The organism is Streptococcus sp. HMSC36C04, from assembly GCF_001839535.1.
Lineage (GTDB): Bacteria > Bacillota > Bacilli > Lactobacillales > Streptococcaceae > Streptococcus > Streptococcus hominis.
The window spans coordinates 57,672-115,342 of sequence record NZ_KV841604.1 but is presented as its reverse complement, the minus strand read 5'-3'; the positions used below and the strand labels follow the sequence as shown (position 1 = coordinate 115,342).

Genomic DNA, 57,671 nt, shown 5'->3' with positions numbered 1-57,671 from the left:
AATTGGACACGGAAATGATTGGTCTGGTTAAAAAGAAAAAGAAGAAAGTCAAACCGGGCTATAAGAAGAAAATCCAGTGGGCTGTCAATGAAAAACGTCGAAAAACGAAGCGAGCTGAAAATCGAGCACGCGGTCGTGCAGAAAGAAAAGCCAAACGTCAACAGTTTTAGTCTTAAAATTTCTTTATCACTCCCATAAATAAAAACAATTATTCTTTAGAGAACGAATGTGATAGACTAGTCTTGCTAGTCTATTTTTATCGTAGCAAATAATTGGTAAAATAAAAAAATTGTGATAGAATTAGACATTATCGAGAAAGGGAAGTTACTATGATTGTTACAACAGTGATTTTAGCCTCTAATTGGTATCAAGAATTGGTTCAGAAGATTCCAGACGGACAGCTTTTTAGCTGGCGATCTGTGTTTGACGGACTACCCAGAATTATTGAAAAATTACCGACAACTTTGCTATTGACTTTGGGAGGAGCTTTTTTTGGCTTGATTTTGGCTCTTATTTTTGCTATTGTCAAAATCAACCGTGTGAAAGTTTTGTATCCTTTGCAGGCTTTTTTCGTTAGTTTCTTGCGAGGGACACCAGTGCTTGTTCAGCTCATGCTGACTTATTATGGGATTCCTTTGCTTCTGAAGGCCATCAACTTGCGATTTGGAACGGGCCTGAATATCAATGCTATTCCAGCCTATCTATTTGCCATTGTAGCTTTTGCTTTTAATGAAGCGGCTTACGCTAGTGAAACCATTCGAGCGGCGATTTTGTCTGTTGATGCTGGAGAAATTGAAGCAGCTCGTAGTTTGGGAATGACAAACGGACAGGTTTACCGCCGTGTTATTATCCCCAATGCAGCTGTGGTTGCCACACCGACCTTGATTAACTCTTTGATTGGCTTGACCAAGGGAACTTCTCTGGCTTTTAGTGCAGGAGTTGTTGAGATTTTTGCTCAAGCGCAGATTTTGGGTGGTGCAGATTACCGTTACTTTGAGCGCTTTATCTCAGTTGCTCTTGTCTATTGGGGCGTGAATATTGTGATTGAAGCACTTGGGCGGTTTATCGAAAAGAGAATGGCGATTGAAGTGCCTGATAATCTCAATCCACAAATACAGGCGAAAGGAGATGTTCGATAATGATTCGTATTTCAAATCTCAGCAAATCCTTTTCTGGACAAATGGTTTTAAACAATCTTAGTTTAGAGATTCAAAAAGGAGAAGTAGTTGCTTTAATTGGCTCATCTGGTGCGGGAAAATCTACTTTCTTACGCAGCTTGAATTATCTGGAACAGCCGGACAGCGGCACGATTGCCATTGATGATTTTACTGTCGATTTTTCTAAGATTAGCAAGGAAGAAATCCTAACCTTGCGACGAAAGTTAGCTATGGTGTTTCAGCAGTTTAATCTCTTTGAGCGCCGAACGGCTTTGGACAATGTCAAAGAAGGTTTATTGATTGTAAAAAAATTCTCAGACCAAGAAGCAACGAGTCTTGCCAAAGAAGAATTGGCAAAAGTTGGTCTGTCAGACCGTGAAAATCACTATCCGCGTCATTTGTCAGGTGGACAAAAACAGCGTGTTGCTTTGGCGCGTGCGCTTGCGATGAAGCCAGATGTTCTGCTTTTAGACGAGCCAACATCAGCACTTGATCCTGAATTGGTAGGGGAAGTTGAAAAATCCATTGCAGATGCAGCCAAGGCTGGTCAGACCATGATTTTAGTCAGCCATGACATGTCTTTTGTTTCGCAAGTGGCAGATAAAGTGCTGTTTTTGGATAAGGGACACATTATCGAAACAGGCACTCCTGATGAAATAATGAACCGCCCTAAAGAAGAACGCACAAAAGAATTTTTTGCCAGTTACAAACGGACATATATTTGATATAATAGAAAAAGAAGCCCAGTTGGCCTTGCTAGCTGGGTTTATTTTCAAGTTTGCGGCATTTGTTTTGAATGCCTTCAATTATAAAGTTATGAAATAGGGGAGTGGCTATGCTGTCTCAAGTTTTTTTACTCTATCTAGAGAGTTTACTGATTACGGCGCTATTGGTGGGGAGTTTTCTCGGATTATGGATTGGGCTTCGTGCTGTTCGACGTGTTGATAAAACAATCAAAGAGCGACAAGCTCATCTGTATGATATGCTATTGATTGCAGTGATGACGATTCCGATTTTATCCTTTGCAATGATGGGGATTCTGCTTATCCTCAGAGCATAATGTTTGAAAAAAGAGCTTAATAACGTTAGAATAACAGTGATTACAATAAAGGAAGTAAATTTTATGTACGACACAATTATTATTGGAGCTGGACCAGCAGGCATGACAGCTGCGCTTTATGCTGCTAGAAGTAATCTCAAAGTTGGTCTTTTAGAAAGAGGCATCCCCGGTGGCCAAATGAACAATACCTCAGATATTGAAAATTATCCCGGTTATGCTAATATCAGTGGTCCAGAGCTAGCCGAAAAAATGTTTGAACCGCTCGAAAATTTGGGAGTGGAGCATTTGTTTGGCTCTGTTGAAAAAATCGAAGATCAAGGAGCAATAAAAAAAGTCTTTACAGAAGATGAGGTTTTTGAAACGAAGACACTTATTATTGCGACTGGTGCCTTTCACCGTCATCTAGGAGTACCTGGTGAAGAAGAATTAAACAGCCGTGGGGTTTCTTATTGTGCAGTCTGTGACGGCGCCTTTTTCCGAGATGAAGACCTACTTGTCGTGGGTGGAGGCGACTCTGCGGTAGAAGAAGCGATCTTTTTGACTCGTTTTGCAAAAACGGTGACCATTGTTCATCGGCGTGATGAATTGCGAGCCCAAAAGTTACTGCAAGAACGTGCATTTGCCAATGAAAAGATTCATTTTATCTGGGACTCAGTGGTAAAAGAAATCAAAGGTGACAACCGCGTTAGCAGCATTGTGGTAGAGAATGTCAAAACAGGTGAAGTGTCGGAGCGTAAATTTGGCGGTGTCTTTATTTATGTTGGTTTAGACCCAGTTAGTGAGTTTGCCAAATATTTGGGCATTACCAATGAAGCAGGCTGGATTGTAACCGATAATCATATGGAAACGGCTATTTCTGGCATCTATGCTATTGGAGATGCTCGCGAAAAAGACCTTCGCCAAGTAACGACAGCTGTTGGTGACGGGGCAGTCGCAGGGCAAGAAGTCTACAAGTATATCACAGAGAATTTTTAGAGCGAAAGACCAAAATCGTCTTGAAAATTTTTAATTCATAGTCTCAGCCACGCAAGGCTTCTCAGTAGTCTCTCAGACTGTTTAGGTTGTGGATAAAAAACGAAGTATTTGACAAAGGCATTCTTTCGAACTTGCTTCGCAAGTCCTATTTGCCACCTCAAAGACGTGCTTTGAGCAATCAGCTATTGCGTCGCTGGTTTATTGTACTATATACATTGGAGCTGGAGACTTTCATCCCAGCTTCTTTTTGTTTAATAAAAATACAGTGATGCATTGGAGAATTAGGAAAGGAAAAGGTTCTTTTGATTTGTTCAATTCTCGTGCCCTCATAAATGACTAGTGAAATTATCAGAATTGTGGTACAATGGAAAAGTTCATGTGAAAAGGAGGCTTCGTATGAGTGAAAAGAATTCTGAAAATAATAAGAATAAAATGGAACGTGGCTTAAAAAATCGTCATGTCCAAATCATTGCTATTGCTGGGACAATTGGAACGGGGCTCTTTTTGGGAGCAGGACGTTCGATTAGTTTGACAGGGCCATCTATTATCCTCATTTACATGTTGACCGGCGTCTTTATGTATTTGATGATGCGGGCGATTGGAGAGATGTTGTATTATGATCCAGACCAGCACACATTTATCAACTTCATTACCAAGTATCTTGGGAATGGCTGGGGCTATTTTTCCGGTTGGTCCTATTGGATTTCCCTCATTTTTATCGGTATGGCAGAAATCACGGCAGTTGCACAGTACGTCCAATTTTGGTTTCCGACTTGGCCAGCATGGTTGATTCAAATCGTCTTCCTTGCCGTTTTGAGTATGGTCAATCTGATTGCAGTCCGAGTCTTTGGTGAAGTTGAATTTTGGTTTGCTATGGTTAAGATTGTAGCGATTATTGCTTTGATTGTGACAGCGATTTTTATGGTGTTGACAGGCTTTAAAACGCCCAATGGTGTAGCCAGCATCAGCAATATCAGTCAAAATTTCCAATTATTTCCTAATGGTTTTATGAGTTTTGTCATGGGCTTTCAAATGGTCTTCTTTGCTTATCAAGCTATTGAATTTATTGGAATCACAACGTCTGAAACAGCCAATCCTCGGCAGGTATTGCCAAAGGCTATTAAAGAAATCCCCTTGCGGATCGTTCTTTTCTACGGAGGCTCTCTGCTTGCAATTATGGCGATTATCCCTTGGCGGGATTTGGCAACCACAGATTCCCCCTTTGTGATTGTTTTCAAGTTGGCAGGTCTCAAATGGGCTGCAGCTTTGATTAACTTTGTTGTATTGACTTCAGCTGCTTCAGCTTTGAATTCTACTCTGTATTCGACTGGGCGTCATTTGTATCAAATTGCACATGATTCACCTAATCGCTTTTTGAATGGAATCGGTGCTGGGAAATTATCCAGACAAAATGTTCCGCAAAACGCTATTTTGACCTCAGCGGTAGTAATTGCATTAGCTGCTTTTATTCAGGTGTTACCAGGAGTATCAGACTCCTTTGCTTTGATTACTGCTTCTTCATCAGGAGTTTATATTGCTATCTATGCACTTACTATGATTGCTCACCTGAAATACAGAAAATCAAAAGAATTTATGGCAGATGGCTATCTAATGCCAGCCTATAAGTTTCTCAATCCTCTTACTTTGTTCTTCTTTGCCTTTGTATTTATAACCCTCTTTTTACAAAAATCAACCGTTGTAGGAGCGATCGGTTCAGCTATTTGGATACTTGTATTTGGTATTTATAGCCAATTGAAATTTAAGAATAAATAATAATATAATAAAACCAAGGATAAATTTGCGACTTTTTAAAGTTGTACCCAATGCACCTTGGTTTTTAAGATGTTTTAAAACTGAAAATTTAAACACCGCAATACAACGGAAAACTTGAGAATAGTTATTTAAACACCTAAAGTTGAACAAGATTTCCTCTTGCTTGTTTGATTTGTGGTATAATAAGTGAAAATACATCTTATAAGGAGTCGTTATGTATCCAGATGATAGTTTAACCTTGCATACGGATTTGTATCAAATTAACATGATGCAAGTTTATTTTAGAAGAAATATTCATAATAAACGTGCTGTTTTTGAAGTTTATTTTCGGAAAGAGCCTTTTCATAGTGGCTATGCAGTTTTTGCTGGCTTGGAGCGGATGGTTCATTATTTAAATCATTTGACATTTTCAGATAGTGATATTGTCTATCTTCGTTCTCTTGACTATGATGAAGAATTTTTAGACTATTTAGCAAATTTAAAATTGGAATTAACAGTGCGGTCTGCACAAGAGGGAGATTTGGTCTTTGCGAATGAACCCATTGTTCAAGTAGAAGGTCCCCTTGCTCAATGTCAATTAGTGGAAACCGCCTTATTAAACATTGTCAACTATCAAACCTTGGTAGCGACAAAAGCAGCTCGGATTCGCTCAGTTATCGAAGATGAGCCTTTAATGGAATTTGGTACACGTCGAGCACAGGAAATGGATGCGGCTATCTGGGGAACTCGTGCGGCAGTGATTGGTGGAGCAAATGGAACCAGTAATGTTCGGGCTGGAAAACTCTTTGATATTCCAGTCTTAGGAACGCATGCTCATGCTCTCGTTCAAGTTTATGGAAATGACTATGAAGCTTTTAAGGCATATGCTGAAACGCACCATGACTGTGTTTTCTTGGTGGATACCTATGATACATTCCGTCTCGGTGTGCCTGCAGCGATTCAAGTAGCGCGTGAAATGGGGGATAAAATCAATTTCCTTGGAGTGCGGATTGACTCAGGGGATTTGGCTTATATTTCTAAAAAAGTCCGCCAGCAGTTGGATGAAGCTGGTTTTCCAAATGCTAAAATCTATGCTTCTAACGACTTGGATGAAAATACAATCCTCAACTTAAAAATGCAAAAGGCCAAGATTGATGTGTGGGGCGTTGGAACTAAGCTCATCACGGCTTATGACCAACCAGCACTGGGAGCCGTTTATAAGATTGTGGCTATTGAAGATGAACATGGTAATTTGCGTAATACGATTAAGCTCTCTAATAATGTGGAAAAAGTATCAACGCCGGGTAAAAAACAAGTTTGGCGGATTACTAGCCGTGCAAAAGGCAAGTCAGAAGGAGACTATATTACTTATGACGGCGTAGATGTAAATGCTATTGCCGAGTTAGAAATGTTTCACCCAACTTACACCTACATCAATAAAACAGTGACAAATTTTGATGCAGTGCCTCTTTTGGTAGATGTTTTTAAACAAGGCCAACTCGTATACCAATTGCCAACCTTAACAGAAATCCAAACATATGCTCGCAAAGAGTTTGATAAGTTGTGGGATGAATACAAACGGGTTCTCAATCCACAAGATTATCCTGTGGATTTGGCACGTGATGTATGGCAAGATAAGGTGGATTTGATTGATCGAATGCGCAAAAAAGCAAGCCAAATGGGAGAGACAAAATGACCTTACAGGAAACGATTGTCCAGCAATTAGGTGTGAAACCTGTCATTGATCCACGAGAAGAAATCCGTAAATCCATTGATTTTTTAAAGGATTATTTAAAAAAACATTCCTTTTTGAAAACCTATGTTTTGGGAATTTCGGGCGGACAAGATTCCACTTTAGCAGGACGTTTGGCGCAATTAGCAATAGAGGAAATGCGAGCTGAGACTGGCGATGCTAGCTATCAATTTATCGCAGTACGTTTACCATATGGAGTGCAGGCTGACGAAGCTGATGCCCAAAGAGCGCTCGCTTTTATCCAACCAGATGTCAGCCTTGTGGTTAACATCAAAGAAAGTGCAGACGCTATGACAAAAGCGGTTGAGGCTACAGGAGCAACTGTCTCAGACTTCAATAAAGGCAATATTAAAGCTCGTAGTCGCATGATTGCGCAATACGCTTTAGCAGGCTCTTATAAAGGAGCAGTGGTTGGAACGGATCATGCCGCAGAAAACGTCACAGGATTCTTTACGAAATTTGGTGATGGTGGTGCAGACATTCTGCCCCTTTATCGTCTCAATAAACGGCAAGGTAAGCAACTGTTGGCTGCCTTGGGCGCTGATCCTGCCCTCTATGAGAAAGTACCGACTGCGGATCTGGAAGAGGAAAAGCCAGGCATTGCAGATGAAGTCGCTCTCGGTGTCACTTATAACGAAATTGATGACTATTTGGAAGGTAAGACCATTTCTGACCAAACGAAAGCAAGGATTGAATCTTGGTGGCATAAAGGGGAGCATAAACGCCATTTGCCGATTACAATCTTCGATGATTTTTGGAAATAAGCAGGAGAATTGTTCTGACTCACGTTTTTTAGAATACGAAGACTACTAAAATTAGTTGTATAACAAAAAGTTAGGTGCGCCTAACTTTTTGTTTGAAGAATTTTGAAAATAAGCTATAATAGTGTTTAGAATTAGAAGGAGGTATCTATGAATTCTATAGATCAACAATTTACAGATAAATTATATGCAAATTATGAAGCAACTGCTAAGTATGCTGCAATTGAAAATGCAGTTAGCCACAATGGTTTATTAACATCGCTTGAAAAGCGCAGTAGTGCGATTGAAAACAATCCTGTGTTTTCTATTGACTTAACCAAAGATAAAGTCAGCAATCAAAAAGCATCTGGACGTTGCTGGATGTTTGCAGCACTCAATACTTTCCGTCATAAAATGATTGCAGGCTTTCAATTGGAAGAATTTGAATTGTCGCAAGCACATACATTCTTTTGGGATAAATATGAAAAATCCAACTGGTTCTTAGAGCAAGTCTTAGCAACAGCTGACCAAGACTTAACTAGCCGCAAAGTGAAATTCCTCTTAGATACGCCTCAACAAGACGGCGGACAATGGGATATGGTTGTGGCACTTTTTGAAAAATATGGAGTTGTTCCAAAATCAGTTTACCCAGAATCCATTTCATCTAGCAATAGTCGTGAGCTCAACCAATATCTCAATAAATTACTCCGTCAAGATGCACAAATCTTGCGTGACTTGGTTACTAGTGGAGCAGACACAGTAGCTGTCCAAGCTAAGAAAGAAGAGCTTTTGCAAGAAATCTTTAATTTCTTAGCAATGTCACTTGGACTTCCACCTCGTACTTTTGATTTTGCTTATCGTGATAAAGACAACAATTTCCACAGTGAAAATGGCTTAACACCACAAGCATTTTACAAAAAATACGTGGATCTTCAATTAGATGATTACGTTTCAATCATCAATGCTCCTACAACTGACAAACCGTACGGTAAATCTTACACTGTTGAGATGTTAGGAAATGTCGTAGGAGCGCGCGATGTCCGTTATTTGAATGTTAATATGGAGCGTTTGAAAGAGCTGGCTATTGCTCAAATGCAGGCTGGAGAAACTGTTTGGTTTGGTTCTGATGTCGGTCAATCTAGCAACCGCAAAGCAGGCGTTATGGTTAACGATATGTACGATTTCACATCAAGCATGGATATTGAATTGACACAAGATAAAGCGGGACGTTTGGATTACAGCGAAAGTCTCATGACCCATGCTATGGTCTTGACGGGTGTTGATTTGGATGAAAATGGAAAATCAACAAAATGGAAAGTGGAAAATTCTTGGGGAGATAAAGTTGGAGACAAAGGTTATTTTGTTGCCAGTGATGACTGGATGGACGAATACACTTATCAAATCGTTGTCCGCAAAGAATTTTTAACGGCTGAAGAATTAGCTGCTTATGAAGCAGAACCAAAAGTACTTGCTCCGTGGGATCCAATGGGAGCTTTGGCTAGCAAATAATAAGAATTAAAAAGAAGCGAGATAAAACTTTTAATCTTGCTTCAAAAGACTCTGCAAGAGAATGAAATATTAAAAACACGAGCAATCAAGACCAGTAAATAACTGGCTATAAGATTGTTCGTGTTTTTTAATTTTTACAAAACTCTGATTTGAAGGTGTTAACTTCTAAACGGCTTGGCTTTCAGAAACTTCTTCATTATCGATTTCGTGCGGGAGGAGTTTCCGAATTTCTACTGTTATTAGGAGAATTTGTAGATGTGGAAGCACTGGGTTCCGTACTTGATGAAGAACTGCTTGATGAAGAACTACTTGATGACTCTTGAGTAGAGCTTTCTTGACTATTTGAAGATGTAGACGATTCTTCTAAGATAGAACTTGAAGTAGAATTATAATAATTTTGTTGATATCTATTAGTTGCATTGGCTAAAAAGACATAATTTCCGCTACGATAAAGGCCGCTAGGCATTTCCCAGTCTTCTGTCCCACTTTCAGACAAGTAAGACATCATCGCACGGTAAACATCTGTTGCAACTTTCACACCGTCATCCAGAACAGGAGTAAGACGATTAGTGTAACCTGTCCATACCGCCATTGAATATTTCTGCGTATAACCAACAAAGAGTTCATCAGGAGTCACAACACTAGAGCCACCATAAGGCTTCGTTAGTTTCGCCAATTCATCATCGGAATAGTTGGAAGTTCCTGTTTTACCAGCTTGATAGACACCAGATATAGCTGCATTGGTCCCAGTACCAGATGTAAGAACTGTTTTCAGCATATTTGTCATCATGTAAGCTGTTGTTTCTTTCATTGCGGTTGTACCTTGATTAGAGAAATCTTTTGAGGTTCCATCGCTAAAGACAACACGGCTGACATATTGTGGTTTGTAATAAGTTCCACCATTTGCAAAAGCAGCATAGGCAGCAGCCATTTTTTCACTGCTGGCACCATATTTTCGATCGGATTTTGTCGTGTTACTTGAAATGGCATTTGCATATACCATATCTGGATAATTAATGCCCAGTCCGCTTAGGAATTTCTTAGACTTGCTGAGTCCGACAGCTTCTAACGTCTTGACAGCTGGAACGTTCCGAGACTCTTGAAGTGCATACTGAATGGTGATGTTTCCAAAATAGCGCATATCCCAGTTGTAGACTGGAGTAGTTGTTCCAGGATAATTATAAGGAGCATCACTAATATAAGCAGCCGTAGAAGTGTAAATGCCATTTTCAATGGCTGGAGCGTAATCCGTGATCGGTTTCATGGTTGATCCCCAGTCGCGATTGGTTTCAACTGCTTGGTTAGTACCAAAAGAAACATTTGAAGCTTGATTTCGGGCTCCTAGTTGAGCAATTACCTTACCAGTTGTAGCATCTATAATGGTAGAAGCTACTTGTAGTTCATCATCTGGATAAGCAACATATTCATTGCTATTATAAATATTCCAAAGGCGCTCTTGAGCTGCTCTGTTTACGTTTGTATAGACTTCCATTCCCGTCGTCAGCAAGTTATAACCCGTTTCTTCTTGGACTTGCTCAATAACTTGCTTTAAGTAGTTATCCATGTAAGCAGGATAAGAAGCTGAATTTTTTAAGCTTTGCAGACCATCTGTGACGGGTGTATTGACTGCTTTTTCATATTGCTCAGCAGAGATGTATTTGAGTTTATACATTTCTGACAATACAAGATTGCGACGATTTTTAGCAGCTTCTGGTTTTGTATAAGGGTCGTATTGGTTTGGTGCCTGAGGCATCCCCGCCAATAAAGCAGTTTGAGCTAAGCTCAAATCTTTCAAATCTTTGCCGTAATAACTTTTAGCAGCTGTTTGCATACCGTAGTTACCATTTGACATGTAGACCTTGTTTACATAATACGTGATAATTTCTTGCTTAGTGGCTTTCCGCTCTAATTGAACTGCTAACCAGGCTTCTTGAATTTTCCGTGATAGTGTTTGGTCGGCACTTGAAGTGGAGAAGTAGGTCAGTTTAATCAACTGTTGCGTCAACGTTGACCCTCCTTGTCGATTTCCTCTGCGCAGATTATTCAAGAAAGCACCAAAAATACGAACAGAGTCCACGCCGCGATGATTGAAGAAACGGTGGTCTTCAATTGCAACGATAGCTCGTACTAAGTCAGTTGGAATATCACTTGTTGCCGCATTGACCCTTTTTTCAGAACCTAAGTCAGCAATAAGATTGTTTTCACTATCATAGATTTTACTGGAAGTTGTGGCGACTAGTTTCTTTTCTGACAAGGCAGGTGCCTTGTGAACTTGATAGAGAAGAATTCCTCCACCAGCTACAACTCCAAGCATAAATAATGTAATGAGACCGATAGCTACATATTTTGCAGCTGTCAGTAAAGATTGCTTATTCATTTATTTTACCACCTAGTAAATTTTGTTGAATGATTTCAAGATAGGGAATGCTAGGAAGACCATTCTGTGAGATAGAATATCCATGCTTTTGAATGTAGTCAAGCGGCATGGACTTTTTCCCTTTGTCAATCTTGAAAAAGTTAATTAAATAAGGAGCAGGAAGCAGATATGTCGATTTTAAGGCTGAAAAGTGCAATAAAACGAAACAAATTCCTCCTTGTTTGACGACTTGTTCCATGTGCTTGATTTGATGAGCATGAAAATTTTTCATCGGCATGGAAGCCTTTTGATGTGTTTCTTTTGCTTCAAAATCTATATAATGTCCTTGATAGACACCAGAATAGTCTGTTGTAGAGGCTTGTCGAAAGTAGGCTTCAACAATTTTTGCCCGACTACGTCTGGGATAATCCACTTTTACAATCTGAATAGGGGTTGGTTTCTTGTGAATGACCGCTAAATCGTGACTAAGATAATAATCATTCGTTTCATTGATCATTTTTTCAAACGACATTCCCCGATTCGCAAAGTCAACGGACTTCTTTTTGGGAAGTCTTAATGGATTTCGAGAGGAAACTTTATGTGGATAGTTGACCATATATCTCCTTATTGGTACAATAACATCACTCTATTATAACATAAAAAAGGAAATAAAGGGATAATTTAAGTGGTTAGCGTATTAATAGTAGGTTATCGGAATTTTGATTTGGGAATTTTTAATGACAAAGACCCTCGAATCAAGATTATTAAAAAAGCCATTCAGCGTGATTTGACGCGTTTATTGGAAGAAGGTGCGGAGTGGCTGATTTTCACTGGGAACTTAGGTTTTGAAGTTTGGGCACTAGAGGTTGCAAAAAAATTGCAGCAAGATTACGATTTTCAAATTGCGACGATTTTTACTTTTGAGAATCAAGGTGAAAACTGGGATGAAGCCAATCAAGAAAAATTAAGTCGTTTTAAACAGGTGGATTTTGTTAAATACGCCTATCCTCATTATGAAAATCCCAGCCAATTTCGTGATTACAATCACTTTCTACTCAGTAATACAGACGGGGCTTATATTTTTTACGATGAAGAAAATGAAACAAATTTAAAATATCTTTACCAAATGATGAAGAAACAAGAACAATACTTTATCAAACAATTAACATTTGATGACTTGAATGAGGTCGCAGAAAATTTTTCCGAAAATTAGATGTTTAACCTTGATTTTTGCGGTTCATTTTTTATATAATTAAAGTAATGAACGAGAATGGAGAGAGAAATGGCTAGTATTATTTACACACCGAAAGATATTTTTGATCAAGATTTTAAAGTTGGCGTCCGTGGATATAGTAAGGTTGAAGTGGACGAATTTTTAGATGATGTCATTAAAGATTACGAAACGTATGCTGCTTTGGTAAAGGAACTGCGTGAAGAAAATGCTCGTTTGAAAGCAGAACTCGCTAAAAAGTCAAATGAGGCGGCAACTTCACCTTTGACGCAATCTATCATGGAAACCCCTCAAGTGGCATCTGCTACGCTGACAAATTTTGATATTTTAAAACGCTTAAATCGTTTGGAAAAAGAAGTATTCGGCAAGCAAATCTTAAATAACGAAATTTAATAAGTAATGTGCAATTTTTGGATAATCGCGTGAAGAGTCGTCTTTTCATGAGGAAAGTCCATGCTAGCACGGGCTGTGATGCCCGTAGTGTTTGTGCTAGGTGAAACAATAAGCCTAGGGACGAGAAATCGTTACGGCGGACGAAACAGCTACGTCTCTGGATATGCTGGAATAGTCCTGAAAGTGCCACAGTGACGTAGTTTTTGTGGAAACACAAGAAGTGGAACGCGGTAAACCCCTCAAGCTAGCAACCCAAACTTTGGTCGGGGCACGGAATGCGTGGAAACGAACGCAGCATTCTGACTGGAAACAGTAGACAGATGATTATCGAAGGAAATGATACCTAGTTATTTCTGGAACAAAACATGGCTTATAGAAAGTTGCATATAGGTTTAGCTAGCGTATTATGCTAGCTTTTATTTTGAGAGGACGAATGAAAACAAAATTTAAGTTGATTGCGACTGCTGCGGCTGGTTTAGAGGCTGTGGTTGGTCGTGAAATCAGAAATCTTGGCTTAGAATGTCAAGTGGAAAATGGGCGCGTGCGTTTTGACGGAACTGTTGAAACCATTATTGAAACTAATCTCTGGTTGCGTGCAGCAGACCGCATTAAGATTGTTGTTGGCAGTTTTCCGGCTAAGACCTTTGAGGAATTATTCCAGAGTGTTTTTGCTTTGGATTGGGAAAACTATTTACCGCTTGGAGCAAAATTTCCAATTGCCAAGGCAAAATGTGTCAAATCAAAACTTCACAATGAACCAAGTGTGCAAGCTATTTCTAAAAAAGCAGTAGTCAAAAAGTTGCAAAAGCACTATGCTCGACCAGAGGGTGTTCCCCTAATGGAAAATGGAGCTGAGTTCAAGATTGAAGTTTCTATTTTGAAAGACGTGGCAACTGTTTTAATCGATACGACAGGCTCTAGTCTCTTTAAACGTGGCTATCGGGCTGAAAAAGGTGGCGCACCGATTAAAGAAAATATGACGGCTGCGATTTTGCTCTTGTCCAATTGGTATCCAGATAAGCCTTTGATTGATCCAACCTGTGGTTCAGGAACTTTCTGTATTGAAGCAGCTATGATTGGCATGAATATAGCACCGGGGCTTCATCGCCATTTTGCGTTTGAAGAGTGGAATTGGGTTGACTCAGACTTGATTAGGCATGTTCGCGCTAGAGCTTTAGGACAGATTAAGCAAGACATTCAGCTTGATATTTTAGGGACTGATATTGATGCACGGATGGTGGAGATTGCTAAACGAAATGCCGAAGAAGCAGGTGTTTCTGAGCAGATTGTTTTCAAGCAAATGCGCTTGCAAGATTTGCATACAGACAAGATAAATGGTGTCATTGTTTCCAATCCCCCTTATGGAGAGAGGTTGCTGGATGATGATGCTGTAACCAAGCTTTATCAAGAAATGGGGCAGACTTTTGCGCCACTAAAGACGTGGAGTAAGTTTATCTTGACGAGTGATGAAGCATTTGAAGCAAAATTTGGTAGTCAAGCCGATAAAAAACGCAAACTCTATAACGGGACTTTAAAAGTTGATTTGTACCAATATTTTGGTCAGAGAGTCAAACGCCAAATAGATTAGAAAGGATTTGCCGTGAGTAAAGACGAAAAACATTTGCCAGAACAAGAAGAAAAAGAATCAATTCTTGATTTTGAAACAGCTAAAGAAATGACGATTGGTCAGGCTGCTCGAAAAAGTGAAGAACTTGAAGCAGGAGTGACGGAAGAGGACAATGTACTGGATAAATACATCAAACAGCATCGTCAAGAAATTGAAGCTGGAAAATTTTCGGCTCAATCCGCAGAAGAAATGCCTGAAGCAGAAGATCAAAAACAACTGAGCCAATTAGACTTGGCAGAATTTATCCAAGAGATGCACGAGGAGGTTCAAGAGGAAAAAATTCTAGAATCTGCAGAGGTGGCGTCTGAGGAGTCTGCCTTTGATGAAACAGTAGCTGCACTTGCAGCCAGCGAAGCGGAACCACAAGAAACTTCGGAAGAAAACAGTACACAAACTTCAGAGGAGCTAGGGGCTGAGACAAAAATAATGGAACCAATTCAGCCTGAAATGGATGATATTCCTGTGAGTTCAACTGAGTCAATGGAAAGCTATCCGACTTTTACAGCGTTGGATGAAGAAATGGAAACGGAGAAAGTTCCATTTTATAAAAATAAAAAAGTCGTGTATTCAGCAGTAAGTGTTATTGTACTGGCTTTAATCGGCGGAACAGCTTATCTGTCTTTGAACAAAAAGCAAGCGAAAACAACTACAACTTCAACGAGCCAAACAAGTAAATCTTCTACCGCTTCTAGCTCTGAAAATAAGGATTTGAAAGCTTTCAATAGCCTTTATGATTCATTCTTTACAGATGCCAATAAATTGGTTTTGAAAAACAGCAGTTTCGGAAACTTAAACAAACTAAAAGCAGCATTGGAAAAATTAAAAAACACTAACGAGTACAATGTTGCCAAAGCAAAATACGATAGCTTGGTCAAACAAGTTGAGGCTGTTCAAAATGTGAATGCACAATTCACTTCATCAGCTATTACAGATGGTGTTTTAGATACTAAAGCAAAGATTAAGGCTGATGCTAAATTTACAGATGTTACAACTGGAAATACCGACTTGGATAAGGTGTTGAAATCTGCTATTAGCTTAGGAAAGAGTCAACAAACCTCTGCTCCTCAATCTGAGGTTGCAGCTGCACCGTCACAAAGCTCCGCTCAAGCACCTGTAGCAGAACAACCAGCTTCTGTACCAGCGCAAGCAACTGCTCCAGCAGCACCAGCGTCAGGCACGAATTTACAGCGTCAGTTGAGCCGAGTACCATACGACCAAACTAAAATTAACGACAGTAATAATCCAGCTTGGAATTTCAATCCTGGTGTGTTAGAGAAAATCTTAGCAACTTCACGGGAACGTGGATATTTCACGGGAGATGATTATATTCTTGAACGTGTGAATATTATCAATGGAAATGGTTATTACAATCTATTTAGAACAGATGGCACGTATCTCTTTAGTATCAACTGCAAAACTGGCTATTTTGTAGGAAATGGCGCGGGTTATGCAGATGCTTTGGATTATTAGGAAACGTTTTCAAGCAAATTATTAGACTCTAAAAACCTTATACGCTATAATAAAACGTATAAGGTTTTTATTTTATAATTAAACTATTTTTGGAGGTAATCCTTATGTCACTTATTGATAAAGAAATTGTCGAGTTTACAGCAGATGCTTATCATGCTGGAAATGGGAAGTTTATCACAGTTTCTAGCGAAGATTTAAAAGGTCATTGGAGCGTTGTTTGCTTCTATCCTGCTGATTTTTCATTTGTTTGCCCGACTGAGTTGGAAGATTTGCAAGAGCAGTATGCAGCTCTTAAAAAGTTAGGTGTAGAAGTATATTCTGTTTCAACAGATACCCATTTTACACACAAAGCTTGGCATGATCATTCAGATGCCATCGGAAAACTTGAATACATTATGATTGGCGATCCATCTCATACCATTTCACTTGGTTTTGATGTGTTAGATGAAAGTGGATTGTCTCAACGTGGTACTTTTATCATTGACCCAGATGGAGTTGTACAAGCGCTTGAAATCAATGCAGACGGTGTTGGGCGTGATGCTTCTGTCTTGATTGACAAAATCCATGCTGCACAATATGTTCGGAGTCATCCAGGTGAAGTTTGCCCAGCTAAATGGAAAGAAGGAATTGAAACACTTACACCAAGTCTTGATTTAGTTGGTAAAATTTAAGGAGGCTTCTTATGGCTTTAGATGAAACAATTAAAGCGCAACTTAAGCAGTATTTGGAGCTTCTAGAATCTGATGTTGTGTTTCAGGCTTCTTTAGGTCAAGATGAGCGTTCTGAGCAGGTACGAGCTTTTTTAGAGGAAATCGTAGCGATGTCTCCACGTTTATCACTGGAAAATACAGAAACTAATCGCCAACCAAGTTTTACTGTTACACAAGTTGGTCAAGCAGGTCGTGTTCAATTTGCAGGTCTTCCCTTGGGGCATGAATTTACATCTTTTGTGCTTGCTTTGCTACAAGTCTCTGGTCGCGCACCAAAAGTAGAAGATGCTGTTGTAAACCGAATTCAAGCTATTAAGCAATCACTTCATTTTGAAACTTATGTCAGCTTAACCTGTCATAATTGCCCAGACGTTGTGCAAGCTCTCAATGTGATGGCTATTTTGAATCCTAATATCAGCCACACAATGGTCGAAGGAGGCATGTTTAGACAAGAAGTTGAAGACAAAAAGATCATGGCTGTTCCAACGGTTTTTCTAAATGGTGAAGAATTTGCAAATGGTCGTATGACCATTGAGCAACTGCTTGATAAGATTTCTGGACCTGCTTCAAGTGAAGAATTTGACAAAAAAGAACCATTTGATGTGTTGGTTGTTGGGGGCGGACCTGCAGGAAGCAGCGCAGCTATTTATGCTGCTCGTAAGGGAATTCGTACAGGTATGGTCGTTGAAACTTTCGGTGGACAGGTAATGGAGACCGTTGGTATTGAAAATATGATTGGCACGCCTTACACTGAAGGACCTAAGCTGATGGCGCAAGTAGAAGAACATGCAAAAAAATATCCAATTGATATCATGAAGAACCAACGTGTTAAAAACATCGAGAAAAAGGATTTGATTGAAGTGGAACTTGAAAATGGAGCTGTTCTGAAAGCGAAAACGGCAGTTCTTTCTGTTGGTGCTCGCTGGCGAAATGTCAATGTTCCTGGTGAAGAAGAATTCCGAACCAAAGGTGTAACTAATTGTCCACATTGTGACGGTCCTATTTTCACAGGTAAAAAAGTGGCTGTTATCGGTGGAGGTAATTCTGGAATTGAAGCAGCAATTGACTTAGCTGGTCTGGCAGAGCATGTTTATGTATTAGAATTTCTACCAACTTTGAAAGCTGATCAAGTGTTGCAAGACCGCGTGCATCAACTTGAAAACGTGACGGTTCTAACCAATGTAGCAACAAAAGAAATTCATGGTTCCGATCAAGTTGAAGCTATTACTTATCTCGATCGTGCGAATAATGAAGAACATAAAATTGAGCTCAGTGGTGTCTTTGTTCAAATCGGTCTTTTGCCAAATACAGACTGGCTTAAGAATAGCTCAGTGGCTTTAAATGAGCGTGGTGAAATCATTGTTGACAAACATGGTGCAACAAATGTGCCAGGAATTTTTGCAGCAGGTGATTGTACAGATAGCGCTTATAAACAAATCATTATTTCAATGGGTTCAGGAGCGACGGCAGCTTTGGGAGCATTTGATTATTTGATTCGTCAATAAAAAAAACGAGAGTGGGACAGAAATCAATCATTCGAAGAATGTGATTTCGTCGTCCCACTTTCCGCACAGTTGGTTAGGATAGCCGCTATCACCGGTATGATTAGGAATAAGGATATCCAACCAACCACTGCGTCTTGCAAGCTAAACTATAAAATGCATGAGGCTGGGAACTTTTGTCCCGACCTCATTTTTTAATTTACACAAGATGACGCTCGAAGGCATCATCGGAAATGCCCTTTTCTAAGATTAGTTTGCACCATTCTTTAGCGGAAAAGAGGCTGTGATCTTTGTAATTGCCACAAGATTCGATAGTCGTACCAGGAACATCATCCCAAGTGGTGATTTCAGCAATTTCCTCTAAAGAGGCTTTTATGACTTTGGCAATTTCGGTTGTACTATGTCGTCCCCACATAATCATGTGAAATCCTGTCCGACAACCAAAAGGTGAGCAATCAATCATACCATCAATGCGAGTACGAATGAGCTTAGCTAACAGATGTTCAATCGTATGAAGTCCAGCGGTCGGAATGGCATCTTCATTAGGCTGTACCAGACGAACATCAAAGTTGGAAATGATGTCCCCTTTAGGTCCCACCTCTTCGCCAATCAAGCGTACGTAGGGGGCTTTGACAATCGTGTGATCCAACTCAAAACTTTCAACAATGACTTCTTTGACCATAAATAGAACTCCTTTTATTTTTAATAAATTATACCATATTTTGCTCTAGCAAAGAAAAAATTTTCTGCTTAACAAAGCCTGTCAGGAAAAAGGATTCGCAAAAAAGAATGTGAAAACCGTCACGTATTTATAAGAATTTAGTTTGTGAAAAATGGATTTTTATGATAAAATAATTAAGAATTTTACAATTCAATATCAATAATTTGAGGTAAAAACATGGAAATGATTTTTGCAGGTGTTTTTGCCGTCATCATTGGTTTAGTCATTGGATATGTAAGTATTACAGCTCGCATGAAATCAGCGAAAGAAGCTGCGGAACTTACTCTTTTAAATGCTGAACAAGAAGCAACTAATTTACGTGGACAAGCTGAGCGTGAAGCGGATTTGTTACTAAAAGAAGTGAAGCGCGAAAGTAAATCCCTTAAAAAAGAAGCACTGTTAGAGGCAAAAGAAGAAGCCAGAAAATATCGAGAAGAAGTTGAGGCAGAATTTAAATCTGATCGTCAAGAGTTGAAGCAATTGGAAAGTCGTTTGACAGAACGTGCGACAAGTCTTGATCGTAAAGATGACAATTTGACCAGCAAAGAAAAAACACTCGAACAGAAAGAACAAAGTATTTCTGATAGAAACAAAAACCTTGAGGCGCGTGAAAACAAACTGACAGAGTTGGAGCAACACAAAGAAGCAGAATTAGAACGTGTTGCTGCACTCTCACAAACTGAAGCTAGAGATATCATTCTCACTCAGACTGAAGATAAGCTATCAAAGGAAATTGCGACGCGTATTCGTGAAGCAGAGCAAGAAGTCAAAGAACGTTCTGATAAGGTGGCAAAGGATATTTTAGTTCAAGCCATGCAACGGATTGCAGGTGACTATGTTGCGGAGCAAACTAATTCAACAGTTCATCTGCCGGATGATACGATGAAGGGTCGCATTATTGGACGTGAAGGTCGGAATATTCGAACCTTTGAAAGTTTAACGGGTATTGATGTCATTATTGACGATACACCAGAAGTGGTGACTTTATCTGGTTTTGACCCTATTCGACGTGAAATTGCACGCATGACAATGGAAGCTCTGTTAAAAGACGGTCGTATCCACCCGGCTCGCATTGAAGAATTAGTAGAGAAAAATCGTCTGGAAATTGACCATAAGATTCGTGAATATGGTGAAGCAGCGGCTTATGAAATCGGTGCACCAAACTTACATCCGGATTTGATGAAGATTATGGGACGCTTGCAGTTCCGTACATCTTATGGACAAAATGTATTGCGTCATTCTGTTGAAGTTGCTAAGTTATCTGGTGTCATTGCAAGTGAACTCGGTGAAAATGCTAATTTAGCTCGCCGCGCTGGTTTTCTTCACGATATTGGCAAAGCCATTGACCGTGAAGTGGAAGGCAGCCATGTGGAAATTGGAACAGAATTGGCTCGTAAGTATAAGGAACATCCAATTGTGGTCAATACAATTGCCAGTCATCATGGTGATGTAGAACCGGAAAGTGTGATTGCAGTTATCGTGGCGGCTGCCGATGCACTTAGTGCAGCTCGTCCAGGTGCTCGTAGCGAATCCCTTGAAAGCTATATCAAGCGCCTGCAAGATTTGGAAGAAATTGCCAATAGTTTTGAAGGTGTGAAAAATAGTTTTGCTTTACAAGCGGGTCGTGAGATTCGGATTATGGTCAATCCTGGTCAAATCAAAGACGATAAGATTACTATTTTGGCTCATGATGTGCGTGAAAAGATTGAGAACAACCTCGAATATCCAGGTAATATCAAAGTGACGGTCATTCGGGAAATGCGTGCTGTGGATTATGCCAAATAGACATTACTAAGAATGAATGTTTATCTAGCTAATGTATAATTTTAGGCAAGTAAGAGTGACTTGCATTGTTTTCTCAAAAAACAAGCATCTACCTATGCTAAAAAGCAGTTGAAAAAATACTGCTTTTTTGTTACACTAGATAGAAAGACAATGAAGGAGATATGATGGCGGATCGTGGCTTGTTAATCGTTTTTTCTGGTCCCTCAGGTGTGGGGAAGGGAACGGTTCGACGTGAGATTTTTGAAAGCTCAGACAATCAGTTTCAATACTCTGTGTCCATGACAACTCGTGCTCAGCGTCCTGGTGAAGTAGACGGGATTGACTATTTTTTCCGTACGCGAGAAGAGTTTGAGGAGTTGATTCGGCAAGGTCAGATGTTAGAGTACGCAGAGTATGTTGGCAACTACTATGGAACTCCTTTGACCTATGTGAATGAAACTTTAGATAAAGGGATTGATGTTTTCCTTGAGATTGAAGTTCAAGGGGCGCTTCAGGTGAAGAAAAAAGTGCCAGATGCTGTTTTTATCTTTTTGACGCCACCTGATTTGGCAGAATTACAAGATCGTTTGGTGGGGCGCGGAACAGATAGTGCTGAGGTAATTGCTAGACGCATTGCCAAAGCAAGAGAAGAAATTGCTCTCATGCGCGAATATGACTATGCCATTGTCAATGATGAAGTTCCGTTAGCAGCGGAACGTGTCAAGCGCGTTATTGAAGCAGAGCATTTCCGCGTGGAACGTGTCATCGGTCACTATCAAGATATGCTGTCAGAACAACTTTCAGTTAGATAAGAATTTAGAAATTAGGTAAAGAATTATGATGTTAAAACCTTCAATTGACACCTTGCTTGATAAGGTGCCCTCAAAATACTCCTTGGTGATTCTTGAAGCAAAACGTGCTCATGAATTGGAAGAAGGAGCAGCTCCGACCCAAGAATTTAAGTCTGTCAAATCAACACTTCGTGCTTTGGAAGAAATCGAATCTGGCAATGTTGGGATTCACCCAGATCCTGAAGGCAAGCGAGAAGCAGTTCGTCGGCGTGCTGAGGAAGAACGCTTGCGCAGAGAAGAAGAAGAGCGTAAAATCAAAGAACAAATTGCGAAGGAAAAAGAAGAGGGTGAAAAAATTTAAGGTTGGGTCAGCTCAATCTTATTTTTTCTTTTACTGATAAATGAGAGGTGGTGAGAAAGTGCAGATTGCAAAAGTCATTGTGGATGTTCCTCTAATGCAGACAGATAAACCTTATAGTTATGCGGTACCGAAAGAATTTTCGACTATGTTAGAAATTGGCATGCGTGTGCATGTGCCTTTTGGGAAAGCCAATCGCTTGATTCAAGGGATTGTCGTAGAACTAGCAGAAGAAACGACAACAGAATTGAAAGAGATTGTAGAGGTTTTGGACTTTACGCCAGTTTTAAATGAGGAGCAACTGTGGTTGGCAGAAGAATTGAGAAAATCTGTCTTTTCTTACAAAATTTCAATTTTAAAAGCTATGTTGCCGGGATTTTTGAATTCTAGCTATGATAAGATTCTCCATGCTCAACTTTCTTTGAATGAACAAGATAGACTGCTTATTTTTGGCAATGCAGAGCAGCAACATTTCTCATCGCTTGATAAAGAGCTGCAAGCTAAGGTAATGCGTTTGACACGGCAAGGGGCGATTCAGGTAGAATACCAAGCGATAGATCAAAAGCATATTAAAACAGAAAAATGGTATCAGGTTAATCAAGGAATTTTGGAGCAGCTAGTCATTCCCCAACGGGCGAAAAAAAAGCAAGCCTTGCGAGACGTTTTGCAAGCTCAGACTGACATGTACCGTTTGGCGGATTTGAAAGAGCATTTTTCAAGAGAGGTCATTCATTATTTTGTGGAGCAAGAGGCTGTACAAATCATCGAAAAAGAAGTTAGTCGTTCTGAGGCTTATTTTGAAAATGTTGCAACGGATTCTGCACTGGTGCTAAATGAAGAGCAAGGAGCTGCGGTTCAAGCTATCACGCAGCAAATCGGGCATGGTGGTAAGCCATTTCTACTAGAAGGAGTGACAGGTAGCGGTAAGACGGAGGTTTATTTGCAGGTCATTCAAGAGGCGCTCAGCCGTGGCAAGACAGCCATTATGTTAGTGCCTGAAATTTCCTTGACACCACAAGTTACCAATCGTTTTATTGCGCGTTTTGGAAAGAAAGTAGCCATTCTTCACTCAGGCCTTTCAAATGGGGAAAGGTACGATGAATGGCGCAAAGTTGAGCGAGGAGAAGCGCAAGTTGTTGTTGGTGCTCGTTCTGCTATTTTTGCTCCGTTAAAAAATATTGGTGCAATTATCATTGATGAAGAGCATGAAGCGAGTTACAAGCAAGACTCCAATCCACGCTATCATGCACGAGATGTCGCTTTACTACGTGCAAAGTACAATCAAGCCGTTCTGGTGTTGGGGTCGGCGACGCCGAGTTTAGAAAGCAGAGCGCGGGCTGGCAAAGGTGTGTATCACTTTTTGCAATTGACCAAGCGAGCCAAGCCACAAGCTCAGATTCCTGAAGTGGAAATTGTGGATTTTCGTGATTATATTGGGCAAAATGAGGCTAGTAATTTCACTCCGGTTCTGTTAGAGGCAATCCAAGATCGACTAGATAAGAAAGAACAGGTTGTTTTGATGTTGAATCGACGTGGCTATTCTAGTTTTGTCATGTGTCGTGAATGCGGAACGGTTGATACCTGTCCAAACTGCGATATTTCCTTGACCTTGCATATGGATACGAAAAGTATGAATTGTCACTATTGTGGTTTCTCAAAAGGGATTCCTCATACTTGTCCGAATTGCTCCAGTCGGAGCATTCGATACTATGGAACTGGGACACAAAAAGCCTACGGTGAATTAGCAGAAGCCTTTCCGCAAGCTCGAATTTTGAGAATGGATGTTGATACCACTCGTAAAAAGGGCAGTCACGAACAAATCTTAAAAGAATTTGGTGAAGGGCGTGCAGATATTTTACTGGGAACGCAGATGATTGCAAAGGGGCTGGATTTCCCGAATGTCACTCTTGTTGGAGTGCTCAATGCAGACACGGCTTTGAATTTGCCAGATTTTCGTTCATCTGAGCGCACCTTTCAACTCTTAACTCAGGTTGCTGGGCGTGCAGGACGAGCTGAAAAGGAAGGTCATGTGATTATTCAAAGTTACAATCCGAAGCATTATGCGATTACTTTTGCGAAAAATCAGGATTATGAGGGCTTTTATGCTTATGAAATGAGTATCAGAAAGCAGTTGGCCTATCCACCTTATTATTTTACGGTGGGACTTACCTTGTCTCATAAAATAGAAGCAGAGGTCGTCAAAAAGTCATACGAAGTCTTGAATATGATACGTTCTGGCTTGTCAGATAAGGTTCAGATATTGGGACCAACTCCTAAGCCGATTGCCCGCACTCACAACCTCTATCACTATCAATTGATTATTAAATACCGTTTTGAAGAACACTTGCAAGATGTGTTGAATCAGATTTTGGATTGGACGCAAGAAAAGATCAATAAAGACTTACGCTTGAGTATTGATCATGAGCCACAAAGTTTTATGTAGCCTTATTTTTAGCCTTTTTTAAAGAAATACACGACTTCTTCTGATATAATAGTAAAAAAGAATGTGAGGAAACCATGACAAACATTATTTTTATGGGAACGCCAGATTTTTCTGCAACAGTGCTCAAAGGATTATTGGAAAGCAAGCAGTACGAGATTTTGGCAGTTGTAACCCAGCCAGATCGTGCAGTAGGGCGCAAAAAAGAAATCCGTATGACGCCTGTTAAAGAACTGGCTTTAGACTATGGCTTACCCGTCTATCAGCCAGAGAAATTGTCTAAAAGTGCTGAATTAGATAGTTTGATGAATTTAAACGCTGATGGTATCGTCACAGCAGCTTTCGGTCAATTTCTACCAAGCAAATTGCTAGATTCAGTTTGTTTTGCCGTTAATGTGCATGCTTCTCTATTACCCAAATACCGCGGAGGAGCTCCCATTCACTACGCCATTATCAACGGTGACAAAGAAGCCGGTGTGACTATTATGGAAATGGTTAAAGAGATGGATGCGGGGGATATGATTGCGCATCGAGCGATTCCTATTGAGGAAACAGACAATGTTGGGACGATGTTTGAAAAGTTAGCACTTGTAGGACGCGATTTGTTGCTGGACACTTTGCCGAGCTATTTGTCTGGGGATATAAAGCCTGTTCCGCAAGACAAAAATCAAGTTACTTTTTCACCAAATATTTCACCAGAAGAGGAGAGAATTGACTGGACCAAGACCAATCGACAAATTTTTAATCAGATTCGAGGCATGTATCCATGGCCAGTCGCGCATACGCTTTTAAATGGAGACCGTTTTAAAATTTACGAAGCTACTCCAGTAGAAGGAGCTGGTCATTCAGGAGAAATTCTTGCTATTGGGAAAAAAGAATTGATTGTAGCAGCTGGTGAGGGTGCACTTTCTCTGAAAACAGTACAGCCAGCTGGAAAGCCCAAAATGACTATCGTTGATTTTCTGAATGGTCTGGGACGGCAATTATCAGTAGGTGATTTCTTTGGTCAATAAAACAAAAACAGCGCGGCAAACGGCTCTTGCAGTTTTAGAAGCAGTTTTTTCAGAAGGAGCTTATTCCAATATTGCTCTCAACCAGGCTTTGCTAGAAGTACCTTTAAGTTCTGCAGACAAAGGACTTGTAACAGAAATCGTATATGGTACCGTTGCACGTAAAATCACTTTAGAATGGTATTTGTCTCATGTTATTGAAGATCGAGATAAGTTAGATTCTTGGCTTTATTTTCTCTTACTGATGAGCTTGTATCAGATACTGTATCTTGATAAAATTCCGGCGCATGCGGTCGTCAATGAAGCGGTAGAGTTGGCAAAGGTGCGAAAAAAGGGAAGCGAAAAGTTCGCCAATGCAGTACTGCGAGGATTATTGCGGGACGGTGTGGCAGATATAGGCAGTATTAAACGTAAAAACAAACGCTATTCTATTCAGTATTCTCTGCCAGTTTGGCTGGTTAAAATGCTGATTGAAGAGTACGGTGAAAAACGAGCTCTAGCCATTTTTGAGAGTTTATTTCTTCGGAATAAAGCCAGTGTTCGAGTGGGGGATTTAAGCCGTAAAGAAGAGTTGAAACAAGTGTTGCAGGCAGAAGATTCGCTATTAGCTCCGAGTGCGCTGGTGAAAAACCACGGTCATTTTGCAGGGCATGCCTTGTTTGAAGAAGGAGCTATTACTATTCAAGACGAGTCTAGCCAATTGGTTGCGCCAAGTCTTGAATTGCGCGGCGATGAAAAAGTGCTAGATGCATGCAGTGCGCCGGGTGGCAAAACCATGCACATTGCTTCTTACTTAACGACAGGGCAGGTCACGGCATTAGATCTCTATGAGCATAAGTTGGCTCTGATAAAAGAAAATGCACAGCGCTTAGGTGTGGCAGATAAAGTGATTACGAAAAAGCTAGATGCGAGAAAGGTTTTTGAAACTTTTGGGGCAGATGCCTTTGATAAAATTTTAGTCGATGCACCATGTTCAGGAATTGGCCTGATCCGACGGAAACCAGATATTAAATACAATAAAGAAAATGCAGATTTTGCCTCGTTGCAAAAAATTCAGCTTGAGATACTGGATAGTGTTTGTCAAAGCTTGCGAAAAGGTGGTATAATAACTTACAGTACCTGTACGATTGTTTCGCAAGAAAATTTTCAAGTTGTTGAGCAGTTTTTAGCAGCTCATCCAGATTTTAAACAGGTAAAACTAGAACATAATAGACAGGATATTCTAAAAGATGGCTGTATTTTAATTACGCCAGAATTGTATGGAAGTGACGGATTTTTCATCAGTCAATTCAAACGAATATCCTAAAGGAGGAAACTGACAGTATGGAAATTTCATTATTAACAGATGTTGGTCAGAAGCGTACAAATAATCAAGATTATGCCAATCAATTTGTTAATCGTGCTGGTATGACAATGGTTCTTTTAGCAGATGGTATGGGAGGTCACCGTGCCGGTAATATTGCTAGTGAAATGGCAGTAACAGACCTCGGTGCTGCTTGGGTGGATACTCAAATTGATTCTATTAATGGTGTCCGTGAGTGGTTCGCAGAACATCTCGAAACAGAAAATCAAAAAGTTCACCAATTTGGTCAAGATGAAGAATATAAAGGCATGGGAACGACGCTTGAAGCCTTAGCAATTATTGGCAATCAAGCAATTTATGCTCATGTAGGGGATTCTCGTATTGGTTTGGTGCGTGGTGACAGTTATAAGCAGTTGACAAGCGATCATTCTTTGGTGAATGAATTGCTCAAAGCAGGACAAATTACGCCTGAGGAAGCAGAACGTCACCCACAACGCAACATCATCACGCAATCAATCGGTCAAAGAGGCGAAGTGCAGCCTGATGTTGGCATGATTAGCTTAGAAGATGATGATTACATTATTTTGAATAGCGATGGTTTGTCCAATATGATTTCAGAAAGTGAAATTTATGATATTATGACAAGTGATATTGCTCTTTCAGAAAAAGCGGAAACCTTGATTCGCTTTGCAAATAATGCAGGCGGTTTGGACAATATTACAGTTGCTCTGATTCATTATCATAAGGAGGATGCAGAATGATTCAAGTCGGCAAGATATTTGCCGGGCGATATAGAATCATCAAACAAATTGGGCGAGGTGGCATGGCAGATGTTTACTTGGCCAAAGATTTGATTTTAGACGGGGAAGAAGTCGCAGTTAAGGTTCTAAGAACGAATTACCAGACGGATCCGATTGCTGTGGCGCGCTTTCAAAGAGAGGCGCGAGCGATGGCAGACTTGGATCATCCTCATATTGTCCGGATTACCGATATTGGAGAAGAAGAAGGTCAGCAATATCTAGCAATGGAGTATGTGGCTGGGCTTGACTTAAAACGCTATATTAAAGAGCATGCTCCTTTATCTAATGAAGAAGCGGTTCGGATTATGGGACAAATTCTTTTGGCGATGCGTTTGGCGCATACGCATGGAATTGTTCATCGTGATTTGAAGCCACAAAATGTCCTTTTAACTCCAGATGGCGATGCAAAAGTAACGGACTTTGGAATTGCAGTAGCTTTTGCAGAAACGAGTTTAACGCAAACCAACTCTATGTTGGGGTCTGTACATTATCTATCACCAGAACAAGCGCGTGGTTCAAAAGCGACCGTTCAGAGCGATATTTATGCCATGGGGATTATTTTCTATGAAATGCTGACAGGACACATCCCTTATGATGGAGATAGTGCTGTTACGATTGCCCTACAACATTTCCAAAAGCCCCTACCGTCCATTATTGCTGAAAATCCAAACGTTCCACAAGCATTGGAAAATGTAGTCATCAAGGCAACGGCAAAAAAATTGACGGATCGTTATCAGTCAGTTGCAGAAATGTATGTGGATTTATCAAGCTGTTTATCTGCTGACCGTCGAAATGAGAAAAAGCTAGTTTTTGATGACACTGCTAAAGCAGACACAAAGACACTGCCGAAAGTATCACAAAATACCTTGACTTCTGCGACGAAGTCAACACCTGCTCCTACAAAAGAAGTAGTCAGTAGTACGCCTACGCCTACGCCAAAAGCAAAAAAGAAGCGCCGTTTAAGAACGCGCTATAAAGTTTTGTTATCAGCGGTGGTTTTAGTCATCGTAGCTCTGGTGGCTTTAGTCTATTTGAGTCCGTCAAATGTAAAAATCCCAGATGTTACTGGAAAAACTATTGCCCAAGCACGTTCTGCAATCGAAACTGCAGGTTTGAAAGTTGGCAAGGAAAAAGACGAATACAGTGATTCTGTTAAAAAAGATTCAGTTATTCGCACCAATCCAGAAGCGGGAACGCAACGTCGTGAGGGCAGTACGGTGGATCTGATTGTCTCAAAAGGGACTAAAACTTTTATTATGGAAGATTATAAAGGTCAGAAAAGAGCAGATGCTATCAACAATCTGGTACAAAAATACAAGGTTTCAAAAGGCTTGATTAAAATAGAAGAAGTTGAAAGTAGTGAGTATGCGGCAGGAACAGTTGTTGATCAAACACCAGCAGCAGGCAGCACTTATGATTTGACTTCAAAGACACGTATTACGTTAAAAGTAGCGAAGTCCGTTTCAAGTGTCACGATGCCAAGCTATATCGGCTCAACCTATGAATTTGCTCATAATAATTTGACGGAAGTGATTGGTATTCAAGGTGCGAATATTGAAAAACGTACGGTTACAACAGCTCCAGCGGGTACACAGGCAAATACGATTATCAGACAAAACCCAGAAGCTGGTCAGTCTTTGAATTTGAAGAGTGATCGCATTGTCTTATATGTATATGAGCCAAAAACCGAAGATTCTTCAACATCTGAAAGTAGTTCACAATCTGATAGTAGCTCAGATAAAACTAGCCCATCCTCTAGTAGTTCGTCAACTAGTGGTAATGATGGAAGCAGCTCAAAAACACCAGACACAAGTGCTAGTGCAAGTAATTAAAAAAGAGAGAGGATAAAATCGTAGTTTTGTTAAATCGATTTTCCCTCCCTCTTTTTTTGCACTCGTTTTACATCATTGGTAAACATTGCTTCTGCTCAATCAAGTTTATCCAGTATATTGTAATTAAAAATGTTAACTTCTAGGACTACAAACTAGAACTTGAAAATATTTTCTTTCAGTTCACTACCTTCTTTTCATACCTTAGCTGGAGGAATTTTTGTAAGTTTTTGATACAATAGAGTAAGAAAGGTATCGAGGCTATGAGAAAGATCCAATTTTTTATCTTTGTTGAATCTATTCTACTGACATTTGCATTAGTGACCATTTTGTCTGGTCATTTTTCGCGTGTTATTCTTTTTTTGGTGCTCTTCTTGCTATTGCTCTATTATTATTTTGGAAAACAAAGAGGAAATTTTCTGCTAGTAACCTCTACCATACTGCTTTTTTTCATTATCATGCTCAATCCTTATGTTATTGCTGCCTTGCTCTTTGCGGTCATTTATGGCATGATTGTGGCTTATCCTTATATTTATAAAGAAAATGGAGTGACAACTCTCATCTTTGATGATGCAGTAGAACAAAAACGTGAAAAAAATCAATGGTTGGGAAATCTTCATCATTTTGGTTCATCGGATACCTGTCGATTTGATGACATCAATCTTTTCCGTCTCATGGGGAAAGATACGATTCATTTGGAACAAGTCATTATCACAAACCATGACAATGTGATTATTTTTCGTAAATTTTTCGGTAACACAAAAATCATTGTGCCAGTTGATGTGGCAGTCAGCCTGAAAGTGAATAATCTATATGGTGAATTGCAGTTTTTAGATCAACCTGTCTATGAATTGCGAAATGAAAGTATCAGCCTAACGACACCGGACTTCAAGCGAGCACATAAAAGCGTCAAAATTGTCCTGTCAACGTTTGTAGGGAATGTTGAGGTGGTTCGCAAATGAAAAAAGTCTACTATCTTTTGATTAGCTTTTATTCCCTACTCATTTTAGGAATCATTATTCATTATATTTTTAGTCTATTTAATTTTGACTGGCAACTGATTTTTAGTAATGTAGAGCGGTTGGAAAAGTTCAGTTTCTTTGTAATTGTGCTGACTTTATCTCTGACGATGCTGATGATTTTAGGTGTTAAAGTGATTCAAATGGTCACTTTGTCGGCCATTCAAACAAACCTAAAAAATGTTTTAGAAGGTCGAGAATTACAAGAGATTCATCAGCCTGAAATTGATGCCTCTTTTCGGCAGGTTTCAGAGAAATTGACTCATTTGACAGAAAATCTGCAAAAGTCAGAGAACCGTGCCCTGCAAAATGAGGAGACGATTATTGAGAAAGAACGCAAGCGAATTGCGCGTGACTTACATGATACGGTCAGTCAAGAGCTTTTTGCTGCTAATATGATTTTGTCAGGTGTGACAGGTCAAGTGGAGAACTTAGATACGGATAGCTTATCAAAACAATTGACAGGCGTATCAGGAATTTTAAATACTGCCCAAAGGGATTTGCGTATCTTGCTTCTACATTTGAGACCGACAGAGTTGGAGGGGAAGAGCTTAGTTGAAGGGCTGAACCTCATCTTGAAAGAGCTATCAGATAAAAGCGATATTGAGGTGAGTTTTCACCATGATGTTCAAAAATTACCGAAACAGATTGAGGAGCATATTTTTAGAATTGCTCAGGAAATTATCAGTAATACGCTCCGTCACGCCAATGCGAATCATTTAGATGTTTATTTGTATCAAACTCGGAATGAATTGCAGTTGAAAATGACAGATGATGGGATTGGCTTTGAGCATACCTCATCTGATGAATTGAGCTATGGTTTGAAAAATATGGAAGAAAGAGTAAATGACATGGCAGGAACAATGCAGATTTTAACCGCTCTGAAGCAGGGAGTGGCAATTGACATTCGTGTGCCATTATTGAAAGGAGCTTAGGATGCAGATTTTATTAGTAGATGACCATGAAATGGTAAGACTTGGCTTGAAAGGTTATTTGGATTTACAAGACGATGTGGATGTAGTGGCAGAAGCTTCAAATGGTCGCGAAGGAGTTGAAAAAGCTTTGGAGTTGCACCCAGATGTGATTATGATGGACATTGTCATGCCTGAAATGAATGGGATTGAAGCGACGCTTGCCATTTTAAAAGAATGGCCTGAAGCTAAAATTCTCATTTTGACTTCTTATTTGGATAATGAAAAAATTTATCCAGTTTTAGATGCGGGTGCTAAAGGATATATGCTAAAAACTTCTAGTGCTGATGATATTTTACGAGCGGTCCGAAAAGTAGCCAAGGGTGAACTTGCTATTGAAACAGAGGTCAGCCAAAAAGTAGAATATCATCGAAATCATATTGAATTGCACGAAGATTTGACTGCGCGTGAGCGAGATATTTTAGGACTACTGGCAAAAGGTTATGAAAATCAACGCATAGCAGATGAATTATTTATTTCTTTAAAGACAGTGAAAACACATGTGTCCAATATCTTATCAAAGCTAGAGGTGAGTGACCGTACACAAGCTGTTGTTTATGCTTTCCAACATCACCTTGTCCCACAAGATGACATTTAGTGGTATAATAGAAAACAGAATAATTGCTAGAGGGAGATTATGGACGCAAAATTAAAGTATAAAGCCAAGAAAATCAAAATCGTCTTTTTCGATATTGATGATACGTTGCGAGTGAAAGATACTGGCTATATTCCGGACTCTATCAAAACGGTGTTTAAACAGCTAAAAGAAAAAAGAATTTTGACAGGAATTGCTTCAGGGAGAGGGATTTTTGGTGTAGTGCCAGAGCTGAAAGCATTGCAGCCGGATTTCTTTGTCACTTTGAATGGTTCCTATGTAGAGGATAAAAGAGGAAATGTAGTTGTCCAGCATGCCATTCCCAAGGAAATGGTGGAGGCATACATTGCGTGGACGAAGGAAGTTGGGATTGACTTTGGCCTCGTTGGTAGTCATGAGGCAGCGCTTTCGACGCGAACACCGCTTATTGATGAAGCCATTGATATTGTTTATCCTAATTTACCTATTCAGCCGGATTTTTATCAAGATCACAACATTTATCAAATGTGGACATTTGAAGATGTTGGAGATAGCTTGCAATTGCCTAAAGAGTTAGAAGAACATCTACGATTGGTTCGCTGGCATCCGCATTCATCAGATGTAGTTCTAACAAATGGTTCAAAAGCATCTGGAGTTGCGACAGTTGTGGAGCATCTAGGGTTGAAGCCTGAGAATGTGATGGTTTTTGGAGATGAACTCAATGATTTAGAATTGTTTGATTATGCAGGTATCAGTATTGCTATGGGCATTTCCCATGAAAAGATCAAAGCAAAGGCTGACTTTGTGACAAAAAAAGTAGAAGAAGATGGTATTTTTTATGCTTTGGAGGAATTAGGAATGATAGAAAAAGAATTACATTTTCCACAAGTAACGATGGAAACAGCAGAAGGACCGAAAGCGACTATTAAAACCAACCACGGTGATTTGAAATTTCAATTATTTCCAGAACAGGCACCGAAGACAGTGGCTAATTTTATCGCTTTATCAAAAGATGGCTACTATGATGGCGTGATTTTCCACCGGATTATCAAGGATTTCATGATTCAAGGTGGTGATCCAACTGGTACGGGTATGGGTGGCGAATCTATTTATGGAGAAAAGTTTGAGGATGAATTTTCTCCGGAACTGTACAATATCCGTGGTGCACTTTCGATGGCCAATGCTGGTCCGAACACAAATGGCAGTCAATTTTTCATCGTGCAAAATAGCAAGATTCCTTATGCACAAAAGGAATTGGAACGTGGTGGTTGGCCGACACAAATTGCTGAGATCTATGCAAGCAATGGTGGAACGCCGCATTTGGATCGCCGGCATACTGTGTTTGGTCAATTGCTAGACGAGGCTTCTTATCAAGTGTTAGATAAGATTGCGGCAGTTGAAACTGGTGCAATGGATAAACCACTGGAAGATGTTGTGATTGAAACCATTAAAGTTGAGGATTAAAATGAAAATTGGTGAAAAACTAAAAGGCCGAATTACCGGTATTCAGCCTTATGGTGCTTTTGTGGAACTAGAAACGGGTGACATGGGATTGATTCATATCTCAGAAATTCGGACAGGCTATATCGAAAATATCCACGAAATTCTGCATGTTGACGATCAGGTCTTGGTGCAAGTGATGGACTATGATGAATTTTCGGGTAAGGCTAGTTTGTCAATGAGAACTCTGGAAGAAGAGAAGCATCATTTGCCTAAACGCCATCGCTTTTCAAATGACCGTTACAAGATTGGTTTTGCACCGCTCGCTAAAAATTTGCCGACTTGGACCAAGGAAGCAATGGATTTTCTGAATCAATCAAAAGAGGAAACCAAATGACAAGAATTGTGATATTTTCATATAAAAGACCCCCTCAATAAGAGAGCATTGTATCTTATTGAGGGGGTTATTTATTCTCATACATTTTCAGGTGGATATCAATTCTGTATTCTTTGTTCAAACCACTATCACATTAAAGCATATTCATCTGGCAGCATGATGGTTTCTTTGCCATTATTGTCAGTCACAAAGATTTCTCGTGGAAAAAATGGATCGAAAGCGTCATTAAAATCAAAAGAGACAGTAGTTGACAGACTTGCCTCGGAAAATCGAAATGTTAATTTTCCTTGATGGTTGATGAGTTCGAATCGAAGAAGTTCATCTAATTCAAACACACCTTTTAAAAAATTATCAATGATGTACCAGAAAGAATCAATAATGTCATCTGGCAAACTTGTTACAACGCCAAAGCTGGCATAACGTCCACGTGTATTTGTAAAAGCCATTGTTTCTTCCTTTCTGTGCTCATTCATCAAAGTATTTTCTATATGATACATAAAATAAGCTTGAATTGCAAGAAATTGTTCTTTGAAAATCAAAAAGGACCAGAGGTCCCTTGACAACTTTAGCGATTCTTTAGCTCTACATAACGTTTGTACCAAATATTGACATAGGCCTGTGAAAAAGGTCCACGCTCATTATTAATCCAGTCTACTAAGATTTTTACATTTTCTTTGAGAATGTAATCTAAATCATTGGAGTAGCTCATCTGCCGTTTGTGGCGCTCGTATTCATCTACATCCAGCAATCGCTTTTCACCATTGGTGAAGACTTTGACGTCTAAATCATAATCTATGTATTTTAATGCTTCTGCATCAAGATAATAGGGGCTGGCTAGATTGCAATAGTAAGAAATCCCATTTTCGCGAATCATAGCGATAATGTTAAACCAATATTTTTTATGGAAATAGACAATAGCTGGCTCACGTGTCACCCAACGCCGCCCATCACTTTCTGTGACCAAGGTATGGTCGTTGACACCAATAATGGCGTTTTCAGTTGTTTTTAGTACCATGGTGTCGCGCCAAGTGCGGTGCAGACTTCCATTATGCTTATAACTTTGAATTGTAATAAAGTCGCCTTCTTTTGGAAGCTTCATAATCTACCAACTTTCTACAATTTATCAGGTTATCGCTTTTATTGTAACATATTTTCATGAAAAAACATAAATAAACCTTACATTTTTTATAGATATTCTTTGAGAGCGCTCGCGATATCAGAAAAATCAAAGCCTTTGCGTGCGAGTGCTTTAGTAAGGCGTTGCTTTAAATCATAGCCGTCGTATTTTTTAGAATACTTGCGGTATTGTTTGTCTAATTCTTTGTAAAGCAATTCTTGTTGTTTTTCGTCATCGTCTTCTATGGTAAGGCTTTGGTAAGCTATTTTTGCTTCTTCATAGGAAAAGCCTTTATTGATGAGCTGTTGTAAGATTTTATCGTGAAGCGCTTTTTCTGGAAGCTTCCCTTGATATTTTTTGAGTAATTTTTGAGCAACTGTTTCTGCTAGATTTGTAAAATCATGTTGATGTAATTCATCATCAATGATAGAAGCAGCAATTCCTTTTTGTATTAACTTTTGCTTGAGTGCATATGCACCTTTGTCTCCAGACAAGAGGTTAGCATTGATAACAGCATGAGCATATTTGGCATCATCTAGCCAGTTGTCTTTTTTTAAGTTGTCAATAACGTGAACAATCGTTTCCTCTTCCATGTCGTGCTTGCGCAAATAATCATTGACTTCCTTTACAGTACGCTGCTTGAAAGAAAGATGATACAATGCCAGATTTTTTCCATAAGAAAATTGAGCATATTCTTGGATTTCTTTCAGCTCTTGCTCAGTAATGTTCATGCCTTTTGATAACATAAAATGAACAATGGTATCTTCGGTGATATACAGTTTTTCCGTCTCATCCAGCTCTAAGAGATAAAGCCGCTTTTTCTTTTCAATTTTTGTAATTTTCATGATTCTATTATACCTCAAAATATGGTAAGATAGGCTTATGAATCTGAAAGTAAAACAAAAAATCCCCTTGAAAATCAAAAAAATGGGAATCAACGGGGAAGGGATTGGATTTTATAAAAAGACATTGGTCTTTGTACCAGGTGCTTTAAAAGGTGAGGATATTTTTTGTCAAATCACGACGGTTAAGCGTAATTTTGTCGAAGCAAAACTGTTGACGATTAACAAACGCTCTAAGTATCGAGTAGAGCCTCCTTGTGAGATTTATGAAAAATGCGGGGGCTGCCAGATTATGCACTTGCATTATGACAAACAGTTAGAATTTAAGACAGATCTGCTGCGGCAGGCTTTGAAAAAATTTGCACCTCAAGGTTATGAAAACTACGAGATTCGTCCAACGATTGGTATGCAAGAACCTCAATATTATCGAGCGAAGTTGCAGTTTCAAACACGGAAATTTAAGGGAGATGTAAAAGCGGGTCTTTATGCGCAGAATTCTCATTATCTGATTTCTTTGAAAAACTGTTTGGTTCAGGATAAGGTAACGCAGAAAATCATCAATAAAGTGGCTCTCCTTTTGGGGAAGTACAATTTTCCTATTTATGATGAGCGAAAAAATGCCGGCGTTCGGACGGTTATGATTCGCCGAGCTCGGAAAACAGGTCAGGTGCAGATGATTTTTGTCACGGGAAAGAAGTTGGACTTTTCTCCAGTCATTCGTGATTTGTCAGCAGAATTTCCAGAGTTGGAAACAGTAGCGGTCAATTACCATACGACAAAATCAAGCGAAATCTATGGAGACAGGACGGAGATTATCTGGGGGAAAGAGACCATTCAGGAAGGTGTTTTGGATTACGAGTTTTCCTTATCGCCTAGGGCTTTTTACCAGCTCAATCCAGAGCAAACAGAGGTGCTTTACAGTGAAGCAGTTAAGGCTCTGGATGTCGATTCAGAGGATTGTCTGATTGATGCTTATTGTGGCGTGGGAACGATTGGCTTTGCTTTTGCTAAAAAAGTGAAATCTCTTCGTGGCATGGATATTATACCAGAAGCTATTGAGGATGCTAAGCGAAATGCCAAGAAGATGGGGTTTGACAATGCTTATTATGAGGCTGGGACTGCTGAAAGTATTATTCCTCGCTGGTACAAGGAAGGCTATCGAGCAGATGCCTTGATTGTGGATCCACCACGGACTGGTTTGGATGAAAAACTGCTTGAAACGATTGTTCGCTATGCACCGAAGAAAATGGTTTATGTCTCCTGTAATGTCTCTACTCTAGCTAGAGATTTGGTGCAATTGAGCAAGGTCTACGATGTTCATTATATTCAATCTGTGGATATGTTTCCACACACAGCCAGGACCGAGGCTGTAGTGAAATTGATAAGGAAAGAGGATTAGAATGAATATTTGGGAAAAATGCATGAAGAAGCCAAGGAGTTCTATGATCTGCATGAGGTATCGCCCTTTGTGTACGCTAATCATGTTGTAGCAGCTATTGAAGCAGAGGACGGAAAGATTTATATCGGCTTTTGCTTTGCTCCAACAGCTTGAGGACTGTTGGAGGTTGCAGATAAAATCAACGAAGTTGGTATAATAAATGTAGTGTCTTTCATCTCTGTGCTGAAAGGGCAGCAGCTTTTAATATGTATCAGTATTCTGGACAGACAAAAATGAAACGAGTATTGGCTTTTCGCGATAAACCGCCTTATGGCGGAGGTTCTGGTATGCCTTGTGGGGCGTGTAGAGAATTTTTAATGGAGTTGAATCCTGAGAGTCGTCATTTAGAGTTTATGTTGGATTTTGAAAAACGAGAAACGATTACTTTGGGAGAACTCATGCCTTACTGGTGGGGACAGGAACGTACTGAAAATGACAGAAAATGATATGAAACACTTTTACTGTATGTTAGAATAATGTACAAGGCACCTCCTAACAACGAAAGTTCAAAGGATCAGGATGTAAAAATTGCAAAGAAGGTATCCTTTAGCAATACTATTGATATTTTATAGCGTTTGGTAAATGGGATAGAATGACTTGTTCATGAGTGAGTCTAGTTTGAAGCAGATGACAAATAGGCGACAGAAGTTGAGCAATAAAATGAAACGCAAATATTTTTAACTACTTCAGCAATAGAAAAACTTGTAGAAAACAATCTCTACAAGTTTTTTTATTTTACAAGGAAATCTCTGTATTTTCCAATACTTTTTGTGCATCTGAGACAATTGTTTCAATGATTTCTTTGCATGGTCGGATTTCTTTTATCATACCAGCAATTTGACCGCACATCATGGAGCCGCTTTTGGTATCTCCGTCATATACAGCTTTTGAGAGAGCTCCAATAGTAATCTCTTCCAGTTCCTCACGGCTGGTACCTTTATTTTCAAGTTCTATATAATGATCTGTCATTTCGTTTCGAATACAACGAACGGGGGCACCCGCCCTCCTACCTGTGACAGCTGTATCTGTATCATTTGCCTTGAGAACGGCTTCTTTATAACTTTCAGCGATTGGGCATTCTTCTGACGCGAGAAATACCGTGCCGAGTTGAACTCCTTGTGCGCCTAAAACGAAAGCAGCAGCAAGCCCGCGACCGTCTGCAATACCACCTGCACCAATCACAGGAATATCAACCGCATCAACAATCTGTGGTAGCAAAGCCATGGTATTGGTGCTACCGATATGACCACCCGCTTCAGATCCTTCAGCGATAACAGCGTCAACACCTAATTCTTGCATTTTTTTAGCATGTTTCACGCTGGCAATGACCGGAATAACCTTGATACCTGCTTCTTTGAGAGCAGGCAGAATAAATTTAGGGGTGCCAGCACCAGTTGTCACAACAGGAACTTTTTCTTCGATGATAACATTCACAAGCTCTTCGACATTTTTCAGCATCAGCATCACATTAACAGCGAATGGTTTGTCTGTGAGTTTACGCAATTCACGAATTTCTTCGCGCAATTGGTCGCCAGTCATACCACCTGAAGCAATAATCCCCAAGCCACCCGCTTCTGAAACAGCAGCAGCCAACTGATAGTGAGAAATTTGCGCCATAGCACCTTGAAAAATTGGATATTTGATGTTTAGTAAAGTTGTAATAGACATACTATCTCCTTAGTTCTGTTTTGAAATTATTATATCACGATTATAAAAACGTTTTCAAATCCGTGATTTAATAATCTTTCTTTTATTTGTGAAATATTTTGCTTTGAAAAGAGGGGTTATCAATTATTTTACTTGTGAAAAATACAAAATCATTTTATTATAACAAATACTTATACTATATTAAAAATAGTTATAGATACTTAATTCAGAAAAATGGAATCAACTAAAGATAAAGAGAGTTTTGCTTTTACTTAGAGAGTAACTAATTTTTTATGTTATAATGATAGAAAATGAATCATGAGGTGAGAAATGGACAATATCATTGATGTCTCCATTCCTGTGGCAGAAGTAGTTGACAAGCACCCAGAAGTATTAGAAATTTTGGTGGAGCTTGGTTTTAAACCGCTTGCCAATCCAATCATGCGCAATACGGTTGGTCGCAAGGTGTCATTAAAGCAAGGCTCTAAGTTAGAGGGAACCCCTATGAATAAAATTGTCATGACATTGGAAGCAAATGGCTATGAAGTTGTGGGGCTAGACTAATGGCAGATGAACGAATTGAAATTTTGAAATCTATTTTGCTGGATTTGCATCATGGTGCAACAGCAGAAGAGGTTCAAGAGCAGTTTAACAAGCATTTTACAGGCGTTTCGGCTATTGAGATCAGTCTTATGGAGCACGAACTGATGAACTCGGATACGGGTGTAACCTTTGAGGATGTTATGTCGCTTTGCAATGTTCATGCGAATCTTTTTAAGGGAGCGGTGAAAAATGTAGAAGTGGCTGACACAGATCATCCAGGGCATCCAGTTCAAATTTTTAAGCAGGAAAATCTAGCTCTTAGAGCTGCTCTGTTGCGGATTCGGCGCCTCCTTGATACCTATGCTCAAACAGATGATGCAGAAATGAAGACAGAGTTGGAAAAGGGACTGATGCGCCAGCTGGGCTTGGTCGGTCAATTTGACATTCATTATCAGCGCAAGGAAGAGCTGATGTTTCCGATTATGGAGAAATACGGTCATGACTCACCGCCCAAAGTCATGTGGGGTGTGGACGACCAGATTCGAGAGCTTTTTCAGGAAGCAAAGACCGCTGCTGAAGATTTGTCTAACCTAGGTATCGAGCAAGCTCGAGCAACATTTGAAAATTTTGCGGCTGAGTTTGAAGCGATGATTTTCAAGGAAGAATCCATCTTGCTTATGATTTTGCTGGAATCCTTCACACAGGACGATTGGCTGAAAATTGCAGAAGAAAGTGATGCTTACGGCTATGCGATTATCAAGCCGGCTGAGAAATGGATGCCAGCTCGTCAATCATTCACGGAGGCAGAAAAAGAAACTGCTGAGAAGACTGGAAACGAAGCGGCAGCTAGTGATGAGCTTGTGTCAGACGGTACTATTCAGCAGATCATTGAGACACCTGATGGGCAGGTCACCATTTCTTTTAAGCCAAAAAAGAAAAAGGCAGAAAACAATTTTGATCGACAGACCCAACAGTCTTTTGGATATGGCTATTTGTCAGTGGAAGAGGCAAATCTAATCTTGAATCATCTGCCGATGGAGATTACCTTTGTCAATAAGGAGGATATTTTCCAGTACTACAATGACAGTGTGCCAGCTGATGAGATGATTTTTAAACGGACGCCGAGTCAAGTGGGGCGCAATGTCGAGCTGTGCCACCCGCCTAAGTTTTTGGAGAAAGTTCGCTTTATTTTTAAGGAATTGCGCGAAGGTAAGCGAGACAAGTTTGTTATGTGGTTCAAATCTGAGTCGCGAGGCAAATTTGTCCATGTGACGTATGCAGCAGTGCGAGATAAAGCAGGAGAGTTTCAAGGGGTGCTGGAATATGTCCAAGATATTCAACCTTTCCGTGATATTGAAGAAGATTTCTACCGAGGAGTAGATTAGAAGGTATATGATGACGTACGAACAGGAATTTTTAAAGGATTTTGAAGCTTGGGTCAAAACTCAGGTGACTATCAACGAAATGGCTCTTGAAGAAAGTCAGAAAGTTTATGAGGAAGATAAAGATGAACGCGCTAAAGAAGCTGCGATTCGTTATGAGAGCCGCCTAGATGCCTATCAGTTTCTATTGGGGAAATTTGCCAATTATCAAGAGGGTAAGGGGTTTCATGACCTACCAGACGGACTTTTTGGACAGAGAAATTATTGATTTTCTCTAGAAAACATGTTAAACTAAATGCATTAGAGGTGTTTTGAATCCCATTTGTCACAGAAAGCGGTGTTGCTGAGAAATCCGCACAAATGTCAAAACTGGTTGCTGATGGATGAAAATGAAATAAAAGTGTCTTTATATTTTAAAGATGAGAGTTGCGGGCAATTGCCCGAAATTGGGTGGTACCGCGGATAACACATTCGTCCCTGTCATGGGTATGGCAGGGGCGAATTTTTATAATCGGAACGGGGAGAGATTATGATAAATATTTTAGGTCAAATTGAAGACAATAAACTTCCTGATATTGAGACAGAACGGCTGTATTTGCGCCAACGTCTAGTCTCAGATGCTGAGGATATTTTTGCCTATGCCAGTTTACCAGAAGTGACTTGGCCAGCTGGTTTTCCACCTGCGGAAAGCGTGGAAGAAGAGGAAAATTATCTCGAAAACATTATGCCCAAACGCTGGATTGAGCAAAAAATACCGTCTGGTTATGGTATCTGCTTAAAAGGGACAAATAAAGTCATTGGCTCGATTGATTTTAATAATCGCCATGCTGATGATGTTCTTGAAATGGGCTATTTGCTTCACCCAGATTATTGGGGGCAAGGGATCGTGACAGAAGCTGCGCGTGCGCTGTTGGAAGTTGGATTCACCCTACTCAATCTTTACAAAATCGAAATTGAATGCTATGGATACAACAAAGCAAGCCAGCGTATTGCTGAAAAACTTGGCTTCACCCTCGAATCTCGCGTCCGTGATCGCAAAGATGCACAAGGTAAACGCTGTGATTTATTGCGATATGGATTGCTGGGGAATGAGTGGGAGGAAAAATGAAAAGATTATTTTTGTATCTGTTGGCGTTACTACCTGTTATATCTGTAGTTTCTTTGTTACTATTAGCTATTTTGCTTTTTCCGATAACTTTACTTCCAAATAGTATTTTACCAGTTGCTCCTATATATATTGTTGAGATTATTTTAGGAATACTACTGGGTTTATATGGATTTAGATTAAGAAGGATGCAAATAGATAATAAACTTCAAATTATCTATTGGATTATTTTAGGAGCATCAGCTGGAGTGCTATTACTTTTGAAATATAGATTAATTATTTTGTTACAGCCATTGTTACCCATAATTTATGCTATAGTATTTGAACATATATTTATAAGTTTTAAAAAATATGTTCAAAAAAGTAGAGATGCATTTGTAGTTCTTAATTCATTTGATGCGTTTTTTATTGGCTTTTATTTTCTTTTAAAATTTATTATAAAGTGTAAAACAGATGTTATAAATAGCTTTTTAAACAAATTGTCTATACCTCAGGATGATCTTGAGTTGATTATTATAATTTTAACTTTAATAGTATTGTTCGTACTGATACCTGCTTTTAGAGGATGTCTATCTGTTTGGTTCTATAAAAAACAAAACGGAATTCGTAAACAATTTGGAAAAGTATTTTGGAATTTGTATCTAAAATCATATTTTGCTTCGTTTATATCTATATGTTTGTATGCTACCTTATTTTTTCAACTAGATACATTACAATTTAGTACAATATTAGTCTTTTTAATATATATGTCATTAAATATTTACTTTTGGATGTATGTATATGAAGGTATTGACAGAGGAGGAGATGACAAAAAAGAGGTGATATTGAATTGGGTATTAATTGGTTTGGTATCAATCTTTTTAGTTCTTTTAGATCAAATTGAAAGTGACTTAATTGGAATTTTAACATGGTTTTTACCGATATTATTGCCAATTTTTATTGGGGAAGTGAATAGCATAATCCCCAGAGGATATTTAAAAACTCCTACATCTGTTATGAAGAAACATATTTATTGGCTTCAAATGATGAGTTTTAATACATTACTTGTGTTTAATATAGTGTCTTCTATATTTACAAAGCAAATATTAAAAAAAAATCAAATGGAACAAATCAATTCTTTAAAACTCTTTCTTATTTCTGTATTAGATCGGGGGACATCTTCAAATTTTACATTAGGTATTTTTGTTTCATTTATTATGTTGCTATGTTCAATGGCTATTGCTTATGTACTCAGTAAAGTAATGATATATTTAATACGAAGAACATATATAGAGACTTCAAATAGATATTTTAATTAGATTATTTAGAAAGGACACATCATGTCAAAAGAACTTTCACCAAAATACAATCCAGCCGAAGTTGAGGCTGGGCGTTATCAAAAATGGTTAGATGAGGATGTTTTCAAGCCTTCTGGCGATAAGAAAGCTCATCCGTATTCTATCGTTATTCCACCACCAAATGTGACGGGGAAATTGCACCTTGGTCACGCTTGGGATACTACTTTGCAAGATATTATTATCCGTCAAAAACGTATGCAAGGTTTTGATACTTTATGGCTTCCTGGTATGGACCATGCGGGGATTGCAACACAGGCAAAAGTTGAAGCACGTCTTGCTGAAGATGGTATCTCACGTTACGACCTTGGTCGTGAAAAATTTCTTGATAAAGTCTGGGAATGGAAAGATGAATACGCATCAACAATCAAACAACAATGGGGTAAAATGGGTATCTCTGTTGACTACTCACGTGAACGTTTCACCCTTGATGAAGGTTTGTCAAAAGCGGTTCGTAAAGTTTTCGTAGAACTTTACAAAAAAGGCTGGATTTATCGTGGTGAATTTATCATCAACTGGGATCCAAAAGCTCGTACAGCCCTTTCTGATATTGAAGTTATCCATAAGGACGTGGAAGGTGCTTTCTACCATATGAACTACATGTTAGAAGACGGCTCACGCGCCCTTGAAGTAGCAACAACCCGACCCGAAACCATGTTTGGAGATACGGCTGTCGCTGTCAATCCAGAAGATCCTCGCTACAAAGATCTGATTGGACAAAATGTTATCTTGCCAATCGTTAACAAAGCTATTCCAATCGTTGGTGATGAACACGCTGACCCAGAATTTGGTACTGGTGTGGTTAAAATCACTCCAGCCCATGACCCTAACGACTTCCTTGTTGGTCAACGTCACAATCTTCCTCAAGTTAATGTTATGAATGATGACGGTACGATGAACGAACTTGCTGGTGAATTTGCTGGCATGGATCGCTTTGAAGCTCGCAAAGCCGTTGTTAAAAAATTGGAAGAAATTGGTGCGCTTGTTAATATTGAAAAAATGACACACTCTGTTGGTCATTCAGAACGTACGGGTGTTATGGTTGAACCACGTTTGTCAACACAATGGTTCGTTAGAATGGATCAATTAGCTAAAAATGCTATTGCCAATCAAGACACAGATGACGAAGTGAAATTCTACCCACCACGTTTCAACGATACTTTCCTTCAATGGATGGAAAATGTTCACGACTGGGTTATCTCTCGTCAGCTCTGGTGGGGGCATCAAATCCCAGCATGGTACAATGCTGAAGGTGACATATACGTTGGTGAAGAAGCTCCAGAAGGTGACGGATGGACTCAAGATGAAGATGTGCTTGACACTTGGTTCAGTTCAGCCCTATGGCCATTCTCCACAATGGGTTGGCCTGACACAGACTCAGAAGACTTCAAACGTTACTTCCCAACATCTACACTGGTAACTGGTTACGATATCATCTTCTTCTGGGTATCACGCATGATTTTCCAATCACTGGAATTCACAGGACGTCGTCCATTTGAAAACGTACTTATCCACGGTCTTATCCGTGACGAACAAGGACGTAAAATGTCTAAATCACTCGGTAACGGTATTGACCCAATGGATGTTATTGAAAAATATGGTGCGGACGCGCTTCGTTGGTTCTTATCAAACGGTTCTGCCCCAGGTCAAGACGTTCGTTTTTCTTACGAAAAGATGGACGCCAGCTGGAACTTCATTAACAAAATCTGGAATATTTCCCGCTATATCCTCATGAATAATGAAGGTCTGACACTTGACCATGCGAGCGTAAATGTTGACAAAGTTGTTGCTGGTATGGCTGGTAACGTAACTGACCGCTGGATTCTTCACAATCTCAATGAAACGATTGCTAAAGTTACTGAAAACTTTGATAAATTTGAATTCGGTGTGGCAGGTCACATCCTTTACAATTTCATCTGGGATGAATTTGCGGATTGGTACGTTGAATTGACCAAAGAAGTGCTTTACAGCGATAACGAGGATGAAAAAGTTATCACCCGTTCAGTTCTTCTTTACACGCTTGATAAGGTTCTTCGTTTGCTTCACCCGATCATGCCATTTGTGACGGAAGAAATCTTTGAACAAATTTCTGAAGATTCAATTGTAACAGCAGCCTACCCAACTGTTAATTCAGCCTTTGAAAATGAAGCTGCGCATAAAGGTGTTGAAAGCCTGAAAGACCTGATTCGTGCTGTCCGTAACGCACGTAGCGAGGTGAATGTTGCTCCAAGCAAACCAATCACCATCCTGGTGAAAACCAGCGATAAAGAATTGGAAAGTTTCTTCAATGCCAATGTCAACTACATCAAGCGTTTTACCAATCCAGAGCATTTGGAAATCGCGGCGGATCTTGCTGTGCCAGAACTAGTCATGTCCAGCATCATTACCGGAGCCGAAATCTATCTGCCTCTCGCTGATTTGCTCAATGTCGAAGAAGAATTAGCCCGCCTCAACAAAGAACTGGCAAAATGGCAAAAAGAGTTGGATATAGTTGCACGCAAACTTGGCAATGAAAAATTCGTCGCCAACGCCAAACCAGAAGTCGTCGCCAAAGAACGACAAAAACAAGCCGACTACCAAGCTAAGTATGATGCGACTGTAGCGCGGATTGAGGAGATGGAGAAATTGGCTAAATAACCACAGAACACGGTGTAGAAGCCGTGTTTTTATGGTATAATATCAAATATACTTGAACAGATACGAAAGGAATACCTATGTTTGATACCGTAGTTTTAAATCCTTTGGAGGTTGATTTGGATTATAATAATCCTAGATTTTCAATGTTTGATTTTAATAGTGAAGAAGAAATAATTAAATATTTGATTGATTTTGAACAAATCAAAGAACTTGCATTTCAAATTTTAGAAAACGGATATAATACAATAGGTGAGCGTATTATTGTTTTAAAACGTGAAAATGCCGGAAAAATTAGTTATACTGTTTTAGAGGGGAACAGGAGAATTGCTTCACTGAAGCTTTTATTCCAATACATATCTCTCTTGACAAGTTCAGAAAGAAAAAAGCTTGAACAATTAAAGCCGAGCTTAAAGGATTTTGAAGTTAGTTGCGATGTGGTAAAAGAAGATACTAGAGACGAAGCGCTTTTTAAAATTAGTGCAAAACATGTTGATGGAATTAAAACTTGGAGTGCTACTGATAAAAGGGTATTTTACCACAATCTTTATACCCAATATAGGAAAAAGGGCTTATCAAGTGATAAAGCTTTAGATAAAATTAAAAATATCACTCCAGAAGGAAAAGTTGCGATACGAAATGCTATACAACAACTAAATTATTTAACTTCCGTTTATAATGTAACAAAAAACTATAAACCTGATTTAAAAGAATTAGCACATTTGGATACAGATGTTCTTGTTTCAAGGGTTTTAAGACCATTGATTAAAGAGTTAGATCTTGAGTTTAATGATGATTTTCAACTTGTAGCGAAAAATAGAAAAGTTTATTATGAAATATTAGGGTTGTTAGGTAAAGCAGTCTGGGTTGATAAAAAATTAGATACACGGGTATTTAGCGTACAAGGACAATGGAATGAAATTGTCAAAAATGATAAAGTGATCCCAGGTTTAGCTGGAAAAATCACAGAATATAAAGAATTTGAAAAAAACAAAGTCTTTAAGGAAGAATCGTCAAAAAATAATCCAATAAGTAATGATACAAAAACTACTGAAGATAGTGTGATAGATAATAAAGGGACATCTAACTTACCAGTCAATGATACGCGTGAGAATAACACGAAAAATAATGACACACAAAAACAAGAAACAAAATATAAATTTTTTGTTCCCCAGAAATCAGTTGCCATAAAACAGCGAAATTATGATTTAGTTAATGATATTGATTTAGTGGACAATGAGGGAAATAAGGTATCGAAACAAAGTTCAGAATACTCTAGAATTTCGATTAGCTGTACACATCGAAATATTGTGATAAAAAATAATGTGATAGACTCTATTTCTGAAAATGGAAAATATGATATTGCTGTCAATTACGCTGGGGAGACTAAACATTTTCAAATATTTTTAAATATAGAGATTGATGCTCATCAAGAAGATTATCGATTTTTGTTTAACCAACAATGGTATGATGAATCTTTATCAAAGTTATCTGCTAATCCCAAGTATTTTAAGATTTGTGGAGTAATAAGAAATCTACAAAAATATAACTCTTTATCACATAATGACGACGAGTATATCATACTTGCATTTTTGCTTCGTGCATTAATGGAATATACTGCTAAGGCTTATATAGACTTATTCTCAATCAAGAAGCCTGCTGATAATTTATCCTTCTTCATTACCACAGTTAAAGGACATTTATCTGATAAAGGATTATTAAATAAAGAGGAAGTAAAGGCATTAAAAAACACAAATGATATAGAGACATTAAATGGTTTAATTCATGATTACGGAGCCACTATAAGTTCTATTGATATTAAAACAACATGCAGTAAGTATCAAAAATATTTCTCTGTCGTTTTTGATAGACTATCAGAAGGAGTAAATAATGGATAACTTTAGCCCGTTACGCTATCCTGGAGGGAAAAATAAAACTTATCAATATGTTAAATATCTGGTAAAGAGCAATGATATAGATACCTATATAGAACCATTTTGTGGAGGTGCTGCAGTAGCGCTAAAGTTATTATTTAATAATGACGTAAAAAAAATAATGTTAAATGATTTTGATAGATCCATATATGCAATGTGGTACTCCATTTTACATAATACTGAAGCATTTATCAAAAAAGTAAAAGAAGCAGAATTTACAATTGAGGAATGGGATAAGCAGCAAGCTATTCAAAAAAAGAAAGAAAATGCTGACTTACTGACACTAGGTTTTTCCACATTTTATCTAAATAGGACAAATCGTTCAGGGATTATTCAGGCAGGTCCTATAGGTGGTAGAAATCAAACGGGAAATTATAAAATGAATTGCCGGTATAATATAGAAGTGCTGGTAAATAAGATTGAGTTGATTGCTAACAATAGAAATAAAATTCGTTTGTATAATTTAGATGCTATTGAGTTTATTAAAAACAATATTAGACGTACAAAGCGTTCGCTCACTTTTTTTGATCCTCCATATTTTGTTAAGGGAAAGCAATTGTATACAAATTTTTATGAATATATAGATCATTTAGAATTACGAGATACAATTGATAAATACATGAGTAATCACAAATGGATCCTTACTTATGATTTTCATGATAAGATTAAGAATATGTATTCAAATTTCGAATATTTTCCATATGTATTAAACTACAGTGCAGGGAATTCAAAAAAAGGAGTCGAGTATCTTTTTTTGAGTCAAACAATATCTTCTACAAAAATTGACAAGTATTTAGATATTTTATGAACTTAAAAGTTCATACTTATAATTTTAATGTAGATGCTTCTTTACTGTATAATGGATAAACTAATATCTGATAACAGAAAGGATTCATGCTGCTGAGGTAGCATGACGAAGTGGTATGTTTCATTATGTGTAATATATTTCTTTAAGCTCCTTCTCAGTTTCCTTTAGTATTTCCTAGCTATACTGTAACTATCCTAGCAATAGAATTCTAAACTTTTCTTTTTAGTCTAATAATATAGATAAATGAATCATTCATTCAATGTATATTACAAAACAAGCATAAATTGGCTATAGAAAGTTACATTTAAACTATAGAAAGCATTATTTTATCTGCTATTTTCTAATAATAAGATTTAAACACCCCCATCAAAAAAAGAGGCTGGGACAAAAGTCCGACCTCAAATATAAAAAGCGAACAAAACTAGTTTTCTGGTAATCAGAATTCTGCTTTATTCGCTTTTCGCATTTAATTATAGATTAGAAGGGCTTGATAATTAAGATTTTTAAAAATTGAAATCTTCTTGTCCCAAACTCTTTTAAACTGTTGGCAAATCCAAATTTAAAGTTTGTACGTGTATCTGCCTTGATTTCTAAACCTCAAAATTATAGAGAGCGGTTGAGAGGTAGCGTTCGCCGTTATCTGGAGCAAGAGCTAGGACTTTTTTGCCTGTGCCTAATTTTTGGGCTACTTCAAGTGCAGCATAGATAGCTGCGGCAGAAGAAATTCCTACAAGAAAGCCTTCTTGTCCACCGACACGGCGTCCAAGGTCGAGCGCTTGATCAGAAGTAACGCGGACAATACCGTCATAAGCTTGAGTGTCCAGTGTTTCTGGGATAAAACCAGCTGAAATTCCTTGAATCTTGTGTGGTCCAGGTTTTTCACCGGACAGGATAGCGGACTCATCGGCTTCAACTGCGTAAACTTGTATATTTGGATTGACTTTTTTGAGAGCGTGAGAAACGCCAGAAATTGTACCACCTGTGCCAACTCCTCCGACAAAGGCATCCAACCCTTTTTTACCGAAAGCAGCGATAATTTCAGCTCCTGTTGTTCTTTCGTGTACTTCAGGATTAGCTGGATTGTTGAATTGTAGCGGCAGCCATCCGTTGCGTTCTTTGGCGATTTCTTCAGCTTTGGCAATCGCACCTTTCATTCCCTCGCTTCCGGGAGTGAGCACCAATTCGGCGCCATAAGCTTGGATAATTTTGCGGCGTTCCACACTCATGGTTTCTGGCATAACAATAACGACCTTATAACCTTTAGCTGCACCGACCCAAGACAAACCGATTCCAGTATTTCCGCTGGTTGCTTCGACAATGGTTGCACCCGGCTGAATCAAGCCCTCTTGCTCAGCGGTCTCAATCATGCTGAGAGCAATGCGGTCTTTGACAGACGACCCCGGATTGAAAGCTTCTAGCTTGACATAGACATCAGCAGCGCCTTCTGGAACCAGCTTATTCAATTTCACAATAGGAGTATTTCCAATGAGTTCTGTAATGTTATGATAAATTTGTGCCATAAAATAATACCTCAATTCTGTTGATACAATCAGTATAAAACGAAAAAGAGTCTTTGTAAAATATAAAAAAACTATCAAGTCGATAGCTTTTTTTAATATTTAGGATGAAGAAATGGGAACCTCAACTTTCCGCAATCCCTGCTCAACAATGTCAATTTTTCCATTGAACAGTTCAATCAAACTTTCTATAACGCTGTCCTTATCGTCTTTGTCAACGAAAATAGTCGTTTGTACTTGATCTGTAAAAGCTGTATCTTGTTCTTGCAACTGTTTGGCTTTAAGAAAATTTGGCAATTCTTGATATTGACTGTAGGAAAGAGTAAGTCTTAGCCCAAGTTGTTCTTTTATGTGGACAATTCCGATTTCTTTGATAGCTAGGGCAACGCTGCCAGCATAAGCCCGAATGAGCCCACCTGCTCCTAACTTGATGCCCCCAAAATAGCGCGTTACGACAGCACAGACGTTGGTTAGTTGATGATTTTCTAAGACGCCCAGCATAGGCACGCCAGCAGTTCCGCTGGGTTCGCCATCATCACTACTTCGCTTCATTTCGCTCCGCTCTCCTAAAATAAAGGCAGAGCAGTTGTGAGTGGCTTTGTAGTGTTCTTTTTTGACAGCCTGAATAAAATTTCGTGCTTCGTCCTCTGTTGTCACCCGCTTGATATGGCAGATAAAGCGCGATTTTTTGATTTCTTCTTGGACTTGACCGTCCTCTTTGATTGTTCTAAATTCCATATCTTCATTTTACAAAAAAACTTTTATTTTGCCAAAGTTTTTCCGAATAAATAGATATGACGGAATTACAAGATTGTTTAGGTCACATTTTTACCCAAAATCAACTGTCACCAGAATTGCAATTGCAAGCACAAAGCTTAGTTGGAATGGTAGAAGAGAAAGGAAAGTTAAGCTGTAATCGCTGTGGACAAGCCATTGACAAAGAAAAACACCAACTGCCAATCGGTGCTTATTATTGTAGGTCTTGCTTGATCTTAGGAAGAGTTAGGAGTGATGAAGAACTATACTATTTTCCACAGGAAGAATTTCCCAAAGCGAATGTTTTGAAATGGCAAGGAAAGTTGACAGCATTTCAAGCCAAGGTTTCTCAAGGACTTGTAGAGGCGGTTACCAAACGCAAAGATAGCTTGGTTCACGCAGTCACGGGAGCCGGAAAGACGGAAATGATCTATCAAGTGGTGGCACAAGTCATCAATCAGGGCGGAGCAGTCTGCTTGGCTAGCCCCAGAATTGATGTCTGCTTAGAACTTTATCGCAGACTGAAAGAAGATTTTGACTGTAACATTTCACTCCTGCACGGCGAATCAGAAGCATATTCCCGCAGTCCTCTCGTGATTGCCACCACACATCAGCTTCTCAAATTTTACCGAGCATTTGATCTTCTTATTGTTGATGAGGTAGATGCCTTTCCTTATGTGGACAATCCGATGCTTTATCATGCGGTTCATCAGGCAGTTAAAGTAGAAGGAACGAAGATTTTCTTAACAGCAACTTCCACAGATGAGTTGGACAAAAAAGTGGCTAAAGGAGAATTAACTCGTTTGAGTCTACCTAGACGTTTTCATGGGAATCCTTTGATTGTTCCTCAAAAAATTTGGTTGGCAGATTTTCAAAAATATCTTGGTCAAAAGAAGCTAGTTCCTAAGTTAAGACAGTTTATTCAAAAGCAGAGAAAAACAAGCTTTCCACTTCTTATTTTTGCTTCTGAGATTAAAAAGGGGCAGGAATTTGCAGAGATTCTTCAAAGCACTTTTCCTAATGAAAAAGTTGGCTTTGTAGCCTCGACGACTGAAAATCGACTGGAAATTGTAGAGAAATTTCGTCAAAAAGAAATCACGATTTTGGTAACGACGACGATTTTGGAGCGTGGGGTGACTTTTCCTTGCGTGGATGTTTTCGTGGTAGAAGCCAACCACCGTCTGTTTAGTCGCAGCGCTTTGGTACAAATCGCTGGACGCGTCGGTCGCAGTATGGATCGACCGACAGGCGAGTTAATCTTTTTTCATGACGGTACAACTATGGCGATAGAAAAAGCGATTAAAGAAATTCAGGAGATGAATCAGGAGGCCGATTTATGAATTCATGTGTTTTATGTGATAGTCTACTGGATGAAAAGCTAACATTTTGTGATTTATTGACTTTGACGAAGCCAAAAGCAAGAGCCTGTGATACTTGTTTTGAAAAATTTCAACGCATTTCAGGGCAGCATTGCCCGAAGTGTTATCGTGACGGGGCAAGTGAAGTCTGCATGGATTGCCAAGTGTGGATAGAAAAAGGAAAAGAAGTTTGCCATAAAAGCTGTTTTGTGTATAATGAAGCCATGAAAGACTTATTCAGTCAATATAAATTTCAAGGAGATTATGCCCTTTATTCTGTATTTGCAGAAGTTTTGCAAAAGGAATTAAAAGTTTACCGTGATTATGTGCTTGTTCCCATTCCTGTAAGTGCCGAAAAGTATCAGACAAGAGGATTTAATCAAGTAACAGCTCTCCTTGAGGGGACAAAGTTGCCGTTTAGAGAAATTTTAGAAAAGTATGATACAATTGCTCAATCAAGCAAGACGAGAAAGGAGCGATTGCAAAGTCAGCAGTGTTTTAAAGTGAAAGATAATATTCAACTTCCACTCAAAATCCTTTTGATAGATGACATTTATACAACAGGAGCAACCCTACAATTAGCCAAGGAAATTTTAGTGGAAGCGGGAGTGAAAGAAATTGTGACATTTTCATTAGCCAGATGATAAAAAAATTGCAAAAAAAAAATGAAAGCGTTATAATAAAATAAAGAAAAACAAATGCTTAGAAAGAAGGTACTTATATGATTAAATATAGTATCCGTGGTGAAAACCTAGAAGTAACAGAAGCTCTTCGTGATTACGTAGTTTCTAAACTTGAAAAAATCGAAAAATATTTCCAAGCTGATCAAGAATTGGATGCGCGTGTAAACTTGAAAGTCTATCGTGAAAAAACAGCCAAAGTTGAAGTAACTATTCCACTTGGTTCTATCACTCTTCGTGCAGAAGATGTTTCTCAAGATATGTATGGTTCTATTGATTTGGTGACAGACAAAATTGAACGTCAAATTCGTAAAAATAAAACAAAAATTGAACGTAAAAACCGTAATAAAAAATCAACCAGTCAGTTGTTTACAGATGCTGTCGTTGAAGAAGTGGAAGCTGCACCTGCAAAAGTCGTTCGTTCAAAACAAATTGATTTAAAACCAATGGACTTAGAAGAAGCTCTTCTTCAAATGGATTTATTGGGACATGACTTCTTCATCTATACTGATGTAGAAGATAGCACAACCAATGTTCTGTATCGTCGTGAAGATGGTGACGTTGGCTTGCTTGAAGTAAGATAATCAATCAGTCCTCTGGTTTATATCAGGGGATTTTTATTTGCTCTGCAATCAGCTCAAGATAATTGCAAAAAACTGTATTGAAAAATCATCATGTTTGAACGGCATCCCAAAAGTTGGACAGCAAAAAAACAATTGACTTACAGTTATCACAGAAGAAAAACTGATACATTCTTTCGAGATTTTGTTATAATATTCTTTATGAGAGTTGTTGCAGGGAAATATGGGGGGCGTCCTCTTAAAACATTAGAAGGCAAAACAACCAGACCGACGACAGACAAGGTTAAGGGAGCTATCTTTAATATGATTGGTCCTTATTTTGATGGAGGACGAGTGTTGGATTTGTATGCCGGAAGTGGCAGTTTAGCGATTGAAGCTATTTCGCGAGGCATGGCTTCGGCTGTTTTGGTTGAAAAAGACCGCAGGGCGCAAACGATTATCAGCCAAAATATCATCATGACTAAGGAAAAAGAACGATTTGAACTTCTGAAAATGGAGTCCAATCGAGCGCTTGAATTGGTCACAGGACAGTTTGACTTGGTGTTATTAGATCCACCCTATGCAAAAGAGCAGATTGCTGCTAATATTGAAAAATTGGTTGAACGAGAGCTTCTGAGCGATGATGTACTGGTTGTTTGTGAGACGGACAAGTCGGTGGATTTACCAGAAGAAATCGCAGGACTAGGCATCTGGAAGCAAAAAATATATGGAATTTCAAAGGTGACGGTTTATGTCAGATAAAATTGGATTATTTACGGGTTCTTTTGACCCGATTACAAAGGGGCATATTGACTTGATTGAGCGAGCTAGCAAGCTCTTTGATTGTCTTTATGTTGGTATTTTTTATAATCTTGAGAAAAAGAGTTTTTTTAGTATTGAAGCAAAAGAAAAAATGGTGACAGCTGCTCTAGCTCATTTGGAGAATGTAAAAATTGTTACTTCTCATGACGAATTGGCAGTGGAAGTAGCTAGAAAGCTAGGAGTGACAACTTTTGTACGGGGACTACGGAATAGTCAAGATTTGGATTATGAGGGGAATCTCAACTTTTTTAATCATGAATTGGCACCTGAATTGGATACCATCTTTTTGATTAGCAAACCAGCTTATCAGCATCTCAGCTCATCAAGAATTCGTGAATTGATTTCCTTTGAGCAGGATATTTTAAAGTATGTGCCTGAAAGTGTCGTAAAGGAGTTAAAGAAACAGTATGGAAAAACCAAGAAATAAATTTAAAAAATGGCCGATAATTGCAATAGCAGGGCTGATTTTGCTTTTCTTATCTTTTGTAGTTCCCTTGCCTTATTATATTGAGGTGCCAGGTGGTGCAGCAGATGTCCGTCAGGTATTGCGCGTGGACAACAAAGAAGATAAGGAAAAAGGTTCTTACAACTTTGTAACGGTTGGGATTCAGCATGCGACCTTTGCTCATTTGGTTTATGCTTGGTTGACACCTTTTACAGATATTTATTCGGCGAAGGATTTAACTGGCGGAACTTCTGATAAAGAATACATGCGGATCAATCAGTTTTATATGGAAACATCGCAAAACCTAGCTAAATACCAAGGGTTGAAAAAAGCTGGCAAAGATATTACTCTGAAATATCTAGGGGTTTACGTCTTGCAAGTCACAAAGAATTCTACTTTTAAAGGCATTTTAAATATTGCAGATACCGTGACAGGTGTGAATGACAAGACTTTCAATAGTTCAAAAGAATTGATAGACTATGTTGGAGCGCAAAAGATTGGCAGCAAAGTCAAGGTGAACTATGCAGAAGACGGTCAGAAGAAATCTGCTACAGGTAAAATCATCAAACTTGAAAATGGGAAAAACGGGATTGGTATTAGCTTGATCGACCGAACAGAAGTCACAAGCAACACACCAATTGAATTTTCAACAGCCGGTATTGGTGGACCAAGTGCGGGCTTGATGTTTAGTTTGGCAATTTATACGCAAATTGCAGATCCAACATTGAGAGACGGCAGAAATATTGCTGGGACGGGCTCAATTGACCGCGAAGGAAAAGTTGGCGAAATTGGTGGGATTGACAAAAAAGTTGTTTCAGCAGCAAAAAATGGTGCAGAAATTTTCTTTGCACCAAATAATCCAGTTACTAAGGAAGCTAAAAAAGCTAATCCTAAAGCGAAAACTAACTATGAGACCGCTTTGGAAACTGCTAAAAAAATTAAGACCAATATGAAAATTGTACCAGTCAAGACCCTGCAAGACGCCATTGATTACCTCAAGAGCACAAAGAAGTCATAAAAATAGTTCAATAAAAGAGCAAGTTAATGATAGAAATTTGACTTTGCTCTTTTCTTCTTTCTCTATTTCAACTATCAAAAACACTTCTTTTTATGGTAAAATAAGTTTAATACAAGAAATAAGATGATAAAGGATGACTATGCGAAAAGAAATTGCACCTGAATTATACAATTACAATAAATTTCCTGGACCGGAGTTTCGGCAAATAGGAACCAAAATTTTGACTGAGACAATTGAATTTGACTTGGTAGATAATTTCAAGGAAGGTTTTGCTATAACGGCTTTTAATCAGCGTTTTTCAGATATTTTAACAAAATTTGATTATATTGTTGGCGACTGGGGCAACGAGCAGTTGCGTTTGCGTGGATTTTATAAAGATGACAAGGCAAATGAAAGCGAAGAAAAAATCAGCCGTTTAGAAGAATATTTACTAGAATACTGTAATTATGGTTGTGCTTATTTTGTCTTGGAAAATTTACAGCCGCGTCGCGCATCGTTTGATAAAAAATCACATCACAAGAAAGAAAGTGATAACAAGCCACGTCGTTCTAAACAAGCTCACTCCTATAAAGAAGAGCAACCCAAGCGAGAAAATCGCCAGCGCAGTAAGCGACAAAATCAAAAGCAAAGAGCAAGAAAGCAAAATTCAACGAAGCAACAACAAACAAGTAGCCAGCGCCATTTTGTTATTCGTCAAAAATAGTGTATGGAATGGGTTTTTGTAACGAAATGAAGGAGAAAAAATGAAACCATCGATTTATAGCTTGACCCGTCAGGATTTGATAGATTGGACAGAAAGTAAAGGAGAAAAGAAATTTCGAGCTACTCAGATTTGGGAGTGGCTTTATCGCAAACGGGTTCAGTCTTTTACAGAAATGACAAACATTTCAAAGGGTTTATTAGCAAAGTTAGAAGATGAATTTGTTGTCAATCCGCTAAAGCAAAGAGTTGTGCAGGAATCGGCTGACGGCACAGTAAAGTATCTTTTTGAACTGCCAGACGGTATGTTGATTGAAACAGTTCTCATGCGTCAGCACTATGGTCTGTCGGTCTGTGTAACCACTCAGGTGGGTTGCAATATTGGCTGTACATTTTGTGCTAGCGGGCTGATTAAAAAGCAGCGTGACTTGAATAATGGGGAAATTATGTCTCAGATTATGCTGGTGCAAAAATATTTTGATGAGCGTGGACAAGGTGAGCGCGTCAGCCATATTGTGGTTATGGGGATTGGCGAGCCTTTTGATAACTATGACAATGTTCTCAAGTTTGTGCGAACTGTCAATGATGACAAAGGGCTGGCTATCGGAGCTCGTCACATTACGGTTTCCACTTCCGGTCTAGCACATAAAATTCGTGATTTTGCAAACGAAGGAGTGCAGGTTAATTTAGCTGTTTCTCTTCATGCACCCAATAATGAATTGCGTTCTAGCATTATGAAAATAAATCGTGCCTTTCCAATTGAAAAGCTATTTGCGGCGATTGAATATTATATTGAAACAACCAACCGCAGGGTTACTTTTGAGTATATCATGCTAAATGAAGTCAATGACGGAGTAGAGCAGGCATTGGAATTAGCTGAATTGCTCAAAAACATCAAAAAGCTATCGTATGTCAATTTGATCCCTTACAATCCGGTTAGTGAGCACGATCAATATAGTCGCAGTCCCAAGGAACGTGTAATGGCTTTCTACGATACTCTAAAAAAGAATGGCATTAACTGTGTTGTTCGTCAGGAGCATGGTACAGATATTGATGCAGCTTGCGGTCAATTGCGCTCCAATACGATGAAGAAAGACAAGGAGAAGGCACTTGCGAAACATGCCTAGGTTAAAAGTGTGGCTGCAATCCAATGGAGAATTAACAGTTAAAGGACGTAAAATTCTGACTTGGGGAAGCATGCTCTACATCTTCTTATTGTGTTTGATGTGTTTTCTTCCTCAGGTGCCAGAAGAAGGGATGGAAACACCGGGAATTCAGCAGTTTGGACGCATTGTAGTTCTCCTTATTCCTTTTAATTCTTTGGTCAATCTTGGGCAAATTACTTCTTTCTTTCAATTAATTAAGGTTTTTGTGCAAAAT

General features: G+C 39.0%; 55 protein-coding genes, 1 other RNA gene and 1 pseudogene (2 of these 57 cut by a window edge). 48 read left to right on the top strand and 9 right to left on the bottom strand.

Going from position 1 to position 57,671, the window contains the following annotated elements:
* The 9 genes from HMPREF3249_RS07605 to pepC all read left to right on the top strand — a co-directional run.
* Nucleotides 1-170, top strand: the 3' portion of a protein-coding gene (locus HMPREF3249_RS07605; protein WP_059221116.1) for a DEAD/DEAH box helicase. 1,174 nt of this gene lie to the left of the window's left edge; the window shows 170 of its 1,344 coding nt (coding positions 1,175-1,344); the start codon falls outside the window, past its left edge; the stop codon is at nucleotides 168-170.
* Nucleotides 171-329: 159 nt separating this feature from the next.
* The gene (locus HMPREF3249_RS07600) at nucleotides 330-1,139 is read left to right on the top strand and encodes an amino acid ABC transporter permease (protein ID WP_059221113.1); all 810 of its coding nucleotides are present in this window, start codon (nucleotides 330-332) and stop codon (nucleotides 1,137-1,139) included.
* Nucleotides 1,139-1,882 (top strand): amino acid ABC transporter ATP-binding protein, encoded by a 744-nt coding sequence (locus tag HMPREF3249_RS07595; RefSeq protein ID WP_049533534.1) that lies wholly within the window; start codon nucleotides 1,139-1,141, stop codon nucleotides 1,880-1,882. The genes HMPREF3249_RS07600 and HMPREF3249_RS07595 overlap by 1 nt, the downstream gene beginning before the upstream one ends.
* 110 nt (nucleotides 1,883-1,992) lie before the next feature.
* Nucleotides 1,993-2,217, top strand: coding sequence for a DUF4059 family protein (locus HMPREF3249_RS07590; protein WP_003028431.1), 225 nt, complete (start codon nucleotides 1,993-1,995; stop codon nucleotides 2,215-2,217).
* A 63-nt stretch (nucleotides 2,218-2,280) separates the two neighbouring features.
* Nucleotides 2,281-3,192, top strand: coding sequence for a thioredoxin-disulfide reductase (gene trxB / locus HMPREF3249_RS07585; protein ID WP_059221112.1), 912 nt, complete (start codon nucleotides 2,281-2,283; stop codon nucleotides 3,190-3,192).
* Nucleotides 3,193-3,588: 396 nt separating this feature from the next.
* Nucleotides 3,589-4,965, top strand: a complete 1,377-nt coding sequence (locus HMPREF3249_RS07580; protein ID WP_049533532.1) for an amino acid permease — start codon at nucleotides 3,589-3,591, stop codon at nucleotides 4,963-4,965.
* A 214-nt stretch (nucleotides 4,966-5,179) separates the two neighbouring features.
* Nucleotides 5,180-6,640: a nicotinate phosphoribosyltransferase gene (locus HMPREF3249_RS07575; protein WP_059221110.1), complete on the top strand. Its 1,461-nt coding sequence runs from the start codon at nucleotides 5,180-5,182 to the stop codon at nucleotides 6,638-6,640.
* A complete protein-coding gene (nadE, locus tag HMPREF3249_RS07570) occupies nucleotides 6,637-7,461 on the top strand; it encodes an ammonia-dependent NAD(+) synthetase (RefSeq protein WP_059221109.1) in 825 nt (274 codons plus the stop codon). The genes HMPREF3249_RS07575 and nadE overlap by 4 nt, the downstream gene beginning before the upstream one ends.
* Nucleotides 7,462-7,608: 147 nt before the next feature.
* Nucleotides 7,609-8,946, top strand: coding sequence for an aminopeptidase C (pepC, locus tag HMPREF3249_RS07565; protein ID WP_003028426.1), 1,338 nt, complete (start codon nucleotides 7,609-7,611; stop codon nucleotides 8,944-8,946).
* A gap of 196 nt (nucleotides 8,947-9,142) precedes the next feature.
* Here pepC and pbp1a read toward each other — a convergent pair whose 3' ends face one another.
* Together pbp1a and recU are read right to left on the bottom strand one after the other, a co-directional pair.
* Nucleotides 9,143-11,323, bottom strand: coding sequence for a penicillin-binding protein PBP1A (gene pbp1a / locus HMPREF3249_RS07560; RefSeq protein ID WP_059221106.1), 2,181 nt, complete (start codon nucleotides 11,321-11,323; stop codon nucleotides 9,143-9,145).
* Nucleotides 11,316-11,918 (bottom strand): Holliday junction resolvase RecU, encoded by a 603-nt coding sequence (gene recU, locus HMPREF3249_RS07555; RefSeq protein ID WP_049533529.1) that lies wholly within the window; start codon nucleotides 11,916-11,918, stop codon nucleotides 11,316-11,318. Before recU ends, pbp1a begins: the two co-directional genes overlap by 8 nt.
* Nucleotides 11,919-11,987: 69 nt before the next feature.
* On the opposite strand from recU, the gene HMPREF3249_RS07550 reads away from it, so the two are divergent.
* The 7 genes from HMPREF3249_RS07550 (at nucleotide 11,988) to ahpF (ending at nucleotide 18,238) form a co-directional block, all read left to right on the top strand.
* Nucleotides 11,988-12,515: an SLOG family protein gene (locus HMPREF3249_RS07550; protein WP_049533528.1), complete on the top strand. Its 528-nt coding sequence runs from the start codon at nucleotides 11,988-11,990 to the stop codon at nucleotides 12,513-12,515.
* Nucleotides 12,516-12,584: 69 nt separating this feature from the next.
* A complete protein-coding gene (gene gpsB, locus HMPREF3249_RS07545) occupies nucleotides 12,585-12,926 on the top strand; it encodes a cell division regulator GpsB (protein WP_003036439.1) in 342 nt (113 codons plus the stop codon).
* 13 nt (nucleotides 12,927-12,939) lie between these two features.
* Nucleotides 12,940-13,304: RNase P RNA component class B (gene rnpB / locus HMPREF3249_RS07540), an RNA gene on the top strand.
* A 55-nt stretch (nucleotides 13,305-13,359) separates the two neighbouring features.
* Nucleotides 13,360-14,514 carry a THUMP domain-containing class I SAM-dependent RNA methyltransferase gene (locus tag HMPREF3249_RS07535; protein WP_059221104.1) on the top strand — a complete coding sequence of 385 codons (1,155 nt, stop codon included), beginning with the start codon at nucleotides 13,360-13,362 and terminating at the stop codon, nucleotides 14,512-14,514.
* Nucleotides 14,515-14,526: 12 nt separating this feature from the next.
* A complete protein-coding gene (locus HMPREF3249_RS07530) occupies nucleotides 14,527-16,023 on the top strand; it encodes a cell division site-positioning protein MapZ family protein (RefSeq protein ID WP_049533526.1) in 1,497 nt (498 codons plus the stop codon).
* Nucleotides 16,024-16,127: 104 nt separating this feature from the next.
* Nucleotides 16,128-16,694: an alkyl hydroperoxide reductase subunit C gene (gene ahpC / locus HMPREF3249_RS07525; RefSeq protein ID WP_049533525.1), complete on the top strand. Its 567-nt coding sequence runs from the start codon at nucleotides 16,128-16,130 to the stop codon at nucleotides 16,692-16,694.
* 11 nt (nucleotides 16,695-16,705) lie between these two features.
* Nucleotides 16,706-18,238: an alkyl hydroperoxide reductase subunit F gene (gene ahpF, locus HMPREF3249_RS07520; protein WP_059221102.1), complete on the top strand. Its 1,533-nt coding sequence runs from the start codon at nucleotides 16,706-16,708 to the stop codon at nucleotides 18,236-18,238.
* Between the two features lie 196 nt (nucleotides 18,239-18,434).
* On the opposite strand, the gene HMPREF3249_RS07515 is transcribed toward ahpF, so the two are convergent.
* Nucleotides 18,435-18,917 carry an S-ribosylhomocysteine lyase gene (locus HMPREF3249_RS07515; protein ID WP_003043493.1) on the bottom strand — a complete coding sequence of 161 codons (483 nt, stop codon included), beginning with the start codon at nucleotides 18,915-18,917 and terminating at the stop codon, nucleotides 18,435-18,437.
* 216 nt (nucleotides 18,918-19,133) lie between these two features.
* On the opposite strand from HMPREF3249_RS07515, the gene HMPREF3249_RS07510 reads away from it, so the two are divergent.
* The 13 genes from HMPREF3249_RS07510 (at nucleotide 19,134) to HMPREF3249_RS07450 (ending at nucleotide 33,652) form a co-directional block, all read left to right on the top strand.
* Entirely contained in the window at nucleotides 19,134-20,741 is a 1,608-nt protein-coding gene (locus HMPREF3249_RS07510; RefSeq protein WP_049533523.1) for a ribonuclease Y, read from the top strand.
* A 164-nt stretch (nucleotides 20,742-20,905) separates the two neighbouring features.
* Nucleotides 20,906-21,532, top strand: coding sequence for a guanylate kinase (gmk, locus tag HMPREF3249_RS07505; protein WP_059221100.1), 627 nt, complete (start codon nucleotides 20,906-20,908; stop codon nucleotides 21,530-21,532).
* A gap of 25 nt (nucleotides 21,533-21,557) precedes the next feature.
* On the top strand, nucleotides 21,558-21,872 hold the full coding sequence (gene rpoZ, locus HMPREF3249_RS07500) for a DNA-directed RNA polymerase subunit omega (RefSeq protein WP_003031464.1): 315 nt from the start codon (nucleotides 21,558-21,560) through the stop codon (nucleotides 21,870-21,872).
* Between the two features lie 58 nt (nucleotides 21,873-21,930).
* Nucleotides 21,931-24,312, top strand: a complete 2,382-nt coding sequence (locus HMPREF3249_RS07495; protein WP_059221098.1) for a primosomal protein N' — start codon at nucleotides 21,931-21,933, stop codon at nucleotides 24,310-24,312.
* 74 nt (nucleotides 24,313-24,386) lie between these two features.
* A complete protein-coding gene (gene fmt / locus HMPREF3249_RS07490) occupies nucleotides 24,387-25,322 on the top strand; it encodes a methionyl-tRNA formyltransferase (protein ID WP_049533520.1) in 936 nt (311 codons plus the stop codon).
* Entirely contained in the window at nucleotides 25,312-26,625 is a 1,314-nt protein-coding gene (rsmB, locus tag HMPREF3249_RS07485; RefSeq protein ID WP_059221096.1) for a 16S rRNA (cytosine(967)-C(5))-methyltransferase RsmB, read from the top strand. Before fmt ends, rsmB begins: the two co-directional genes overlap by 11 nt.
* Nucleotides 26,626-26,642: 17 nt before the next feature.
* Nucleotides 26,643-27,383: a Stp1/IreP family PP2C-type Ser/Thr phosphatase gene (locus HMPREF3249_RS07480; protein ID WP_059221094.1), complete on the top strand. Its 741-nt coding sequence runs from the start codon at nucleotides 26,643-26,645 to the stop codon at nucleotides 27,381-27,383.
* A complete protein-coding gene (gene pknB / locus HMPREF3249_RS07475) occupies nucleotides 27,380-29,254 on the top strand; it encodes a Stk1 family PASTA domain-containing Ser/Thr kinase (RefSeq protein WP_059221091.1) in 1,875 nt (624 codons plus the stop codon). Before HMPREF3249_RS07480 ends, pknB begins: the two co-directional genes overlap by 4 nt.
* Before the next feature lie 260 nt (nucleotides 29,255-29,514).
* Nucleotides 29,515-30,213: a cell wall-active antibiotics response protein LiaF gene (liaF, locus tag HMPREF3249_RS07470; protein WP_003028409.1), complete on the top strand. Its 699-nt coding sequence runs from the start codon at nucleotides 29,515-29,517 to the stop codon at nucleotides 30,211-30,213.
* Nucleotides 30,210-31,205 (top strand): envelope stress sensor histidine kinase LiaS, encoded by a 996-nt coding sequence (locus HMPREF3249_RS07465; protein WP_059221090.1) that lies wholly within the window; start codon nucleotides 30,210-30,212, stop codon nucleotides 31,203-31,205. Before liaF ends, HMPREF3249_RS07465 begins: the two co-directional genes overlap by 4 nt.
* 1 nt (nucleotide 31,206) lies before the next feature.
* On the top strand, nucleotides 31,207-31,839 hold the full coding sequence (locus HMPREF3249_RS07460; protein ID WP_003028406.1) for a response regulator transcription factor: 633 nt from the start codon (nucleotides 31,207-31,209) through the stop codon (nucleotides 31,837-31,839).
* A 39-nt stretch (nucleotides 31,840-31,878) separates the two neighbouring features.
* Nucleotides 31,879-33,279 (top strand): bifunctional Cof-type HAD-IIB family hydrolase/peptidylprolyl isomerase, encoded by a 1,401-nt coding sequence (locus HMPREF3249_RS07455; protein WP_059221088.1) that lies wholly within the window; start codon nucleotides 31,879-31,881, stop codon nucleotides 33,277-33,279.
* A gap of 1 nt (nucleotide 33,280) precedes the next feature.
* Nucleotides 33,281-33,652, top strand: a complete 372-nt coding sequence (locus tag HMPREF3249_RS07450; RefSeq protein ID WP_049533513.1) for a S1 RNA-binding domain-containing protein — start codon at nucleotides 33,281-33,283, stop codon at nucleotides 33,650-33,652.
* A gap of 128 nt (nucleotides 33,653-33,780) precedes the next feature.
* Here the strand turns inward: HMPREF3249_RS07450 and HMPREF3249_RS07445 are convergent, their stop codons facing one another.
* From HMPREF3249_RS07445 to recX, 3 genes are all read right to left on the bottom strand, one after another.
* Entirely contained in the window at nucleotides 33,781-34,098 is a 318-nt protein-coding gene (locus HMPREF3249_RS07445; RefSeq protein WP_003043378.1) for a DUF960 domain-containing protein, read from the bottom strand.
* 119 nt (nucleotides 34,099-34,217) lie between these two features.
* Nucleotides 34,218-34,751 carry a nucleoside tri-diphosphate phosphatase gene (locus tag HMPREF3249_RS07440; RefSeq protein WP_003028401.1) on the bottom strand — a complete coding sequence of 178 codons (534 nt, stop codon included), beginning with the start codon at nucleotides 34,749-34,751 and terminating at the stop codon, nucleotides 34,218-34,220.
* 86 nt (nucleotides 34,752-34,837) lie between these two features.
* On the bottom strand, nucleotides 34,838-35,614 hold the full coding sequence (recX, locus tag HMPREF3249_RS07435) for a recombination regulator RecX (RefSeq protein WP_049533512.1): 777 nt from the start codon (nucleotides 35,612-35,614) through the stop codon (nucleotides 34,838-34,840).
* 37 nt (nucleotides 35,615-35,651) lie between these two features.
* On the opposite strand from recX, the gene rlmD reads away from it, so the two are divergent.
* Nucleotides 35,652-37,010: a 23S rRNA (uracil(1939)-C(5))-methyltransferase RlmD gene (gene rlmD, locus HMPREF3249_RS07430; protein WP_059221086.1), complete on the top strand. Its 1,359-nt coding sequence runs from the start codon at nucleotides 35,652-35,654 to the stop codon at nucleotides 37,008-37,010.
* Nucleotide 37,011: 1 nt separating this feature from the next.
* Nucleotides 37,012-37,495 (top strand): annotated as a pseudogene (locus HMPREF3249_RS07425) (cytidine deaminase).
* Nucleotides 37,496-37,784: 289 nt separating this feature from the next.
* Here HMPREF3249_RS07425 and HMPREF3249_RS07420 read toward each other — a convergent pair.
* Complete coding sequence (locus tag HMPREF3249_RS07420) at nucleotides 37,785-38,717, bottom strand: nitronate monooxygenase (protein WP_059221085.1); 933 nt, start codon at nucleotides 38,715-38,717, stop codon at nucleotides 37,785-37,787.
* Between the two features lie 309 nt (nucleotides 38,718-39,026).
* On the opposite strand from HMPREF3249_RS07420, the gene HMPREF3249_RS07415 reads away from it, so the two are divergent.
* From HMPREF3249_RS07415 to HMPREF3249_RS07380, 8 genes are all read left to right on the top strand, one after another.
* Nucleotides 39,027-39,260, top strand: coding sequence for a DUF1858 domain-containing protein (locus HMPREF3249_RS07415; protein ID WP_003028395.1), 234 nt, complete (start codon nucleotides 39,027-39,029; stop codon nucleotides 39,258-39,260).
* Nucleotides 39,260-40,624 carry a DUF438 domain-containing protein gene (locus tag HMPREF3249_RS07410; RefSeq protein WP_059221082.1) on the top strand — a complete coding sequence of 455 codons (1,365 nt, stop codon included), beginning with the start codon at nucleotides 39,260-39,262 and terminating at the stop codon, nucleotides 40,622-40,624. Before HMPREF3249_RS07415 ends, HMPREF3249_RS07410 begins: the two co-directional genes overlap by 1 nt.
* 10 nt (nucleotides 40,625-40,634) lie before the next feature.
* Nucleotides 40,635-40,889 carry a DUF1912 family protein gene (locus tag HMPREF3249_RS07405; RefSeq protein ID WP_022525301.1) on the top strand — a complete coding sequence of 85 codons (255 nt, stop codon included), beginning with the start codon at nucleotides 40,635-40,637 and terminating at the stop codon, nucleotides 40,887-40,889.
* A gap of 261 nt (nucleotides 40,890-41,150) precedes the next feature.
* Nucleotides 41,151-41,729, top strand: a complete 579-nt coding sequence (locus tag HMPREF3249_RS07400; RefSeq protein ID WP_059221080.1) for a GNAT family N-acetyltransferase — start codon at nucleotides 41,151-41,153, stop codon at nucleotides 41,727-41,729.
* The gene (locus HMPREF3249_RS07395; RefSeq protein ID WP_059221079.1) at nucleotides 41,726-43,024 is read left to right on the top strand and encodes a hypothetical protein; all 1,299 of its coding nucleotides are present in this window, start codon (nucleotides 41,726-41,728) and stop codon (nucleotides 43,022-43,024) included. The genes HMPREF3249_RS07400 and HMPREF3249_RS07395 overlap by 4 nt, the downstream gene beginning before the upstream one ends.
* A gap of 21 nt (nucleotides 43,025-43,045) precedes the next feature.
* Entirely contained in the window at nucleotides 43,046-45,697 is a 2,652-nt protein-coding gene (locus HMPREF3249_RS07390; RefSeq protein WP_059221077.1) for a valine--tRNA ligase, read from the top strand.
* 77 nt (nucleotides 45,698-45,774) lie between these two features.
* On the top strand, nucleotides 45,775-47,592 hold the full coding sequence (locus tag HMPREF3249_RS07385) for a hypothetical protein (RefSeq protein ID WP_059221075.1): 1,818 nt from the start codon (nucleotides 45,775-45,777) through the stop codon (nucleotides 47,590-47,592).
* Nucleotides 47,585-48,436 (top strand): DNA adenine methylase, encoded by an 852-nt coding sequence (locus HMPREF3249_RS07380; protein WP_059221073.1) that lies wholly within the window; start codon nucleotides 47,585-47,587, stop codon nucleotides 48,434-48,436. Before HMPREF3249_RS07385 ends, HMPREF3249_RS07380 begins: the two co-directional genes overlap by 8 nt.
* 590 nt (nucleotides 48,437-49,026) lie before the next feature.
* Here HMPREF3249_RS07380 and cysK read toward each other — a convergent pair.
* On the bottom strand, nucleotides 49,027-49,956 hold the full coding sequence (gene cysK / locus HMPREF3249_RS07375; RefSeq protein ID WP_070496967.1) for a cysteine synthase A: 930 nt from the start codon (nucleotides 49,954-49,956) through the stop codon (nucleotides 49,027-49,029).
* A 99-nt stretch (nucleotides 49,957-50,055) separates the two neighbouring features.
* Nucleotides 50,056-50,691 (bottom strand): YigZ family protein, encoded by a 636-nt coding sequence (locus HMPREF3249_RS07370; RefSeq protein WP_049533500.1) that lies wholly within the window; start codon nucleotides 50,689-50,691, stop codon nucleotides 50,056-50,058.
* Nucleotides 50,692-50,747: 56 nt separating this feature from the next.
* Here HMPREF3249_RS07370 and HMPREF3249_RS07365 point away from each other — a divergent pair, with 56 nt between their 5' ends.
* The 9 genes from HMPREF3249_RS07365 to HMPREF3249_RS07325 form a co-directional block, all read left to right on the top strand.
* Nucleotides 50,748-52,049 carry an ATP-dependent helicase ComFA gene (locus tag HMPREF3249_RS07365; RefSeq protein WP_049533499.1) on the top strand — a complete coding sequence of 434 codons (1,302 nt, stop codon included), beginning with the start codon at nucleotides 50,748-50,750 and terminating at the stop codon, nucleotides 52,047-52,049.
* Nucleotides 52,046-52,711, top strand: coding sequence for a ComF family protein (locus HMPREF3249_RS07360; protein ID WP_049533498.1), 666 nt, complete (start codon nucleotides 52,046-52,048; stop codon nucleotides 52,709-52,711). Before HMPREF3249_RS07365 ends, HMPREF3249_RS07360 begins: the two co-directional genes overlap by 4 nt.
* A gap of 77 nt (nucleotides 52,712-52,788) precedes the next feature.
* The gene (gene hpf, locus HMPREF3249_RS07355; RefSeq protein WP_049533497.1) at nucleotides 52,789-53,331 is read left to right on the top strand and encodes a ribosome hibernation-promoting factor, HPF/YfiA family; all 543 of its coding nucleotides are present in this window, start codon (nucleotides 52,789-52,791) and stop codon (nucleotides 53,329-53,331) included.
* A gap of 189 nt (nucleotides 53,332-53,520) precedes the next feature.
* Nucleotides 53,521-54,069 carry a 16S rRNA (guanine(966)-N(2))-methyltransferase RsmD gene (gene rsmD, locus HMPREF3249_RS07350; protein WP_180363200.1) on the top strand — a complete coding sequence of 183 codons (549 nt, stop codon included), beginning with the start codon at nucleotides 53,521-53,523 and terminating at the stop codon, nucleotides 54,067-54,069.
* Nucleotides 54,059-54,556 carry a pantetheine-phosphate adenylyltransferase gene (gene coaD, locus HMPREF3249_RS07345; RefSeq protein WP_049533496.1) on the top strand — a complete coding sequence of 166 codons (498 nt, stop codon included), beginning with the start codon at nucleotides 54,059-54,061 and terminating at the stop codon, nucleotides 54,554-54,556. Before rsmD ends, coaD begins: the two co-directional genes overlap by 11 nt.
* Nucleotides 54,537-55,592 (top strand): SepM family pheromone-processing serine protease, encoded by a 1,056-nt coding sequence (locus HMPREF3249_RS07340; RefSeq protein WP_049533495.1) that lies wholly within the window; start codon nucleotides 54,537-54,539, stop codon nucleotides 55,590-55,592. Before coaD ends, HMPREF3249_RS07340 begins: the two co-directional genes overlap by 20 nt.
* 139 nt (nucleotides 55,593-55,731) lie before the next feature.
* Nucleotides 55,732-56,295 (top strand): YutD family protein, encoded by a 564-nt coding sequence (locus tag HMPREF3249_RS07335; RefSeq protein ID WP_049533494.1) that lies wholly within the window; start codon nucleotides 55,732-55,734, stop codon nucleotides 56,293-56,295.
* A 40-nt stretch (nucleotides 56,296-56,335) separates the two neighbouring features.
* Nucleotides 56,336-57,418, top strand: coding sequence for a dual-specificity RNA methyltransferase RlmN (gene rlmN / locus HMPREF3249_RS07330; RefSeq protein WP_049533493.1), 1,083 nt, complete (start codon nucleotides 56,336-56,338; stop codon nucleotides 57,416-57,418).
* Nucleotides 57,411-57,671 carry the start of a VanZ family protein gene (locus tag HMPREF3249_RS07325; protein ID WP_059221069.1) on the top strand. 270 nt of this gene lie beyond the right edge of the window, so the window shows 261 of its 531 coding nt (coding positions 1-261); it begins with the start codon at nucleotides 57,411-57,413; the stop codon falls past the right edge of the window. The genes rlmN and HMPREF3249_RS07325 overlap by 8 nt, the downstream gene beginning before the upstream one ends.

Coding starts and splice junctions, on each gene's coding strand:
- HMPREF3249_RS07600 (WP_059221113.1), top strand. CDS start 330: ATGATTGTTACAACAGTGATTTTAGCCTCTAATTGGTATCAAGAATTG.
- HMPREF3249_RS07595 (WP_049533534.1), top strand. CDS start 1,139: ATGATTCGTATTTCAAATCTCAGCAAATCCTTTTCTGGACAAATGGTT.
- HMPREF3249_RS07590 (WP_003028431.1), top strand. CDS start 1,993: ATGCTGTCTCAAGTTTTTTTACTCTATCTAGAGAGTTTACTGATTACG.
- trxB (WP_059221112.1), top strand. CDS start 2,281: ATGTACGACACAATTATTATTGGAGCTGGACCAGCAGGCATGACAGCT.
- HMPREF3249_RS07580 (WP_049533532.1), top strand. CDS start 3,589: ATGAGTGAAAAGAATTCTGAAAATAATAAGAATAAAATGGAACGTGGC.
- HMPREF3249_RS07575 (WP_059221110.1), top strand. CDS start 5,180: ATGTATCCAGATGATAGTTTAACCTTGCATACGGATTTGTATCAAATT.
- nadE (WP_059221109.1), top strand. CDS start 6,637: ATGACCTTACAGGAAACGATTGTCCAGCAATTAGGTGTGAAACCTGTC.
- pepC (WP_003028426.1), top strand. CDS start 7,609: ATGAATTCTATAGATCAACAATTTACAGATAAATTATATGCAAATTAT.
- pbp1a (WP_059221106.1), bottom strand. CDS start 11,323: ATGAATAAGCAATCTTTACTGACAGCTGCAAAATATGTAGCTATCGGT.
- recU (WP_049533529.1), bottom strand. CDS start 11,918: ATGGTCAACTATCCACATAAAGTTTCCTCTCGAAATCCATTAAGACTT.
- gpsB (WP_003036439.1), top strand. CDS start 12,585: ATGGCTAGTATTATTTACACACCGAAAGATATTTTTGATCAAGATTTT.
- HMPREF3249_RS07535 (WP_059221104.1), top strand. CDS start 13,360: ATGAAAACAAAATTTAAGTTGATTGCGACTGCTGCGGCTGGTTTAGAG.
- ahpC (WP_049533525.1), top strand. CDS start 16,128: ATGTCACTTATTGATAAAGAAATTGTCGAGTTTACAGCAGATGCTTAT.
- ahpF (WP_059221102.1), top strand. CDS start 16,706: ATGGCTTTAGATGAAACAATTAAAGCGCAACTTAAGCAGTATTTGGAG.
- HMPREF3249_RS07515 (WP_003043493.1), bottom strand. CDS start 18,917: ATGGTCAAAGAAGTCATTGTTGAAAGTTTTGAGTTGGATCACACGATT.
- HMPREF3249_RS07510 (WP_049533523.1), top strand. CDS start 19,134: ATGGAAATGATTTTTGCAGGTGTTTTTGCCGTCATCATTGGTTTAGTC.
- gmk (WP_059221100.1), top strand. CDS start 20,906: ATGGCGGATCGTGGCTTGTTAATCGTTTTTTCTGGTCCCTCAGGTGTG.
- rpoZ (WP_003031464.1), top strand. CDS start 21,558: ATGATGTTAAAACCTTCAATTGACACCTTGCTTGATAAGGTGCCCTCA.
- fmt (WP_049533520.1), top strand. CDS start 24,387: ATGACAAACATTATTTTTATGGGAACGCCAGATTTTTCTGCAACAGTG.
- HMPREF3249_RS07480 (WP_059221094.1), top strand. CDS start 26,643: ATGGAAATTTCATTATTAACAGATGTTGGTCAGAAGCGTACAAATAAT.
- pknB (WP_059221091.1), top strand. CDS start 27,380: ATGATTCAAGTCGGCAAGATATTTGCCGGGCGATATAGAATCATCAAA.
- liaF (WP_003028409.1), top strand. CDS start 29,515: ATGAGAAAGATCCAATTTTTTATCTTTGTTGAATCTATTCTACTGACA.
- HMPREF3249_RS07465 (WP_059221090.1), top strand. CDS start 30,210: ATGAAAAAAGTCTACTATCTTTTGATTAGCTTTTATTCCCTACTCATT.
- HMPREF3249_RS07460 (WP_003028406.1), top strand. CDS start 31,207: ATGCAGATTTTATTAGTAGATGACCATGAAATGGTAAGACTTGGCTTG.
- HMPREF3249_RS07455 (WP_059221088.1), top strand. CDS start 31,879: ATGGACGCAAAATTAAAGTATAAAGCCAAGAAAATCAAAATCGTCTTT.
- HMPREF3249_RS07450 (WP_049533513.1), top strand. CDS start 33,281: ATGAAAATTGGTGAAAAACTAAAAGGCCGAATTACCGGTATTCAGCCT.
- HMPREF3249_RS07445 (WP_003043378.1), bottom strand. CDS start 34,098: ATGGCTTTTACAAATACACGTGGACGTTATGCCAGCTTTGGCGTTGTA.
- HMPREF3249_RS07440 (WP_003028401.1), bottom strand. CDS start 34,751: ATGAAGCTTCCAAAAGAAGGCGACTTTATTACAATTCAAAGTTATAAG.
- recX (WP_049533512.1), bottom strand. CDS start 35,614: ATGAAAATTACAAAAATTGAAAAGAAAAAGCGGCTTTATCTCTTAGAG.
- rlmD (WP_059221086.1), top strand. CDS start 35,652: ATGAATCTGAAAGTAAAACAAAAAATCCCCTTGAAAATCAAAAAAATG.
- HMPREF3249_RS07420 (WP_059221085.1), bottom strand. CDS start 38,717: ATGTCTATTACAACTTTACTAAACATCAAATATCCAATTTTTCAAGGT.
- HMPREF3249_RS07415 (WP_003028395.1), top strand. CDS start 39,027: ATGGACAATATCATTGATGTCTCCATTCCTGTGGCAGAAGTAGTTGAC.
- HMPREF3249_RS07410 (WP_059221082.1), top strand. CDS start 39,260: ATGGCAGATGAACGAATTGAAATTTTGAAATCTATTTTGCTGGATTTG.
- HMPREF3249_RS07405 (WP_022525301.1), top strand. CDS start 40,635: ATGACGTACGAACAGGAATTTTTAAAGGATTTTGAAGCTTGGGTCAAA.
- HMPREF3249_RS07400 (WP_059221080.1), top strand. CDS start 41,151: ATGATAAATATTTTAGGTCAAATTGAAGACAATAAACTTCCTGATATT.
- HMPREF3249_RS07395 (WP_059221079.1), top strand. CDS start 41,726: ATGAAAAGATTATTTTTGTATCTGTTGGCGTTACTACCTGTTATATCT.
- HMPREF3249_RS07390 (WP_059221077.1), top strand. CDS start 43,046: ATGTCAAAAGAACTTTCACCAAAATACAATCCAGCCGAAGTTGAGGCT.
- HMPREF3249_RS07385 (WP_059221075.1), top strand. CDS start 45,775: ATGTTTGATACCGTAGTTTTAAATCCTTTGGAGGTTGATTTGGATTAT.
- HMPREF3249_RS07380 (WP_059221073.1), top strand. CDS start 47,585: ATGGATAACTTTAGCCCGTTACGCTATCCTGGAGGGAAAAATAAAACT.
- cysK (WP_070496967.1), bottom strand. CDS start 49,956: ATGGCACAAATTTATCATAACATTACAGAACTCATTGGAAATACTCCT.
- HMPREF3249_RS07370 (WP_049533500.1), bottom strand. CDS start 50,691: ATGGAATTTAGAACAATCAAAGAGGACGGTCAAGTCCAAGAAGAAATC.
- HMPREF3249_RS07365 (WP_049533499.1), top strand. CDS start 50,748: ATGACGGAATTACAAGATTGTTTAGGTCACATTTTTACCCAAAATCAA.
- HMPREF3249_RS07360 (WP_049533498.1), top strand. CDS start 52,046: ATGAATTCATGTGTTTTATGTGATAGTCTACTGGATGAAAAGCTAACA.
- hpf (WP_049533497.1), top strand. CDS start 52,789: ATGATTAAATATAGTATCCGTGGTGAAAACCTAGAAGTAACAGAAGCT.
- coaD (WP_049533496.1), top strand. CDS start 54,059: ATGTCAGATAAAATTGGATTATTTACGGGTTCTTTTGACCCGATTACA.
- HMPREF3249_RS07340 (WP_049533495.1), top strand. CDS start 54,537: ATGGAAAAACCAAGAAATAAATTTAAAAAATGGCCGATAATTGCAATA.
- HMPREF3249_RS07335 (WP_049533494.1), top strand. CDS start 55,732: ATGCGAAAAGAAATTGCACCTGAATTATACAATTACAATAAATTTCCT.
- rlmN (WP_049533493.1), top strand. CDS start 56,336: ATGAAACCATCGATTTATAGCTTGACCCGTCAGGATTTGATAGATTGG.